The sequence below is a fragment of the Pseudoclavibacter sp. AY1H1 genome (genome assembly GCF_002931055.1).
Lineage (GTDB): Bacteria > Actinomycetota > Actinomycetes > Actinomycetales > Microbacteriaceae > Pseudoclavibacter.
Genome location: NZ_PSXX01000004.1, coordinates 1 through 57,671 on the forward strand (window position 1 = coordinate 1; position 57,671 = coordinate 57,671).

The following is a 57,671-nucleotide window of genomic DNA, read 5'->3' on the forward strand; positions in this document are numbered from 1 at the left end:
AATATGTTTCCAAAAGGAATCCTTACCCCCTCCAAAGGAAGAGGCACGGGATCAAATTGGCATTTGACATAGTGCACGCTGTTGAGTTCTCAAGAATCGGACGCTTCTCGTTTCCGGCCTATTCGACCATCTCCCGAGAGCAACCTCTCTAACCTACATCAGGTTTGGAACCTTGTCAACTTGGGCTGTGCGAGATTCGCAATTGCCACTGGACATTCCAGTTCCTGATGTTCAGTTTCGTTGTGCTCCTTCAAGCCGATTTCCCGGCCGCTCGGAAGCAACCTGTGTAACTTACCCTCGCGCCGATCCTGGGGTCAAACCAGGCCACACCCCGGGCGTGTCGCGCACCACACGAGTCACGGGCTCGGCCGTTGAGTGCCGAGCAGGAACGCCGAGCCAGCAGACGATGCCCGCATGACGGAGAGCGAGTCAGCCCCGAGAAGACGCATCCGCCCTCACGAGACCGTGGCGCGCAAATGCGTCGAAGATGCCGTTCTCCAGCACCGTTGACGTGACTTCATCCGCGAGCTCCTGCAGCTCAGGAGCAGCGTTGCCCATCGCGACACCGACGCCGCACACCTCGAACATCTCGACGTCGTTCCAGCTGTCGCCGATGCCGATGGCATCAGCACGGTCGAGTCCGAGGTGCTCGAGCACCTTCTCGATTGCGGCGCCCTTCGTCGTTCCGCGCAACCCGATCTCGCCATCCGAACCACCAGGCAGGGGCATGCTCCCACGCACGATGTGGAACCGCTCGCCGAACTCCTGCCGCGCGCGCTCCACAGCACCGGCTTCCTCGGTGAAGAAGACGGCCTTCGCGATCTCGTCGAGCGGGGCGTCCTCGATCGGCTCTGCAGAGAAGCCGGCCTGCGGCGACGTCTGCGGCTCCGGCTTGTCGGCAGGGGCAGCCGCGAGGTGCTCCTGGATTGCACCTCGAGTACGGGCCGAGGCGTACACCCGCCGGTTGGTCTGCAGGAGGTAGTGGAGCTCGTGCTCCTCGAAGTGGGCGAGCAGCGCGTCGAGCTCTTCCCTCGGCATGGTCTCTCCGTGTACGAGCACGTCACCCACCATGGCGAACGCACCCCCGTTCGTCACGGCACCGTCGAAGCCGATCTCGAGAACCGACTCAGGGATGTGGCCCGCTGCTCGCCCCGTGCACAGGTAGACGAGATGGCCGGCGGCACGAGCCTCCCGAATCGCTCGAACGGTGGAAGGCGCGATCCGGCGACCGTGGTCGAGGATCGTGCCGTCGACATCGAGGAAGGCGATCTTGGGAGTGGACGAGCGTTCTGGCATGTGACCTCACGATGATTCAGCGGAGAGGGGACTCGGCCACACAAGCCTATGCCGCCCGGAACGCAGAGGACCCGGCCGGAATGCCGAGGAGCGTACCGGAACGCGACGCACCATGTCGGAATGCGGAAGTGCGGTCTGAATGCAGGAAGGCGACGAGTGCAGAAAGGCACCGGGAATGCAGAAGACCCGGGAATGCAGAAGACCCGGTGGCCAGAAGGGCAACCGGGTCTTGATCTGTAGCTGGAGAGAGATTCGAACTCTCGACCTCACGATTATGAGTCGTGCGCTCTCACCAACTGAGCTACCCAGCCATGGGTGTCGAGGATGCTTTCGCACCCACGATCAGAGCCCCGAGTCGGGTTTGAACCGACGACCCCTTCCTTACCATGGAAGTGCTCTACCACTGAGCTATCGGGGCAAGATGCCAATCGAGCTTGTGGCTCGGAATGGCACCAGATGAGGATAGCACCTCACGGAACCCCGTGAGTACACCACCCTCGTGGTGTGCCGCGTGTTACGCGCCGGCGCTTTCGCCGGGCATCGTGACGACCGTGGAAACGTTGTTGAACTGCGTGAGGAAGGCAATCGGGTCGATCTTGTTGCCATCCGCCGTGTGCACCTCGAGGTGCAGGTGGGGGCCAGTGGATGCGCCCGTGTTCCCGACCTTGCCGAGCTCGTCGCCGACCTTGACGACGTCGCCGACCTTGACCCCGATGGAGCCGGTCAGCATGTGACCGTAGACGCTCTCGTAGCTCTGTCCGTTGATGACGTGCTGCACGATGACGTGCACGCCGAGGCCGCCGTTGTCGGTCGGGGTGACGCTCGTGACCGTGCCGCCGGCGATCGCGCCGATCGGCGTGCCCTGCGCAGGTGCGAAGTCGATGCCCATGTGGTTCGTGCTGCCGATGCCGCCGGGCGAGACGCGAGGACCGAAGTCGTCGGTGATGGCGACGCCGACCGGGAAGGGCCACTGGACCGTCGCGGACAGGTCGTTCTTGTAGGTGCCGCGGTCGACGAGGCTCATGAGGTTGGCCGCCGTGGCCGACCCCATGGTCGTGACGGCGTAGGCGTCTTCGCGCTCGACCGTGGTGGCTTCGCCGCCGGCGACCGTGAGGGTCTGGCCGGGGACCGAGGAGACGGCGTCGGCGAGCGCTGCAGAGCTGTCGCCTGCGACCTGGTCTTCCTGCGTGGAGGTGGCGTTCGCGGGCATCGTCGAGACGACGGCGATGGTTGCGGCGAAGCCGAGCGCCGTGACGCCAGCTGCACCGCGGAGGAGCGCGCCGCGCTTCTTGTGCGACTTCTCCGAGTTCTTGACACGGACGAGTCCGCGACGGCCTGTCTTGCTGTCGACCTCGGGGCGGAGCGCCTCTTCGTTGCGAGCGAAGCTCAGCGGAACCTCGAGCACCGCGACCGAAGCCCGCTCGATGCGTGCCGTCGACTCGGTGTCGTCCGAACGGATCTGGGCAACCTCGGCGATGCTCGGCGTGGAGATGGACGCCGGGGCCGGAGCGGGTGCGGAGACGACCGGAGCAGTCTCGGCCTGGCCGGCCGAGACGATCTTCGGCGCGAGCGCTGCCGTGATGACTGGGGCCGACGCGACGGGAGCCGTCGTGCGCTCCGCCTCACGCCGAGCGCGGCGCGAGCTGAAGGCCTCTGGAGTTGCCGCCGGTGCGATGGTCGCGAGCGATGCGAGACGCTCTGCTTCGCGGAGTTCTCGACGGGTCATGGGCGCCGGCAGAGCCTGCTCCTGGCCCGATGTGAGAAGGGAAGTCAACGATTCATATCCTTACCGCGGTTTATAACGAACTGGTAAATAGTAACGCGCAGGTCACGGAAACTTCAAGGTCTCCAGGGAATCCTACGCGGTCATGGCCGACCTAGGCGACTGCCCCCTGGGCCGCCTCGCCCGGAATCACGCGGGAGAGGGGCAGGACGGGACTCACCGGATCTCGTCCGAATTCACCCCGTACCCGGGCGAGCCGAGTTCAGTCTGGGCCGTTACCAACCACGCCGAGCCGTCAGGAGCCACGTGGGAGAGGGAGAGCTACTCGTCCGCCAGGACCGAGACGTAGCGCATGAGCTCCTGCTCCAGCCCCGGCCTCGCGGCGATGATCAGCCGACGCCCTTCGCGCCCGAGCCCCTCACCCACGACGACCGCTCCAGCCTCACGGGCGACCAGAGCAGCTCCGGCGTGATCCCAGGGGTTCAGCCCCGACTCGTAGTACGCATCCAGCCGGTTGATCGCGATGTTGCACAGATCGAGGGAGGCGGCCCCCACGCGGCGCAGGTCGCGCACGCGCCCAGCCAGCGTCATCCACTGCTCCGCCTGCTGCACCCGGCGCTTGGCGGAGTAGCTGAACCCCGTGCCGACAAGCGCGAGCTCGAGAGGAGGGGCAGCATCCACGTGCAGCCGCTCGCCGTTGCACCACGCACCCTGACCTCGCACTGCTGTGAAGGCTTCGCGCCCCTCAGGATTCACGACGGCCGCGGCGAGGGTCGTGAAGCTCGAGGGCTCCGACCCCGGGTCGCCGACGACCACGGCGACGCTCACCGCGTAGTTGGGGTACCCGTATAAGTAATTGACGGTGCCATCGATGGGGTCGACCACCCAGGTGAGCCCCGTCGTGCTCGCAGACGCGTCCGACTCCTCGCCGAAGAACCCGTCGCCGGGGCGCAGCCCCTCGAGACGACGACGGATGTGCGCCTCGGACTCCCTGTCGGAGGCGGTGACGATGTCGACCGACGACGACTTCGTGTCGGCGACGGCCACTCCCTCCCGACGGCGAGCAGCGACGAGCTCGGCGGCCTCCGTCGCCACCGTCACCGCGATGTCGAGGAGCCCTCGGAGCTCTTCGGGAGTGAACTGGTCGGCGTCGTGAACGGTCTGAGCATCGTCGAGTTCTGGCACGCCCTGGAGCGTAGCAATGCCTGCCTCCCGTCCCATTTCTGTGTTTATCTTTGCTTCTCTTGTTTTACGTCCGTTTGCCGCGTACGCTCTCCACCAGAACCAACACCCGGATCGCACAGGAGCATCCATGTACGCAACGGAGCGGCACGCGCTCATCCTCGAACGCATCACGCAGCACGGGAAAGTCGCCGTGCGAGAACTCGCGAGCGACCTCGACGTCACCCCCGAGACCATCCGCCGAGACCTCGACCAGCTCGAGCTCGAGAGCCTCGTCAGGCGAGTCCACGGCGGCGCCGTCGGCAACTCCCTCGGCAGCCTCGCCGAGACCGCAGTCGCCGAACGCCAGCCCCTCAACCACGACGCCAAGGTCCGCATCGGCGAAGCCGCAGAGCGGCTCATCCCCCGCGGATTCAACGGATCCATCCTCATCGATGCCGGAACGACGACCGCCGAGATCGCCGCCGCCCTCGTCCGACGCCCCGCCGACGAACTCGCCAAGCTGCAGGTCATCAGCAACTCGCTCCCCATCCTCGCGCTCCTCGCAGCACGCAGCGAACTCACCACGATCGCCATCGGCGGCCGCGTGCGAGGCCTCACCAGCGCTGCTGTCGGCCCCAGTGCCCTCACGCAACTCGCCGCGCTCCGCCCGGACCTCGCCTTCATCGGCACCAACGGCATCAGCGCCGAATTCGGGCTCAGCACCCCGGACCCCGACGAAGCAGCCGTGAAATCCGCCATGTGCCGGGGCGCCAGACGCGTCGTCGTCGCCGTCGACGCCTCCAAGTTCGACCAAGACGCCCTCACCCACATCGCAGCGCTCTCCAGCGTCGATGCACTGGTCACGGACCAGCCCCCGCGAACGGCACTCGCCGCCGCGCTCACCGAGAACGACGTGGAAGCAGTGCTCGCATGATCGTCACCGTCACCGCCAACCCGGCAATCGACAGAACCCTCGCCCTCCCCCACGAGCTCGCTCGTGGGGACGTCCAGCGCCTCACCGGAAGCGAATCGCAGGCAGGCGGCAAGGGCATCAACGTGTCCCGCGCGCTCCGCGCCTCCAAGCTCGACAACCTCGCCGTCTTCCCGGCCTCCGCCGACGACGACTTCACGAACCTCGTCGAAGCCGAAGGCCTGCGGATGCTGCCCGTGCCCATCGAAGGCAGAGTGCGCACCAACTTCGCCATCACCGAGAGCGACGGAACCACCACCAAGCTCAACGAGCCAGGGCCCCACCTCAGCGCAGACGAAGCAGACGCCCTCGTCGCAGCTGTCATCGCAGCATCCCGCGACGCCGAATGGCTTGTCCTCGCAGGCTCGCTGCCACGTGGCCTCGACTCCTCCTTCTACGCAGCCCTCATCGAGGCCGTCCGCGCAGAGCTCGGCGAGGCCGCACCACGCGTCGCCGTCGACAGCTCCGACGCACCGCTCAAGGCGCTCCTCGCATCCGGCACCCGCGTGCAGCTCATCAAGCCGAATGCCTTCGAGCTCGCCGAGCTGAGCGGCATCGCCGACGGAGACGCCCTCGAAGCTGACCCGCAGCTCGCCGCCGACGCGGCAGGCTGGGCCCTCGAGAACGGAGCCGACGCCGTCCTCGCCACCCTCGGCGGGGCAGGCGCCATCTACCGCGACGCCACGACCAGCCTCTTCGCCGCCCCGCCACCCACTCGCGTGCGCAGCACCGTCGGAGCGGGCGACTCGTCGCTCGCCGGCTACCTGCTCGCGAGCGTCACCGGGGCACCCCCCGAACGCGCCCTCGCCCAAGCCGTCGCCCACGGAAGCGCCGCCGCTTCCCTGCCGGGCAGCGGAGTCCCCTCCCCAGAACAGACACGACCGGACCTCGTCCGCATCACCCACCTCGCAAGCAGCACCAAGGAGAACGCATCATGACCACCTACATCACGCCAGGGCTCGTCGCCCTCGACGTCGACCTGGGTGCGGACAAGACCGATGTCATCCGCAACCTGGCCGAACGCGTCGTCTCGCAAGGCCGCGCGACCGACGCAGCAGCGCTCGCCGCCGACGCCCTCGCCCGCGAAGAGCAGGGCGCCACGGGCGTCCCCGGCGGTATCGCCATCCCCCACTGCCGCTCCGGCGCCGTCACCGAGGCCACCCTCGCCATGTCGCGCCTCACGCCAGGCGTCGACTTCGGCGCTCACGACGGCCCGAGCGACCTTGTCTTCTTCATCGCTGCCCCGGACGGCGCCCACGACGAGCACCTCCAGATGCTCTCGAAGCTCGCCCGCTCCCTCATGGTCCCCGAGTTCAACGACTCGCTCCGCGCCGCGACCACCCCGGAAGAGATCGTCGCGATCGTCGAGAAGGCCCTCGAGCCGGAGGAAGAGAAGCCAGCAGCGGCAGCCGCAGAGGCAGCCCCCGCCGCGGGCGGCGCATCCACCGGCCCCGTCATCGTCGCCGTCACCTCCTGCGCCACCGGCATCGCCCACACCTTCATGTCCGCGGATGCGCTCACGGCGAAGGCCAAGGAGATGGGCATCGAGTTCTACGTCGAGCCGCAGGGTTCCTCGAAGGTCACGCCGCTCGACCCCGCCATCATCAAGCGCGCCGACGCCGTCATCTTCGCCAACGACGTCGACGTGCGCGACCGCGGCCGATTCGCCGGCAAGCCCGTCGTGCAGTCGCCCGTGAAGCGCGGCATCGACCACCCGGACGAGCTGCTCAACGAGGCCGTCGCCGCCGCCAAGGACCCGAACGCGAAGCGCGTCCCCGCAGCGGACTCCAGCGAAGCCTCCCAGAACACCGCAAACGAGAGCGTCGGCGCCCGCATCAAGCGCTGGCTGCTGACCGGCGTCAGCTACATGATCCCGTTCGTCGCAGGTGGCGGCCTCCTCATCGCCCTCGGATTCCTCCTCGGCGGCTACGACATCGTCAGCGATGGCCGCAACACGGACATCATCCTGCAGAACTCCCTCTTCAACCTGCCCCCGGACGAGGCAACCCGCTCGGGCCTCCTCGTCTACCTCGGCGCCGTCGCATCCGCCATCGGGCAGGCCTCGATGGGCTTCCTCGTGCCAGCCCTCGCCGGCTACATCGCCTACGCCATCGCGGACCGACCAGGTATCGCACCCGGATTCGTCGCCGGTGCCGTCGCAGGCATCATGGGCGCCGGCTTCATCGGCGGCATCGTCGGTGGCCTCATCGCAGGTGGCGCGGCCTACTGGATCGGCTCGTGGAACGTACCGCGGTGGATGCGCGGCCTCATGCCGGTCGTCATCATCCCGCTGATCGCCTCCATCATCGCCTCCGGACTCATGGTCATCCTCCTCGGCGGACCCATCGCAGCCCTCACCAACGGCCTCAACAGCTGGCTCACGGGCCTCACCGGCGCAAGCGCGGTCCTCCTCGGCATCATCCTCGGCACCATGATGTGCTTCGACCTCGGAGGCCCCGTCAACAAGGTCGCCTACGCGTTCGCCGTCGCCGGCCTCGGTGCGGGTTCGTTCGACAACCAGGCACCGTGGATGATCATGGCAACCGTCATGGCAGCCGGCATGGTCCCGCCGCTCGCCATGGCACTCGCGACGTCCATCGCGCCCCGCCTCTTCTCCCCCGTGGAGAAGGAGAACGGTCGCGCGGCCTGGCTGCTCGGTGCCGCCTTCATCTCCGAAGGCGCCATCCCGTTCGCCGCAGCCGACCCGCTGCGTGTGATCCCCGCGAGCATGCTCGGCGGCGCGGCAACCGGCGCCATCACCATGGCCATGGGCGTCACCTCGCAGGCACCCCACGGCGGAATCTTCGTGTTCTTCGCCATCGGCAACCTGCTCTGGTTCGTCCTCGCCATCATCATCGGCATGGTCATCTCGGCCCTCACCGTCGTTGCCCTCAAGAAGTGGGTGCGCAAGGCGCCCGTCGACGCCGACGTACCGGTCGCCGCATCGCTCCAGGGCGAGATGGCGCACTAGTCCACGACCGCCGGGCGCGGAGGCCAACGCCTCCGCGCCCGGCCCGCACGACTTCTCGGGATGGGTTTCGCGCTTCGGGATGGGTAGCTTCCCATCCCGAAGCGCGAAACCCATCCCGAGAGTCGTTGGTCACGAGGCCGGGCCCGCATCCACTGTCACGTGGATGCGGGCCCGGCCTGTCTCTGCTCGGAGCTCGGCGGTCAGCTCTCCCTGGTGTGCGGTTGCGCGTCACGCCCGTCGACCTGCGCGTCGATGGCAGCCTCGTCGGCTTCGCTTCCGATCGGCGTCCGGTCGATGTCGGGGACGCCGTCCTCGTTCATGTCGTCGTTGCGAGCGCGCTTCGCGTCGTGGCGGAGGGTGATCGCGGCCAGCACCGCCGCGAGGAGGCTGCCGCCGAGCACCGCGAGCTTCGCAGCCGCCGTGTGCTCCGAGTCGGGGAACGACAGCTCGGCGATGAGCAGGGAGACCGTGAAGCCGATTCCGGTGAGGAAGCCCACTGGGAGCAGGTCTCTGACGCCGATCGCGTCGGGGAGGCGGAGCGGTGTGAGCTTCACGACGAGTGCGGTCATGCCGAGCACGCCGATGAGCTTTCCGAGCACGAGCGCCGCTGCGATCGCCACGAACACGGGCTGGGAGAGCACCGCCCCGAGCCCATCTCCATCCACGATGTTCACTCCGGCGGCGAAGAACGCGAAGACGGGCAGTGCGAATCCCGAGGAGAACGGGCCGATCTTGTCGCCGAACCGGTGCGTGCGCGAATCGGCTTCACCGTGGATCTTCTTGGACGGCACGCAGAAGCCCAGGAGCACTCCCGCGATGGTCGCGTGCACGCCTGCTTCGTGCATGAGCACCCAGGCGACAAGGGCGATCGGCAGCAGCAGCCACCAGGAAGGCCGCTTGGAGCGGACGACCAGCAGGAAGACGGCGACGGCGACGAGCGATCCGAGCAGCGCGAGCAGGTTGATGCCCGCCGTGTAGAAGATGGCGATGATGACGATCGCGAGCAGGTCGTCGACGACCGCGAGTGTCAAGAGGAAGGTGCGCACTCCCCGTGGAAGTCCTCGCCCGAAGATGGCGAGGACTCCGAGTGCGAAGGCGATGTCCGTCGCCGTCGGGATCGCCCAACCGTGGAGCGCAGAGGTGTCGCCGAGGACGGACACCGCGATCACGTAGAAGATGGCCGGCATCGCCATTCCCGCGACAGCGCCGAGAACGGGGACAGCTGCTTCCTTCGGCTTGCGGAGACTGCCCGAGACGAACTCGTGCTTGAGCTCCACGCCCACGGTGAAGAAGAAGACCGCGAGCAGGCCGTCGGCCGCCCACGTGGCGAGCGACAGGTCGAGGTGAATGGCGGCGGGCCCGATCGTGATCGCGCTGAGCGCCTCGTAGCCACCGCGCCACGGCGAGTTGGCCCAGATGAGGGCGATTGCGGCGGCGAAGAGGAGAAGCGCTCCCCCAGTGGTCTCGCGCATGATCCACGCGTTCAGTCGCGCGAAGCCTGTCGGTCGTGTGGCGGGTGCAGTCATGGTTCTCCTGACGTCTGAGACCGGCCGGCGAATCCCGACTCGGCCGCCGACCAGACTTCCCGGCACACCGAGAGTAGATCCTACCGCCAAGCGCCGCCTGCCGAAGCGCCGCCTGCCGAAGCGCCGCTCCGGAACACCTCGCCGGAATCGCTGCCAGCCGAAGTGCCGCTCCGAAGGCGGCGTGGAGGGCACTTCGGCGGGCAGTGATCGCCCTGGCGGGGCAGTCGCCGCGGCTAGAGGCCGCGCGTGAGGACCTCGTCGAGCGTCGCCACGAACCTGTCCGCGCTCTCCTTCGTGAAGCAGAGCGGGGGCTTCACCTTGAGCACGTTCCCGCGGTCGCCCGTTGGCTGCACGATGACGCCGAGCGCGAGCATCCGGTCGCAGAGCGCCTGCGTCTCGGACGTGGCGGGCTCGAGGGTCTCGCGGTCGCGCACGAGCTCGATGCCCTGGTAGAGCCCTCGCCCATGCAGCGCGCCGATGAGCGGCTGCCGTTCGGCGAGCGCCACCAGCTGCTCCCGGAGGTAGCCGCCGACCTCGTGCGCGTTCTCCTGCAGGCGGTCGTCGCGCATGATGTCGAGCACGGTCACGCCGAGCCTCGCGCTCAGCGTCGAACCGCCGGCCGACGAGAAGAAGGTGCCCTGGTCGGCGAGGGCCTGCGCGATCTCGGAGCGCGTGATGACGGCACCGAGCGGATGCCCGTTGCCCATGGCCTTCGCGACGGTCACGACGTCGGGAATGATCGGATCGCCGCCCGGCCCCGCGTGCTGCTCGAAGCCCCAGAACACGTCGCCCTGGCGTCCATAGCCGACCTGGACCTCGTCGGCGATGACGGCGCCCCCGCCGGCGCGCACGGCGTCGTAGACCGCGGCGAGGTAGCCGGCGGGCACCTCGATGGCGCCAGCGTTGCCGTTGCGGGGCTCGGCGATGAACGTGCCGATGGGGGTGCCGGCCGCGGCGAGGCGCTCGATCTCCGCGATCGCGTCGGCCGCATAGCGCTCGCCGGCGTCCGCTCCGCGGTGGGTGCCGCGGTACGCGTTCGGGGCGTCGAAGGCGTGCACCCAGGGGGCGCGGAGCTCGGCCGCGAGGGGGTTGTCGGAGGTGGAGGTCGAGACCGCATCCGAGGCGTAGGACCAGCCGTGGTACGACTCCTCGACGCAGGCCACGTCGTCGCGGCCCGTGTAGGCCTTCGTCAGCCGCAGCGCGAGGTCGACGGCCTCGGTGCCGCTGTTGACGAGCAGCACGGTGTCGAAGCTGTCCGGGAGCGTCTCGAGGAGGCGCTCGCTGAACTCGGCGACCGACGCGTAGTTGAACCGCGAGTTGGTGTTGAGCATGCGCCACTGCTGGGCCACCCTGTCGGCGAGCACGGGGTGCCCGTGACCGAGCGCCGTCACGTTGTTGACCATGTCGAGGTAGTGGCGGCCGTCGGTATCGATGAGCATCTCGCGCCAGCCGCGCTCGATCTGCGGCGGATGCGCGTAGTAGTGGCCCTGCAGCGGCGCGTAGGCGTCGAGTCGCGCGCGGAGCGTCTCGTCGGCCCCGGCCCCGCCGACGCTGCTCGGAGCGAGCCCGATGAGTTCGCTCGGGTCGCCGAGGACGGCGAGCCAGGCCGGGAACTCCTCGGCCGTCACGAAGCGTGGCAGGGGCGCGGCAGCGGCATCCAGAGCGGAGATCTCGCCCGCCTGGAGCGTGACCTGCGCCCAGCCCGCGATCTCGGCGAGCGGCTCGCCGGACTCGAGTCGAGTGGGCGCGGAGGCGCTCTCGCCGTCCAGCGTTCGCGCTTCCGTGAGCCCGCGGGCTCCCGCGATGACGAGAGTGCGCGCGCCGTCGGAGATGGTGACGTGGCCCTCCGCCGCGGAGACGAGCCCGCTGAAGGGCGCCGTGAGCGCGAGGTCGCTCGCGCTGTACAGCTCCACCCCGGCCGCGACGTTGACGGGCGCATCGTGGGAGACGCCGAGCGAGCGCGTGAGGCGGGCTTCCCCGAAGCGGGTCGCTGCGACTCCGCCGCTGCGGGCGGCGAGCAGGAGCAGCTGCGCTTCCGCCTCGGCCCCTTCTTCACCGAGCCAGGAGCCGTCGCGCAGCGCCGTGCTCGTGTGGTCGAGGGTGATGACGCGCGCGCGGCGGGCGAGGTCCGCGTCGAGGAGCGCGGCGCCGCCGTCAGGCGAGGAGATGGGGCCGGCTGCGGCCTCGCGGCCGAGGGCGCGGCGGATGGCGGCCGTCGCGACCCGCGCATCCAGGGCCGCAGGGACGGCGAAGATCGTCCATTCCCGTTCGAGGGCCGCCTCGGCGTAGTCGTTGCCCTCGTCGATGGAGACCTGCTGCAGCCCGCTGACGACGAGCGTCGCTCCGCGGAGCACGATGAGCGGCCAGAGCGCGTCGATCTCGGCGTCGGTGAGGGGCACGACCGCGTCGAACGCGCGGATGAGCGGCAGCACAGCGAGTGGTCGCGCGGGGTCGTGGTGGAACACGGCCGTGCAGGCCACGGCCAGCTCGGCGACGCGCCATCCGGTGCCGACATCGCCGAAGTCGATGATGCCGGAGAGCTCGGGGCGGCCGAGCGCGCCGGAGGTCGCGACGAGGTTGTCGTCGGTGAGGTCTCCGTGGATGGCCTGCACTGGCAGGTGGCCCTTCAGCGGAGCCAGCGCCGCGGCGGTCGCCTCGAGCGCGGCGAGGACAAGCGCCTGCCGCTCAGGGTCGGTCACGTGGCCGATGAGCTCGTCGACCAGCCGCTCGCCGACGCGAAGGTCCCACTGGAGCTCGCGCTCGAGGCCGGGATGCTCGAAACCGTCGAGCGCCTGGACGACCTGGCCGACGAGCGTGCCCATGGCTCGGATGGTCGCCGCCGAGAAGTGCTCGAAATCGATGAGCGGCGTGCCGTCGACGAAGGTCAGCAGGCGGATGCTGTGGGGCGCGCCGTCGACGTCGGCCGTCTCGATGTCGAGGCCGGCGAGGCTGGCGACGGGGGCTGGCGACGGGTGGCCCGCGGCGTGCATGCGCCGCATGGCCTCGTTCTGCGCCTCGATCTCGTCGCGGCGCACCGCGCGGTTGCTGACTTTGAAGAGCACCCGACGGCCGGCGGGCTGGGCGGGCGAGGCTGGCTCGGTGAAGAGGAAGTTGCGGTCCTGCTGACTGCCGAGCTCGCGCACCTCACCGGAGACCCCGTAGAGCTCAGCTGCGAGGCGCCGAACCTCGTCGATGGCGATGTTCGGGCGCGGCAGGCCCTCAGAGAACGATGAAGGACCTACGTGGGATTCGAGCATGGCTACTCCTCTTCGAGTCGGCGACCGGCGAGCGGTCAGATCAGTGCAGTGCGAGTGGATGGATGCGGGCGCCGCCGCGCGTGACGGAGGTCTTCACCGCGCCAGGCCGCGCACGAGTGCGGCGAGCCCGAGCTCGAAGGCCGGGCCGGCGACGGGGTCGTCGAGCCCCTCCTTGGTCACGCGCGCGACGGCGGAGGCGAAGGCGGGCACCTCGGTCTCCTGACCGCTCGGGTCGAAGAGCACGCTCGGGCCAGACATGTCGAGCACCGAGCCGAGGATGAACGACTCGTAGGCCGTGAGCATCCGCACGATCTCCTCCTCGGGCCAGCCCGCGGCGAGCGCGCCCTTCGTGAAGCTCTCGTGCACGCGGAGTATCGCGGGAGAGCGCACCTGCGACGACATGAGAAGGGGAATGCTGCGCGGATGCGCGGCGAACGCGTCGCGGTAGGAGTGCGCCCAGACGAGGACGGCGTCCTCCCACGGCAGCCGGTCGAACGCCTCGCCGTCGATGCGGCCGCAGATGCGCGTGCGCACCTCCTCGATGAGCTCGAGGCGCGAGCCGATGTGGTTGTAGAGCGACGAGGGGGCGACGCCGAAGTGCGACGCGATGCGGCGCATGCTCACTGCCTCGGAGCCCTCCCGGTCGATGAGGCGCACGGCAGCGTCGACGATGCCGTCTCTCGTCAGGATGCTCGTTGTGGGTCGCCCCATGTCTCCGCCTTTCGCTGCGTCGAGGCTCAGCGGCCTGTTCCGGGACTCGCTGCTGCCGCTCACGCCGAGAGCTCGCAGAACGGATTCGTTCCGCAGCCCGGATCCTGCGTTTTCCTACTCTAGCGCCATAAAACGAACGGTGTACGTTTATCTCCTGCCGGTTCCACCGAGCGGATCACCCTCGCCGGCGGCGCGCGGAGCCCAGCATCCGTGAATCATGCAGCGCGGTCGTGACTCGCCGGGCCAACGCTCGTGTCGTCCGGGTTGTCCGAACCATCGCCCCGATAGAACAGGACGCTGGTCAGGACAGAGGCGACGAACATTCCTGCACTTATGGACGCGACCGCTGCCCAGTCAAGGCCGAGGAACGATTCCCCGAGGACCCCAGCGGCGAACAACGCTTGGATGATCGTCTTCAGCGCGCGTTCTCCGGCGTAGTCCAGGAAAGTGATGGACCAATATTTCAACATGATGCTCCCTTTAGATCTTTGAGATGTTGCGGCCCCGGCAGAGGTGGCCTCGGCTCACTTCGGCAGCTGAGACGGCCACACCGGAGGGGGCGGCTCCTTGCCGTCCCAAATGTGGGCGCGCAGCTCATGAGCGTGCGTGCGGTACCCGTCCACGTAGGTATCGAGCCTGTTGAGGCGCTCGACATCGGATGCACGGATGGCGGCCTGCTGCTCGCGGTAGCTGGCGAGCTCTTCCTGAAGTTGGTCGACGAGGTCCTGGGCGTCCGCCCTGCGCGCTGACCGCCCGGCCGTCGCATGCCCGAAGATGGCACCGACCGCAGTGAAGCCCGCCGCTATGGCGATCGCAGCCTCCGGCCCAACCCAGCCGATCATCGGATCCCTCGGATCTGCGCCGCGAGCTCGAGCAGTTCGCGCTCGCCGCTCAGCGCACTGTCGTCGGCATTGCCTGCGTTGATCTCCTGCCACATCGCGAAGAACTCAGCGAATCCCAACCTCACGATCGGACGGCCGGTCAGCTTGACGATGCCGGATACGGCCTCGGGGCTCCCCGTCCACCTCACGAAGTTCGCGGTGACGATGTACTGGCGCCCGAGTTCGGGCACTTCTGCTATCCACATTTCCTTGTCCTGTTCTGCGTTGCCTCCGCCCCCTTCGCTCTCATTTGATCCCCCCGCGGCATGCATCTTCGCGAGCTCCACAACTCGATCGAGGTCGATACCTCCGGGGCAGACAGTCGCGTAGGAGCCGCCGTGCCTCTGGAAGACTTCTCGATGGCCGAGCACAGCGACACGATCGATGGGGAAGCCGAAGCGCTGCGCGCAGTCCGCGACCAGCGATGCCAACGACGTGTAGCTCGCCTCAGAGATCGGCCAGCCACTCGCGTCCCCCGTGCGTTCGTTGCACACCTCCACGGTGATTGCCCTGGCATCCCACTCAGGGCTCGCCAGCGACCACGCGCGGAATTCTTCGGGCACGACGCCGACGATCTGCTGATCTTTGATCACGTAGTTCGAGCTCACTTCGCGCGATCTGGTGCCCATCATGCTGAGCACAGCGGAAAGTGACTCGGTTGCAGCGTGGTGCACGACGAACCGGTCGACCTGCACGCGTCTGGGGCCGAGCTGATCGGCGTGCGGTGAGCTATTCGTGGTGAGTTCTGAGAAGGTCATTGAACGCTCTCGATCGTTGGGCTCTGCCCAGTGACGCGGGCGAAGGCCCGTGGGGGCCGGGGCGATTGCGGCGCCCCGGCCCCCACGAGTTCCGTCGAACTACTCAGCGGTGCCGAGCTCGCGGTAGACGGAGAACATCCACGCGAGGTTGTCCTTGTGGACGGTCTCGATCGCGTCCTGCCCTGGGATGATCCCGAGGATGTTGAGCGAGTTGAGAGCTGCCGGGCTCGGAACGTGCCAGTAGCCTCCCGCGATCGGGTTGACCGCGTAGATAGCACCGGTCTGCTCGTTCTTCAGGAGCCGGAACCCCGTGATCTTCTTGATCGCGGCCACATCGGCCTTGAGCTTGTTCTGTTCTGCATCGGTCAGTGCCATGAGGAATCCTCCGTTGTTGTTCTGCTGGATGCCGATCGCCAGGTTGACGAGTCGGTCGAGGTTGATGCCACCGGGGCACGCGGTGGCGTACGAGGCGCCGTGGCGCGTGTACACCTCCTTGTGCCCGATGACGGTGTTGCGGTTGATGGGGAACCCGTACCTGGTCGCGCAGTCGGCGATCAGTCGTGCGAGTGATTGATACGAGGCCTCCGAGATCGGCCAGCCGGATGCGTCCCCGGTTGCCGAGTTGCAGGTCTCGACGGTGATCGAGCGCCCATCCCACTCATCGCTGCCCAGCGACCAGGCCCGGTGCTCCTCGGGAACGACACCGACGATCTGGGCGTCTTTCACGACGTAGTTCGCGCTGACCTGTCGCGAGCCGGACGACATCATCGCGAGCACGTTGGCGAGCGATGAGTCGGCCGCATGGTGCACGACGAAGTGGTCGACGGCCCGCGAGCGGGCGTTGAACTGGTTGCCGTTGCCGGAAGTCGAGGTCGTGAGCTTCGAGAAGGTCATACGCGACGCTCCTCTCTCTTCCGCGAGCGGTGCGCCCGCTGGTAGCTGCGGGTCACTCGGGGGTGCCGAGTTCGCGGTAGACGGAGAACATCCAGGCGAGGTTGTCCTTGTGGACCGTCTCGATCGCCTCCGCTCCGGGGATGATCCCGAGCATGTTCAGCGAGCTGAGGGCGGCGGGACTCGGGATGTGCCAGTAGCCTCCCGCGATCGGATTGACCGCGTAGGTCTCCCCGGTCTGCTCGTTGCGCAGGAGTCGGAACCCGGTGATCTTCTTGATCGCGACCACGTCGGACTTGAGCTTGTTCTGTTCGGCATCGGTAAGTGCCATGAGGAATCCCCCTTCTTCGGGAATGTTGACGAGAGGCGGGCCGACGATTGCGGCATGCCATGATTCGGATGCGATGGTCTGGCCGAGTCCGGCGAGGCGCATGTACTCGGAGCGGACGGCCATGTTGTTGGTGTCCCAGTCGACGGCTTCGCCGCGACCGTGTGGTGAAGTGCCGGGGTACGCCGCTTCCGGCGTCTCCCCGCGGTTCATGCGACCCCACTGGAACCACTGGTTGGAGCCGCCCGTCGAGGTCTTGGACTCGACGAGGACGTATTGGTCAGCTGGGACACCGACGGGGCGGTAGCCCTCGGTGATCTTGAGGGTGAACCCCCTCGAGCGGACCTGTGCTGCGACCCAGCGGACTCGGCGTGCGAGATCTCTGGTGAACAGGTGCCCCTCGACACTGACGAGGGTGGAAATATCCATTGATGCCTCCTTTGGGCATGGGAATAGACGGGTAGGCCGATCAGCCCGTTCGGTCGATCGACGGGACGGGCACGAGTGCCCGGAATCAGTTCGCAGAATGCGAACGGATGCACGCGAGAGGTGACGCTTCACCCTGCTCTGCGTGGACGTGATCCATGAGGATCAGTGCGACGGCGGTGACTCGCACACCGCTGGGGCTCTCCGCGTCGCTGGTGCTCGAGCTACCCGGTGGAGCTTCGGCCGGCGCCGCTGTGGTGCGGAGTCAGCATCGGACTGACCGGGTCGTCATCGGTCATGAACTGACTGGGCGAGATGCCGAGTGCTTCCGCGAGGAGCAGGAGCTCCCGAAGACCGAAGTGGGCGCCGAACGCGAGTTTCCTGTTGATGGTCGAGTACGGGATCCCAACCTGCTCGGCCACGAATCTCCTGGATCGACCGGTCTGGTCGATCGTCTTCTTGACTCTCACTGCACACCCCCTCGGTCCGTCGTTGCTCATATGAACAATCTACATACCCAAACGAACATGCACAAGCCACGGGTGTTATCGGATCGAGCATTGCTGTTGCTGATTCGGGGACATAGACTGCCCTTATGAACATGCAGCAGCGAGCGGAGACGTTCACGACCTATGTGGGACTCGCACTCAAGGGCGCCATCGTCGAGCGAGGAATGAGCGCAACGCACGTTGCGACCACCATGAAGCGCTCCCCTGCGGCCTTCAGCCGGTGGCTCAACGGCCACGTGGCCATTCCCCTCGCGGTGCTCTACGAAGCCAGCGAGATCGTCGGCGTCGACCCAGCGCAACTCGTCGAGAACGCCCACCGACGACTCACCGCAGCCATGGGCGCCCCTACAGCCACAGTCACCCCCCTGGCCGAGGCGTCTGCGCGGCGCACGAAACGCGCGGGCAGCGAACCCGTCTCAGCACAGCCATTCGCGGCGCACAGCACCGACATCGGCGGAGACCTCGACGACGACCTGGTCTGAATGTCGGTGGCCCGTCGCACGATGGACACATGACCAACTGGGAGCCATTCGAGTGCGCACGTGATCTGGGAATCAGCGTTCAGTTCTGCCGTGAGCTCGGTGGGGACCTCGGGCGCTGGTACCCGAAGCAGACCACGATCCTGATCCTCGACTCACTGCCGTTCTTCATCGAGCGCTCTGTTCTCGCGCACGAGATCGCTCACGCCGTGCTCGGCCACGACTCCTCGACCCCGAAGGCAGAACGGCAGGCGGACCGGTGGGCGGCTCGGAGGCTCATCAGCATCGAGGACTTCCGGGCCGTCGCCGCTCAGTCGCCTGATCCGGGGCAGTGGTGCGTCGATCTGCAGGTCACACCGCGACTCCTCGTCACCGCAGCAGATCTCTACGCTTCGCGACGCCACGCTCGCCACGACGCCGCCACCGGCGAGGCCGAGCTCGCTGGCTAGGCCGCGAGCCGGCCCTGCCTCCAGAGGAGCATCCGCTCCCAACGAAAATGGGCTTCTCGGTTCGGGATGAGGAAGAACCCATCCGGAACCGAGAAGCCCATTCCGAGCCTCCCGTGGAGTTTCGCGCTACGCCAGTTCTTCCGCGAGCTTCCTGGCTCCGCGGACCGCGATGGCGACGCTCATGAGGGTGGGGTTCATGGTCGTCGCGGTGGGGATGAGGGCGTTGCCGCCGACGTAGAGGTTGTCGATGCCCCAGACGCGCGAGTACGGGTCGGCGACGGTGGTGCCGTCGTCGTTCGCGCCGGCGCGCATCGTGCCCTGGTAGTGGAGGCTCGAGCCGTTGGGGAGGAGGCGCGGCTCGGCGATGAACGTGCCGAGCGCCTCCCCGGCCCGTCTCAGGTGCGCCTCGCCGTCGGCGATCTCCGCCTTCTCGACGTCGGTGAGCGCGTACTCGACGGTCATGTTGGGGAAGCCGCGGTAGTCGAGCTCGTCGTCGTGGAACGTGATGCCGTCTTCGACGCGCGGGTGCTTGCGCATGCCGTACCCCATGTTGACGTAGCCCCAGCGGTTGCCGGCGTGGGGGTGCGCGGGGTCGAGCGGGAATGGCGGGTTCTCGGCGTACATGACCTGCAGGGAGAAGGGGTGGTCTGGCTCGGAGAAGGGGATGCGGTTGACGGCACCCACCGGGTCGGCCGGGTTGAGGGCTCGGCGGGCGAGCTCCTCCTCGAGGTCGGCGTCGGTGGCGAAGCGGCTCATGCCGGCGGGGTCGAGGGCGACCGTCGAGATGACGACGGGGTGCTCGGTGAGGTAGCGGCCGAGAGCTGCCGGGCGAATGCCGGATGCCCAGAGGAGCTGCGGGGATCGGAACGCGTCGGCCGCGACGACCACGGCGTCCGCGGGGAAGAAGCTCGTCGCTCCGGTGCGGAGGTCTTCGACGGTGACGCCCGTGACGCGGGCGTCGGCTCCGTCGCCGTCGCGCTCGACGCGGCGCACGAGGTGGAGGTCGCGCAGCTCGAAGCGCTCGGCGAGAGGGTTGCCCGCTTCGACGAGCGGCCCGAAGACGACGTCGGCGCCGGCCCAGCGGACAGTGCCGTCGGGCTGCGCGTCTCCCGCCACGGGGAGCGTGCCCGGGCCGAAGCCCTCCGGCAGCTCGGCGGCGAACTCCTCGGAGAGGATCGAGCGGATGGCGCCGCCGACGCCGGAGTCGGCGAACGCGGCGGACTGCACGTGCAGCAGCAGCTCTGCGTTCGCGAGCAGGTCATCCCACTCGCCGCTCTCGATGAAGTCGACGCGTTCGCTGAACTCGGGGGCCGGGGTCGCGCAGGTCCAGTGCGCGCCCATGCCGCCGACGTTGGTCGACGCGGCCGCCGCGGGGAACGTGTCCGTGTGGGCCGACCCCTCGCCGCCGAAGTCGAGGAGGTGCGTGCCCTGGCGGGCCGTGAACATCCCCTCCACAACGGCCGATCTCGGAATGCCCAGTGAGTCGCGGAAGTCGCCGGCCTGCGGCCCCTGCGACCGCTCGCGGGCGCGCTCCTTCTCGTCGGGGTCGGCGATGTTGCGCACGCTCTCGCCCGGGATGTCGGTGAGCTGTGGGCCCGCCTCGAACATGGTGACGCGCACGTCCGGGTTCTGCTCGAGGAGGGTCCGCGCGTAGGCGGCCCCGATGGGTCCGCTGCCGACGATCGCGACGACTGGATTGGTGGTCATGTGCTTCCTCCTTGGAAGAGCGGCTGGTGAGTGGATGCGGCGGACGCGGTCAGGCGCGCGACGCCGGGAGGCTCTGCGGTTCGACGACGGGGATGCTCCCCGTCTCGTTGGACAGGCGGCCGGGCGGCAGCAGCAGCGCCGCGACGAAGCCGATGGCGTAGGCGATCGAGAGGCCGATGAAGATGGGCGCGAACACGTCGCGGTAGATCTCCGCGACGGTCGCCTGGAAGGCGGGGTCGCTCGCGTGCACGAGCTGCGGGGTGAGGTTGGCGGCGTCGAAGCCGATGGGGAGCAGCGCCGCGACACCCGCGCCGATGACGCCGCCGATAATGGCGGTCGTCACGGTGGAGCCGACCTGGCGGACGATGTTGACGCTCGCGGTGACGGCGCCCGTCGCGTTCTTGGGGGCAGCGCTCTGCACGACGGCGACGATGAGGCTCATGAAGGAGCCCGTGCCGAGTCCGACGCCGAACATGACGACCATGGGCACCCAGAGCGGGAGCCCGACGGGGAGCGTGGCCATGATGAGCAGGCCCACCGCCCCGAGGGCGGTGCCGACGATCGGGTAGACGCGGTAACGACCCGATCGGCTGGCGAGGAAGCCCGTGAGGAGGTTGCTCACGAGCATCCCCATGACGGTCGCGATGGGCACGAGCCCGGAGACGGTCGCCGTGGTGCTGTAGGCCATCTGCACGTAGGTGGGCAGGTAGGCGGTGATGGAGAAGAGGCCGACGCCGATGATGGCGGAGAGTGCCGTGCCGGCCGCGACGGTGCGGTTCTTGAAGATGTGCAGGGGCACGACCGGGTTCTCGGCGCGCACCTCCGCCCAGGAGAAGAGCGCGAACGATGCCAGGGCGATGCCGAAGGCCGCGAGCGCTGATGTGAGGAGCTCGGCGTCGGAGACCCAGCTCACGCCGAGCACGAGCGTGACGAGCGCGATCGTGAAGGCGAGCGAGCCGAGCACGTCGAAGCGCGGGGCGGACGTGCGGGGGATGCTCGGGATCGCGACGAGCGCGAAGATCAGCGCGGCGACGCCGACGGGGAGGTTCACCCAGAACACCCACTGCCAGCCCCAGTTGTCGGCGATGAGGCCGCCGAGCAACGGGCCGATGAGGATGGCGACGGGGAACGCCGCTCCGATGACGGCCATGTACTTGGGCCGAGCCCTCGGGCTCGTGACCTGGGCGATGATCGTCTGCGACATGAGCTGCAGGCCGGCCGAGCTCATCCCCTGGAAGACGCGGGCGACGATGAGCAGGCCCATGTTCGGCGCGAAGCCGCAGGCGAGCGAGGCGAGCAGGAAGAGCACGAGGGAGGTCAGGAACACCGCTCGGGGGCCGACGATGTCGCCGAGCTTGCCGAGCACGGGCAGGAGCACGGTGCTGGCGAGGGTGTAGCTGACGACGACCCAGCCCATCTGCTCGAGCGCGCCGAGGTCGCCGGCGATGGTCGCGAGCGATGTCGACACGACCGTGTGGTCGAGCGCGCCCAGGAAGGAGACGGTGAGGAGGGAAGCAACAAGAAGGCGGAGTCTCGCCGGTGAGAGTGGCATAAAAGGGCCCGAACGATCGGACGATCTACGCGACATGGTGTGCCTCCGGTCGCTGCGTCGCGGCCGGTGACGGGTTCGTGGAACCCCTGCGTCGAGGTCAGCCTACCCAGGCTTATGTCTGAAATCAACTAAAGAGTGCGCAGGAGCGGCAATTGCGGGCGTCACGCCGACGAGCACCCGCGTTCGATCTGCCAACTCAGCTCGAGATCCTCGAGCAGGGGCGACAGCTCGTCGGGCCACTCGGATGCACGCGGCGCCTTGATGGCACACCGCAGCTCCAGACGGGCACGGCCCTCGAACCCCTGCCGAATAACTCGCTCCCCCTCCGCGGAGCGACTCGTGATGCGTGCGACCCCGGCCCCGGGATCGATGGCGACCTCGACCTCGACCGCGCCGAACGCCGAGACCCGCAGCCACGGCACCCCCGCGACCGGGACCCAGGAGAAGAGGACGGGGATGCCGTCGTGCGATTCGAGCAGATGGGACACGGTCGGGGCACTCTCGTTCTCCGGATGCGCGACTCCCAGCCTGAGCTCGCCCCCACCGGTCAGCACACGCGCCCAGCCCAGCGCGTCCCGCAGCACCCCGCTCGAGGATGGACCGCCGGCCTCGACCGTGACGAGGACACCCTCCGCCCCGGGCGGGGCCACGAACGCCCGAGCCGCTTCCACGAGATCCCTCGGGAGGAAGCGCCGCGCGGCCAGAACGGGCGCGGCACCTGCTGGCAGTCGATCGCGGCGACCGACATCAGGCACGACGGCCTCGTCGACGACCACACCTCGGGCGCCGTCGGCCAGCGCCGCCTCGACCGCGGACAGCCAGCCCCCGGAACTGCGAGCGTCGATCACGACGACCGCGCCGGTCGCGCCGGTCGCGCTCGAGGCGAGCTGCGCACTCAGCGGCAGCTCGGCAACCGCGACGCGATAGGACGCCAGCCGGTCACTATCCACCCCTCGCGGGCCCGGCACACTCGACACCAGGACGGGAATTCGAAGACTCACGACGAAGCCCCCTCGATGTGGGCGGCGACTGCCTCGGCGAGCACGATGGCGTAGCGCGTGTCCTCGAGCTGCTCCTCGTACTCGAGCGGCGCCTCCCCCGAGAGCAGCTCGGCAAGCGCCAGCCACTCCGCCTCGTAGCCGTCGAGCTGTGACCTCGGGGGCACCGCCACCCCGCCTTCCGGCCCGCGAACACTGACACTCGCCGCACCGTCGTGCACAAACGCCGGCGGGAAGTCGACGTCGACGCGCGACTCCCCCGCCGAGACCGTGAGACGCCAGCGAGCATCCGCCCCCTCTGCGCGCATGACGGCACCGAGTTGCACTCGGGCGCGGCCCGCTCGGTACCCGACGGCATAGCCGAGCGGTGCGACGAAGCGAGCGAAGTCGACGCCATCGAACCCCGGCACGAGATCGCGGATGGCGGGCAGGTCATGCACCGCGAGGCCGGCGACGAGCTGCCGCACGATGCCGGCCTGCACGTGTGCGGGCAGTCCAGACGGGGGATGTCGAACTGGAGACCCGCCACCCTCGGCGAACTCGGTGACGAGCCGGTGGTACCGCCTGTTCGGCGGGAGCGACAGCGTGACCCGCACGCTGTCGACGGGAGCCCGCAGCTCGCCGATGAGTCGTCGCGCCTGTACCCAGCCGGTGTCGTAGAGGTGGTTGGTGCCGATGAGCAGCGCCACTCCCCGATCCCGGCAGGCGACGACCAGTGCTTCGGCCTCGGCGACGGTCGTCGCGAGCGGCTTCTCGCACAGGATGCCAGCGACCCCCGCATCGAGCGCGGCACGCACGTGACTCGCGTGCTCGGCCGGCGGCGAGCAGATCAGGGCCAGCTGCACCCGTTCGTCCTGGAACACCTCGCCGACGCCGGAGCTGCTGCGCGCGCCGATGCGCCGAGCGAGCTCGTCCGCACGGCCGCTCCCCGAGTCCGCGATGTGGACAACCCGGAACAGCTCGGGGAGACGCGCGAGCGTGGGGAGGTGGAGCGCGGAGACGCCCGGCCCGGCCCCGATGACGCCGACTGACCACATGCGACCACTTCCTTGTGCGCTTTTGTATGTTTGATGCAAAAGTTTGCTGTGCACGAACGTATCTGGGCGTTCCCTGCGGCGCAAGGTCGACATATTGGGTACAGTTCGGCCATGAGAGAGTCAACGTTGCGCTTCGGTGCCCAGACCGATGAGGTCACGAGCCTTCTCCGAGTCGTCAACCTCGTGCGCATGGGCGAGGCACTGACCCGCCCGCAGATCGGCACCGTCACCGGCCTCGGCCGTGGCGTCGTCACCCAGCGCGTCGAGCAGGCCATCAGCATGGGCTACCTGGAAGAGGGCGACGTCGGCCCCTCCTCAGGAGGGCGAGCCCCACGCACACTGCGCTTCCGAGGAGAGAACGGACTCATCGTCGTCTGCGCCCTCGGCGCGCTCCACATCCACGTCGGCCTCGCACAGCTCGAAGGCGATGTCATCGCACAAGCGCACCTCGACTGGGAGATCTCGCGCGGGCCAGCCGCAACCCTCGACGCGGCTCTCGAGCTCGTCGAAGAGCTCCTCGCCGCAGACACCCAGAGCCGAGGCAGCGAGCTCCCCGTCTGGGGCATCGCAGTCGGTGTCCCTGGCCCCGTCGACTTCGAGTCCGGCAGGCCCGTTGCACCACCCATCATGCCCGGGTGGAACGGCTTCGACATCCGCCGCCGCTTCGAGCAGCGCTTCGACGCGCCCGTCTGGGTGGACAACGACGCCAACCTGCTTGCGCTCAACGAACGCACCAACCGCCAGGTCCCGTCGGTCGATCTCATCTACGTCAAGGTCGGCTCGGGAATCGGCGCCGGCCTCGTCTCGCGGGGGCGCATCCACCGTGGCGCGAACGGCGCGGCGGGAGACATCGGGCACGTGAAGGTGTTCGGGTCGACCTCGCAGTGCCGTTGCGGGAAGATCGGCTGCCTCGAGGCGGAGGCTGGCGGATGGGCCCTCGTTCGGGATGCCCAACTCGCGATCGAAGCCGGTGACGACGGGCTCCTCGCGCGACGCTCAAAGGAGGGCGAGGAGCTCAACCCGGAGCTCATCGCACTGTGCGCCGAAGACGGCGACGCGCTGGCGATCCAGCTCGCGCAGCGCTCGGCGAAGATCATCGGCGAGTCGATCTCCGCGCTCGTCAACATGTTCAACCCGAAGGTCATCGTCGTCGGCGGCGCCCTCGCCTCGGCCGGCGAGATCTTCCTCGCCGAGGTCCGGCAGCGCGTCTACGAGCACTCGCTCCCACTCGCGACCCGCGACCTCAACATCGTGGTCTCAGCGAACGACGTCCGCGAGCCACTGCGCGGGGGTGCCGCGATGGTGCGCGAGCAGCTCTTCGAGGAGACGTTCACGCGCTGGTTCGCGGATGGGCGCCCCACGATCGCGGGGCTCGCCCTCGGCCGCTGACACCGGTACACAGCCGGGCACATTCGGCACTTCTTCCGATTTTCGACATAAGCCTGTAGGTTCACTCCTAAAGCCGGTATCGGCCGTCACAAAGGAGTGTCATGCCCAGAATCGACCCGTGCAGCCCCGACCGCCGGGGAGCACGCCCGTGAGCCTCGCGATCCTGCTCGACGACGCCCTCCGCAGCGATGGCGACGGCTTCTCGCTGCGCGTCTCCCTGCCCTGGATCCGATCCCTCCCCCTCGCCAGCCTCCACGAGCTGCGCGTCACGATCGACGGACAGAGCGCCCCGCTCCCCGAGCTGGCGCCGAGCCCCACGTGGTGGTTCGTGCAGGACCGCATCGTCGTGCACTCGAACGTGCGGCTCGAGCCCGGCCAGCACGAGGTGCTCGTGGGCTTCAAGCTCCTCATCCCCAATATGGGCGCAGGCCCGAACCAGCCGCTCATCCTGCCCTTCGCCGCCGCCCGTCGCCTGGAGCTGGACGCGCCGCTGGCCGCGCCGCGCGCATCCCGCGACCTGCCGCTCGAAGCCGTCGGGAACCCCGCGTGAGCACGCAGCTGCCCGAGGGGTGGACGCTCGCCGCCTCGGCGTTCAACTGGTCGCCCGAGCTCATGGTCGCCGACCGCACCTCCCCCGAGATCGCGGCCTCCATCGGGGCATCCGGCGTCGCGAACGTCATCGAGCTCGAGGCCGCCCAGACGTGGCGCACGTTCCCTGATCCGACGGATGCGGAGACCTCCAGCATCCGCTCCGCCCTCGACGCCACGGACACCTCGGTGAGCATCGTCGGCGCGAGCCTCGACGACTGGCTCACGGCCACCACACGCCGCTCGGAGGATGAGCGCTACGAGTTCCTGCTCCCCCAGCTTCGGGCAGCGGAGCGGCTCGGCGCGGAGGGCATCCGGCTTCCGCTGGGACAGGCGGGCCCTGCCCTCCTCGAGCGCCTCCTCCCCCGCCTGCACGAGCACGGCCTCACGCTCTACGAGGAGCTGCAGGGCCAGCAGTCGCTCGACAAGCCGCAGAACGCGGCTGCCGTCGAGGCCGTCGCGGCGATGGACGACACGAGCATCCGCCTGCTCCTCGACATCAGCATGCTCATGCCGTCGCTGCCGCCCAGCTACCTCGCGAGGCTGCGCGCGGGCGGGGTGGATGCGTCACTCGTGGACGCGCTCGAGCACGACTGGCGGAGCCCGGCGACGCTCGACGCCGTCCAGGCCTCGCTCCGCGGCGGGACCGTGCCGCCGCAGGTGCACACCCTGTTCATGAACCTCGTCATCCGATTTGGGCGGTCGGACGCGCGCGAGCTGCGGGAGATCCTGCCCCTCGTCGGCGGCGTGCACCTGAAGTTCTGGGACCTCGACGACACCGGTGGCCGCATCTCGAACCCCATCCGCGAGACCTCCGCCGAGCTTGCCGCCGTCGGCTTCACGGGCACGCTCTGCAGCGAGTGGGGCGGCCACGAGTGGATCGACTCGCTCACGCCGGAGCAGGCAACCCGCGCCCACCTGGCCCTCGCCCGCGAGGCCATCTCGGAAGGCGCCTCCGCGCCGGCGCCTGCCTGAGCTGCCCAGCCCACGCAGAGAAGTGCGGCAGATGCAGGCTCCCGTTCCCGGGAGCATGCATCTGCCGCACTCTTGTGGCCGGGCAGGGGCTGCCTAGTCCTGCTTCGTGGAGAACGCCGAGTCGAACGCCGCCTCCGACGGACGATACGTCGACAGCTTGCGCACGAACCCCAACGCCTCCGGAGCACCCACGAGACGGTCCATACCCGCGTCCTCCCACTCCACCGACAGCGGACCCTCGTAGCCGATCGCGTTCAGCATGCGGAAGCAGTCCTCCCACGGCACGTCCCCGTGCCCGGTCGAGATGAAGTCCCACCCCCGGCGCGGATCCGCCCACGGCAGATGCGACGACAACCGCCCGTTGCGGCCGTTGCTGAGGCGCTTCTTCGTGTCCTTGCAATGCACGTGATAGATGCGGTCCTGGAAGTCCCACAAGAACCCCACCGGGTCGATGTCCTGCCACACCATGTGCGACGGATCCCAGTTCAGGCCGAACGACTCCCTGTGCCCGATCGCCTCCAACGCACGCTTCGTGGTCCAGTAGTCATACGCGATCTCCGACGGGTGCACCTCGTGCGCGAACCGGACCCCGACTTCCTCGAACACATCCAAGATCGGGTTCCACCGATCCGCGAAGTCCTGATACCCCGCATCCACCATCGCCTCCGTCGCGGGAGGGAACATCGCCACGTACTTCCAGATGCTCGAGCCCGTGAAACCCGTGACGGTCTTCACGCCCAGCGCCGCCGCGAGGCGGGCCGTGTTCTTCAGCTCCTCCGCAGCACGCTGCCGCACCCCTTCCGGCTCACCGTCGCCCCACACCCGGTCGGACACGATGTCCCGGTGCCGCTGATCGATCGGGTCGTCACACACCACCTGCCCCTTGAGATGGTTCGAGATCGTCCACACTTTGAGACCATTGCGCTCAAGGACGTCGAGCTTGCCCTGGACGTACTCGGCGTCATCCCACCGCCACGGATCGAGGTGATCACCCCAGCAGGCGATCTCCAAGCCGTCATACCCCCACTCCCCCGCAAGACGCGCAACCTCCTCGAACGGCAGATCGGCCCACTGACCGGTGAACAACGTGACAGGACGAGACATGCTTCTCCTCTTAACTAACGTTCTCGAATGCTGAACTAACGTTCTCGAATGCTGAACTAACGTTCTCGAATGCTTGGGCCGCGCTGCTCAGACGCCGACGGCGGAGCGGGTCTCGACCCACGCGCTCTCCGCTGCCGAGCTGCGCTCGACGGCGTCGAGCACACGCTGCACGCTGAGCCCCTCTTCGAAGCTCGAGTGCAGCGGGGTGCCGTCTGCGATGGCGGTGACGAGGTCGACGACCTGGTGAGTGAAGCCGTGCTCGTAGCCGAGCATGTGACCGGCCGGCCACCAGGCTGAGACGTACGGATGCTCGGGCTCGGTCACGAGGACCTGCGCGAACCCCTGCGCCCGGCTGTCCGCCGTGCGGTCGTAGTACTGCAGCGAGTTGAGGTCCTCGAAGTTCCAGGCGAGGGCGCCGAACTCGCCGGAGACCTCGATGGCGAGCGCGTTCTTGCGGCCCGTGGCGAAGCGGCTCGCGTCGAACGAGGCGAGCGCCCCGCCCGAGAGCCGTCCGGTGAAGATCGCGATGTCGTCGACGGTCACCGCCCCAGTGCCAGAGCCGTCGGCGAGCGGACGCTCGGCGATGATCGTGTCGATCGTGCCGGAGACCCGGTCGACGCTCTGGCCCGTGACGAACTGCGTGAGGTCGATGGCGTGCGCCCCGATGTCGCCGAGCGCGCCCGAACCCGCGAGCTCCTTCTGCAGGCGCCACGAGAGCGGTGCATCCGGGTCGACCAGCCAGTCCTGCTGGTAGGACGCACGCACCCGGTGGATGCGCCCGATCCTGCCCTCGGCGATGAGGTCGCGGAGCAGGGTCACGGCCGGCACGCGGCGGTAGGTGAAGCCGACCATCGACCTCACGCCGCGCTCTGCTGCGCGCGCAGCCGCATCCGCCATCGCCTCGCCCTCGGCGACCGTGTTGGAGAGCGGCTTCTCGACGATGACGTGCTTGCCCGCCTCGAGCGCCGCGATGGCGATCTCGGCATGCGAGTCACCGGGCGTGACGATGTCGACGATGTCGATGTCGTCTCGCCCGATGACCTCACGCCAGTCGGTGGCCGACTCCTGCCAGCCCCACTGCTTCGCGGCATCCGCGACCGCGTTGCCGTTGCGCCCGACCACAACCGCCATCTCGACCTCGGCTGGCAGGCCGAAGACGCGAGGCGCCTGCCGCCAGCCGACCGAGTGAGCGGCTCCCATGAAGCCGTAGCCGATCATGGCCACGCGCAACGGCCGGGTCATGCGAGAACCACTTCGCGCTCGACGGGGACGCGGTTGGTGACATAGCGGCCCGGCGCGATCTGCATGTAGAGGAGTCGCATCGTGAGCACGACCTCGACCGTGAGCTTGTCGCCGGCGGCCGGCACCTCATCTAGCTGGATGACGATGTCGGGCCGGTCGGAGAGGAACCAGAGGGTCTCCGACTGCTCGGGCAGCTCGTCGATCGTGTATGAGCGCCCGACGAGATCGAAGCGCAGCTTGTCCTTCGGGACGGACACCCCGTTGACGTTGACTTCGACGTTGTCGACGGCCGACAGCCAGAGGCTGCGGTACCAGGGGATCTGCACGGAGACGCTGATGCCGTCCTCGCGCCGGGTGACGTCCTTCTCGGCGAAGAGCGAATTGTGTGTTGCCATGTGTCTGTTCCCTAGCCTCAGGCGACCGTGAGGCTGTTCGCCTCGGCCGCGGTCTCTTCGATGGCACGGCGCATGAGCGCGTGCTGCTGGCGCACCTGCTCGACCGGGTCGCTCTCGCCGAGGTCGGCGAACGCGTGGCCCTCCCACTCGCTGGAGAGGTAGCCCTGGTAGCCGCCCTTGACGAACTGGCGCACGATGCGCGCCGTGTCCATGGCCGGCTCCTCGCCGTGCTCGTCGATGTCGTAGAACTTCGCGTGCACGTGGAACATCTGCGGCATGATGTCGAGCCATTCCTCCGGCTCGACGAGGCCGTGCATGTTGAAGGCCAGGCGCGTGAACGGGCCGAGGCGGGCGAAGTCGAACTTCTCCTCCGTGAGGAAGTCCTCGAAGGCCTGGTTGCGCACGTGCATCGGCTGCGGGCGGCGCCAGATCTCGTCCATGACGGGGAAGTACTCCTCCGGCATGCCCATGCTGCTCAGGGTGCGCAGCAGCCGCGGCGAGAGGCTGTGCATCGTCGAGCTGAAGTCGGCGGTGAAGCCGAGGCGGTCGCTGCCGAGGTCCTCGTACATCTCGCGGATCGCGTGGATCTGCGGGGCGTTCGGGCCGGAGGGGGCGTGGATCTCGTAACCGAGACGCTGGTCGTACTTCTCTGCGAGCGGCAGGAGCCGCGCGAGCAGCTCCTTGCCTGCTGAGCGGATGACGACGGTGCGGAACCCGAAGTCGTTGGCCGTCGCGAGCTGGCGCGCGAAGAACTCGTACTCCTCGTCCGGCGTCATGTCGCGGTCCTTGCGGCGCCCCATGTCGAGGTTGGTGCCGACGGCGCTGGGCTCGAGGCCGTCGCGCTCGAGGGTGTCGCGCCAGAACTTCACGAACTCCTTGTCGGTGTCCGGGTAGGTGCGCAGCAGCTGCGCGATGTTGAACTCGACGCCAGTGCCGAGGCCCTCCTTGTGCACCGCCTCGACAAGCGTCTCCGGCGTGTAGAGGCCGGCCGCGAACTCCGAGGTCAGCGAGTAGAGGGTGATGCCGAGCTTGATGCCCGTTCCTGCGATTCCATCTGTCATGGTGTTCTCCTTCTGGTCCCGGCGGTCAGCTGCGTACGGGCAGCGCATGGTGGGCGGCGAGGATGCGGCGCGCCTCGGCGGGGTCGGTGATCATGCGCGATCCCGCATCCGCTGCAGCGGAGCGCTGCACGGCGTGTTCGGCGCGGATGATGTCGAACGGGCTCTGCCAGTGGTTCCAGTGCCAGCCCTCGTACTCGCTCGAGACGGCGCCCGAGTAGCCCTGCTCGACAAGCAGCGCGATGAGCTCGCGCACGGGAACCGAGGGCTCCTCGCCGTGCTCGTCGATGCCGAAGAACTTGCCGTGCACGTGCTTGACCCACGGCATGATCTCGAGCCAGTCCTCGACGCGGGCCGGGCCGAAGAGGCCGGTGCCGTTGATGGCGAAGTCGATGCCGAAGTCTGGACGGCCGTGCTTGGCGGCGAGGCCGATGAACGAGCCGAAGCGCTTGCCGTGCACGCCCTGGTCGGCCGGCGGGCCCTCGGCGTAGTAGCCGTCCCACAGCTCGACGAGCTCGGTGAGCAGCTCCTCCGAGGCGCCGCGGCGGCGGTAGGCCTCGACGGCGGACGGGGCGAACGCCTTGGTGGTGGCGCCCCAATCGGCGGTGAAGCCGAGGTACGGGGAGCCGACCTGCTCGAAGCGGTCGCGGAGCGCGAGGATGCGGGGGTGCGAGGCGTACTGGTCGGCGTGCACCTCGAGGGCCAGCGTCACGCCGTGCTTCTCGGCGATCGGCGCGAGCTGCTCCATCGAGTCCGGCGTGATGGAGATCTGCACGCGGGCGACGGGGAAGCCGAGCTTGGCGGCCGCCTCGATCTGCCGCGTCATGTACTCGACGAGCTCGTCCTGCGAAAGCAGGCGGTCGCGGTGGATGCCGATGTCGGCGTTGACCGCGAGCGAGGTGCGGACCAGGTCGAGCTCCTCGACGAGGTCGGAGAACCAGCCGGCGAACTCGTCGGTGATGTTCGGGAAGCCTCGGATGCTCGAGAACCCGATGAGCTCGAGGCCGGGTCCGAAGCCCTCGGCCGCGACCTTGCGGATGAGCCCTTCGAGGTCGTACTCGCGCCCGTGGAACGCGCGGGTGAAGCTGTAGAGGGTGACCCCCTGGATGGGGGTGCCGAGCTCGCTGCTCATGCGGAGACCGCCTTCATCGTCTTGGAGTTGTGTTCTTCGATGCGGAGCACCCCGTGGTCGGTGATGATGTACGGGATGTAGAGCTTCAGGTCGACGTCGACGGTGTGGTCTCCGTCGCCCGCTGTGATGGGGATGTCGCCTTCGACCACGACGGAGTCGGTCGGGAACCACCACTCGCTCGTGTCGCTGGCGAGCTCATCCGGTGCGTAGGTCCTGCCGTTCATGGTCCAGCGCAGCGACTCGAGTGGGGCGGCGATGCCGTCGACCGAGAGGCCGAACTCGGAGATGCATGATGCGGGGAGCGAGCGGTACCAGGGCAGGCGCACCTCCACCGAGGTGCGTGTGCCGTTCGTCTTGAGCGTGTCCTGCTCGATGATCCGATCAGGAATCATGGTGGCCTCCTAGCCAGTTGTCAGTCATGGTCAGTGCTCGGTCGTCTGCGACGCGAGCGCTGGTGCGGTGGTGAGCCTCGCCGCGACGTCGCGGGCGCCCTTCACGGCGAGCGCGACGCTCGTGAGGGTGGGGTTGCAGGCGGTCGAGGTCGGGATGACGCCGTTGCCGGCGACGTAGAGCCCCGGCACGCCCCAGACCTCGCTCGTCGGCGAGCAGACGCTCTCGCCGTCGTCGGTCTCGCCCATGCGGGTTGTGCCCTGGTAGTGCAGGGATGCGCCGAAGGGGAGGCGGATGACGCGCTCGTCGAGGGGTTCGCCGACGGCGTCGCCGAGCACGCGCAGCTCGGCCTCCGCCGCATCCATCACCGCTCGGTCCTTGTCGGTGGCGGTGTAGTGGATGCGCACGGCGGGCATCCCGTAGCTGTCGAGGTGCCCTTCGGTGAAGAGCACGCGGTCGTCGCGCTGCAGCTCCTTCGCGCAGAACATGCCGAGCCCCACGATGGAGCCGGGGATGACGGCGTCGTCGACCGCGACCGGCACGGGGGACGCGTCGAGCTGCATGACCTGCCCGTGGAACGGCTTCGCGTCGGTGTACGGCACCCAGCTGACGCCACTCGTCTCGCTGATGGCGCCAGCGGCCTTGTCCTGCACCGTGTCCGCAGATACCTCCGGCGCTTCGATGCCCGTGATCCGGGCGGCGAAGACGACCTGCGACTGGTCGTTGAGGTAGCGGCCGAGCGCATCGGGTCGGATCCCGGAGGCCCACAGGACCTGCGGGGTGCGGAGCGCGTCGGCGGCCACGACGACCACTCCGGCCGCGACCACGCTGAGCTGCGCTGCGCCGGCCTCGCTGAGGTCGCGCACCTCGACTCCCGCGACCGCGCCGTCGTCGCCGAGCACGGTCCGGGTGACGAGGGACTCATCGAAGAGCTCGAAGTTGGGGTTCTCGCGTGTCACGCCGCCGAGGACGACGTCGGAGCCCGACCAGACGAGGCGCCCGTCGTCACGGCGCCGCACGGCGAGCGGCATCCGCTGCACGCGGGCGGCAGGCTCGCGGCCCCCGTCGACCACCGGCGAGAGCCGGTCGCGGATGAGCTGGCTGAAGGGGGCACCCTCGAACGCGTCGGTCGTGACGCCGAGCAGGCGCTCGGCCTCACCGAGGAGTTCGTCGAGCTCGCCCGTCGCGTCGAGGAAGCTGATGCGCTCGCTCTCGCCCGGGCGCGGGCAGGCGCCCGTCCAGTGGGCGGACATGCCGCCCACGTTGCTCGACATGGCCGCGACGGGCATCCCGTCACCGCCGTCGACCGAGAAGTCGTCGTCGGGAAGGATGTACGTGCCCGGGCGCGACTGCCGCTTCCCCTGCGCGAGGGCGACGGGACTGTTGAGCTTGGAGGCCGCTTCGCCCGGCCCCTCGGAGCGCCGCTGGGCGGAGCTCCGAGCTTCGAGGTCCTCGATGTTCTTGACGTGCGCGCCCGGCGGGTTCGAGACGGTCGGCCCGACCTCGAACATCGCGATGCGCAGCTCGGGTGCCGTCTCGCTCAGGATGCGCGCGTAGCTCGCGCCGGCTGGTCCGCTGCCGACGATGGCGACGTCGACGCGCTCCGGGTAGCGGCTCATGCCGACGCCGCGGCTTCCTTCACGAAGGCCACCGATGCAGCCGACTCCGTGGTCGGGTAGTACTCGAGGCCGATGGGGCCGTCGTAGCCGGATGCGCGCAGCACGGAGAACTTCTCGGCCCAGTCGAGCGAGCCGCTGCCGGGCTCGCCGCGGCCCGGCGCATCCGCCAACTGCACGTACTTGACGATGTCTCCGGCGTTGGCGAGCTCGGCCGCCATGTCCTCGCCCTCGACGGCAGAGTGGTAGATGTCGTAGAGCACGCCGAAGTTCGGGGAGTCGACGCCGCGGGCGACGTAGACGGCCTCCGAGGTGCGGTCGAGGAGCGAGCCGGGGTGGTCGACGCGGACGTTGACCGGCTCGAGCACCAGCGTGATGCCGGAGCCCTCGATCTGGGCGATCGCCTTCTCGTAGATGGCGATGAGCTCGTCGAGCTGCGTCTGACGCTTCGAGCCGCCGAAGCCCGTGCCGCTGCCGACGACGATGCGCGGGCAGCCGAGGTCCTGCGCGATGGCGACGCCCTCGTCCAGGCACTGGTAGAAGAAGGAGTGGTCCTTCGGCGGGATCATGAACTGCGTGCGCGGCTCGGCGAGCTGCGCCGTGAGCTGCGTGCCCGTCTCCTCCAGAGCCGCCTTGAGCGCGGGGAGGTCCTTGGGCTTGGCGGGTGCATCCTTGCCCGTCGGCCCCCACATCTCGACGGCGTCGAAGCCGGCTGCCGAGGCAGCGCGGACTCGGTCGTGGTAGTCGCCGGCTTCGGTGAAGAGGAGTTCGATGTTCGGTGCGAGCTGGTACATGGCTGGTCCTTTGCGGGGTTCGAAGAGTGAGGGGTCGACGCGTGGAGGTCGAAGCCCGAGGCGGGCGATGCGCTAGAGGCGGTCTGCGAGCTGACGGATGAGGGAGTGCTGGCGGCGGACCTGCTCGATGGAGCGCCACGGTTCGCGCTCGCCCTCGTATTCGCTCGAGAGGTAGCCCGTGTACCCGGCGTCCTTGAGGGCCTTGAGCACCGGCTCCCAGGGGATCTGCTGGTCCTCGAGGCGCTCGTCGATGTCGTGGAACTTGGCCTGGATGAACACGACGTGCTCGATGATTCCGGCGATGTCGGCCGGGTCGACGCCGATGCCGTCGAGGAAGTCGGGGCGCTTGCCCGGCAGCTCGCCCGGACGCAGCGGTATCGGCCTGTCCTGGAAGATGCCGGTGTCGAGGAGCAGCCCGAAGTGCTTCGTGCCGGTGCGCGTGATGAGCGCGATGTAGTCATCCACGACCTCGTGCTTGATGGGCGTCGGCGAGTGGATCTCCGGGCAGATGATGACGTCGAGTTCCTCGGCGAGGGGAAGGCTCAGCTCGACGGCTTCCGTCCAGCTGTGGTGCGGCACGAGGTCGCTCGTGACGACCCCGATCTTCGGGCGCACGAACCTGAAGCCGAGCCGCTTGGCGAGGCGCAGGTCGCGCTGCAGGATCTCGGCGCCCTCCGCCGCGGTGAGGTCGCGCGCCTGCGCTCCGCTCGAGAAGAGCCGCGTGTCGATCCAGGAGCCGTAGTTCGTCGGCTCGAGCGAGTACTTGTCGAGCAGCGCGAACCACTCGTCGACCCAGTCGTCGCTCGGGTTGGGGTAGTTGGGGATGTGCCCCTCGCCGAGGATCTCGACGCCGGTGGCGCCGAGGTCGGCGATCGAGCGCAGCGCGGTCTCGAGGTCCATGACGGTGCCGTAGTCGCCCATGTAGCTGTAAAGGGAGACGCCGTATGCGAACTGGGCGCCTTCTGCCTCGGGCGTGAGGGTGACGTGCTTCGTCACCTGGTAGCGGCTCGGCTGGTGCTCGAGCGGGATGTACGACATCCGCAGGCGCAGGTCGACCGAGAGCTCGTGCACGCCGTCCGGCAGGCCACCCTCGAGGGGGACGGTGACGGTGGCGGGTTCGTCGAGCTGCCAGCGCACATCCTTCGACACCCACAGCTCCTCGAGCGTGTACGTGTTCCCCTGGAGCGTCCAGAGCGGGACGGTCGGGTCCACGTCGACGACGCCGGGGATCTCAACGCCGACCCCGTCGATGAGCGAGGCCGCCATGCCGCGGTACGACGGCATGCGGAGCTGGAATTGGAACCCGGTGACCGTGTCGCCCTCGCGCACGTTGCGGAAGCCGACGGACTGGATGAGGTCTCTCTCGAGAAGCATCGTTGCTCACTCTCTGTGTCTGTGCGTCCACTCTACGCACTTATGTCGGTTTCAGTCATAAGAAAGACTGATGCGCGCCTTAGGTGCTGCGGATGCGGGCGGGCCGGCCGCAAGAGCGGCGCCCGAGCATCCGGAATCCGCCGCCGCACGGCCGCCGCCCGGCCGCCCTCGCCTCAGTCGGTCCGCACACCTGGGGCTTGTGCACCTGCGGCTTGTGCACCTGCGGGCGCCCTTTCGCCTGCGCAACCCCCAGGCCTGCGCAGCACCCCGCCCACGCGCTCACAGACCTGTGCCTTCCGCACCTGCGGGCACCCCTCCGCCTCCACAACCCCCAGGTCTACGCAGAACCCCGTCCACGCGCCCACAGACCTGGGCCATGCGCACCTTCGGGAGCCCCACAGCCTGCGCAACCCCCAGGTCTGCGCAGAACCCCATCCACGCGCCCACAGACCTGGGCCCTGCGCACCTTCGGGAGCCCCACAGCCTGCACAACGCCCAGGTCTACGCAGATCCCTGCCCGCGCGCCCACGCGCCCAGCAGACCTGGGCCACGCGCACCTCCGGGAGCGCCACAGCCTGCACAACACCCAGGTCTACGCAGATCCCTGCCCGCGCGCCCACGCGCCCAGCAGACCTGGGCCACGCGCACCTCCGGGAGCGCCCCACAGCCTGCACAACCCCCAGGTCTGCGCAGCACCCCGCCCACGCGCCCACAGACCTGGGCCACGCGCACCTCCGGGAGCGCCCCACAGCCTGCACAACCCTCAGGTCTCCGCAGAACCCCGCCCACGCGCGCGCCTCCCCGCGCCCACACGCCCACAGACCTTGGCCTTGCGCACTTACCGGAGCCCCACAGCCTGCGCAACCCCCAGGTCTCCGCAGATCCCTGCCCGCGCGCACACGCGCCCGGCAGACCTGGGCCTTGCGCACCTCCGGGAGCCCCACAGCCTGCACAACCCCCAGGTCTGCGCGACGCCCGAGACCACACATACCTGCACCTCCACCCACTCCCGGCATCTCCGCCCGCGCCTCCGCCCACTCCCTCCAAGCGCAGATGTGGGGGTTGCGCATGTGAATCACCGGATTCACGTACGCAACCCCCACATCTGCTCAGCTCAGAGTGCGGCTGGCGGCTCAGGCCAGCGCCTGCACCTCCCGCATGCTGCGGCGGATGAGCGCGTGCTGGCGCTGCACGAGCACAAGCGGGTCGACCTCGCCGAGGTCAGCGAAGGCGTGGCCCTCCCACTCGCTCGACATGTAGCCGGAGAAGCCGCCGCGCACGAACTCCTCGGTGATCGCGCGGTAGTCAATCGCCGGCTCGTCGCCGTGCTCGTCGATGTCGTAGAACTTGGCGTGCACGTGCAGGATCTGCGGCATGATGTCCGACCACTCGCGCACATCCACGCGGCCCTGCATGTTGAAGGACAGGTGCGCGAGCGAGCCGAGGATGCCCGGGTTGATGCCACGCCCCTCGAGGTACGCGATGAACGCCTGCTGGCGCTCGCGCATGGGCACATCGGTGCGCCAGATCTCCTGGAGCTTCTCCACCGCGGCGTCGTCGAGGCCGCGCTTCTTCACCGAGCGCAGCAGCGTCGGCGCCATGCTGTGCATCGTCGACGAGAAGTCGGCGACGAAGCCGAGCAGCGGGGAGTCGAACTCCTCGAAGACCTCGCGCACCTTCACGATGGGCTCGGCGTTCGGCCCGAGGGGCGCGTGGATCTCGTAGCCGAGCTTGAGGTTCAAGCGCTCCGCGATGGGCAGGATGCGCCGCAGCAGCTCCGGCTTCGCGCTCTGGATGCGCACGAGCGGGAAGTCGAGCTTCTTCGCCGACTGCAGCAGCGTCTCGGTGAACTCGAACTCCTCGTCGAGGCTCATGTCGCGCGACCGGTTGCGGCCCATGTCGAGGTTCGCGCCGAACGAGCTGGCGTCGAAGCCGTACTTGTCGAACGCGCTGCGCCACTTCGCGACGAACTCGTCGGAGACGTGCGGGTACGTGGGCACCATCTGGGAGGCGACGATCTCGATGCCGGGCCCGATGCCGAGCTCGGCGACGCGCGCCAGAAGGGAGTCGAAGTCGTACCAGCCCGCCGCGAACTCGGCCGTTGCCGAGTAGAGGGTGAGGCCGAGCTTGAAGGGGTCGCTGTCGCGGGGCTCGGCGAACTCGCCGAGTGCATCCGCCGCCGACGCCTCGAAGTACGGGGTGGTCGCAGCCTCGACGGCCTCGCTCGCGACGAGCGTGCGGGTCACGTCGACGTGGTTCGGGACGTAGAGGCCCGGCTCGGTCTCGCTGCCCGGCTTGATCTGCATGTACGGCAGTCGCAGGTCGGCGACGAGGCGGACCTCGTGCTCGCTGCCATCCGCGATCGGCTCGTCGAGTTCGACGACGAGGCGCGGGCGGTCCTGCAGGAACCACAGCACCTCCGACTGCTCGGCGATCTCGTCGAGGCGGTAGCTCTCGCCACGGTGCTCGAGGCGCAGCTTCGAGGCGTCGATCGCGGCGCCGTCGATCTCAAGGGCGAGGCCCGTGACCGAGGAGAGCCAAACGCTGCGGTACCAGGGCAGCTGCAGGCTGAGCGCTGCGCCATCCGGGTGGGGGAAGAGGCTCTGCTCGCTGAGCAGGGTGTCTTGCGTTGCCATGTGGGGTCTCGATTCCTAGTGCTTGAGTCCGCCTGCGAAGCCCTGCATGAACTGCTTCTGGGCGACGAGGTAGAAGATGAGGATCGGCACCATCGAGATGATGACGATGGAGAAGATCTGGTTCCACTGCGAGACGAGCGCGCCGACGTAGTAGTACATCGCCACGGGCAACGTCTGGAAGTCGGAGCCGCCGAGGAAGATGAGCGACGTGAAGAAGTCGTTCCACACGATGAGGCCGGCGAGGATCGCGACCGTTCCGGTGGCCGGCGCCATGAGGGGGAGGATGATCTGGAAGAACACCTGCGTGGGGCTCGCCCCGTCGAGGGCCGCAGCCTCCTCGTAGTCGGTGCCGAGTCCGCGGAAGAAGTTGGCGTACAGGAAGATCGCGAGCGGGAGGAGCATCCCCGTGTAGAGCACGATCATGCCCCACAGCGAACCGGTCAGGCCGAGCGCGCGGGCCCCCATGTACAGGGGAACGGTGCCGAGCTGCGTTGGCAGGATGATCGCGATGAGGAAGATGTAGTACGACACCTGGGTCCAGCGGCGGGTGCTGCGCGTGATGACGTAGCCCGCGAGCGCCCCGAGGATCACCATGCAGAGGATCGTGCCGCCCGTGATGATGATGCTGTTGAGCAGGCCGATGAGCACGTTCGACTGCCCCGTCGCCGTCATGACGTTGGCGAAGTTCTCGACCGTCCACGTTGCGGGGAGCTCGGTGGCAGAGGTTGAGAAGACCTCCTGGTCGCTCTTGAACGCAGTGATGACGAGGAAGTAGAACGGCAGCAGGAACACGATGGCGACGAGCCAGACCGCGACTTCCCTGATCAGCGTGAGCTTGGTGTACCTGAACATGTCAGCGTCCCTTCTCGGGGCGTTCGGCCGTGAGCTTCTGCTGGAGGACGGCGAAGATGAGGATGATGACGGTGAGGATGAGCGCGAGCGCCGCTCCGTAGCCGAAGTTGCCGAGCGAGAAGGTCTGCTTGTAGACCTCCGTCGCGAGCGTCTCCGTGGCGCCTGCCGGCCCTCCGCCCGTGAGGGCCATGACCTGGTCGAAGATGCGCAGCCCGTTGACGAGTCCGAGCGTCGTCGCGATGGCGACGGCCGAGCGGATCGAGGGGAGCGTGATGTACCAGAAGCGCTGGAGCATGCTGGCGCCGTCGATGGCGGCGGCCTCTTCGATCTCGACGGGCACGCTGGCGAGGCCGGCGATGTAGATGACCATCGTGAAGCCCGTGTTCTGCCAGACGATGACGATGAGGACCGCCCAGATCGACCACTGCGGGTCTGCCAGCCAGGCCTTCTGGTATTCGGCGAAGCCGAGCATCCCGAGGAACGCGTTGAGCGGGCCGTTGAACTCGAAGATGAACTTCCAGATGTAGGCGACCGCGAGCGGGCTGAGCACCACCGGCATGAAGAACAGGGTGCGGAGGATGTAGCGCGTCTTGAGCCCGCGGTTGAGTGCGAGGGCCAGGATGAGGCCGGCGATGTTGGTGAGGATGACCGAGCCGAACGCGAGGAACAGCGTGTTGCCGACGGCGCCGATCTTGCTCGGGTCGGCGAAGATGTCGGCGAAGTTGTCGAACCCGACGAACGTGAACGAGCCGATGCCAGACCAGTTCGTGAACGCGAAGAAGCCTCCGGCGGCGGTCGCGGCGTAGTGGATGAACGCCACGAGCACGAGGCCGGGCAGCACCCACCACCAGTGACCGAATTGGAGAAGGGGACGCCCCTTGCGGGGGAGGGCGGCTTTCTTGCCACCCTCCCCCGTGGGCGACTGGTCTTCAGCAGCTGACTCGGTCTTGCCGTCGCTGTGCAGTGTCGCAGTCATGAACTGGCTCCTTTGCTACGTGTGGATGCGGTGGGTGCCTGACCTTGGAGGTCAGCTGTCCCAGGCCGCATCCATTGCCGAGAGGACGCCGTCGACCGTGGTCTGACCGGTGAAGAGGCCCTGGACGCCCTTCTGCAGCTCGTCGTAGACGGCCTGGTTCGGCCAGAGGCTGTTCGGCAGCGGCGTGTAGGAGCCGTCGGTGAGGACCTGCTCGACGCTCGCGTACGCGGAGCCTTCGAATTGGTAGTTCTCGATGCCGGAGACGGGGAGCGCACCGGACACGTCGGAGAAGAGCTTCGCGCCCTCGTCACCCGCGACCCAGTCGAGGAACGCCTGGGCGGCCTCCTGCTTGTCGCTTGCCGCGTTGATGGAGAGCGAGTAGTTGGAGCTGGCGAGCACGTACGGCTTGCCGCCGTCAGCGGACGGGAAGGGCTCGATGGAGAAGTCGAGGTCCGGGTTGGCCTCGGCCAGCTCGTTGGCGGAGGAACCGGGGAGGAAACCACCGAGCGACGTGCCCTGCGTGATGTTGTTCGTGATGACGTCGAAGCCAGCACCCTCGGCACCAGGCTGGAAGCAGCCCGCATCCTTGAGGTCGATGATCGTCTCGAGCGTGTCCTTCCAGCCCTGCGAGTCGGCGAAGGTGACGTCGCCGGCTTCGCGCTGCTCGTTCCAGTCGGGAGTCTCCGCGTAGACGCGGGTGGCCGAGATCGACATGGCGGTCATCCCCGTGTTGGGGCCTGCGGCACCGGCGATGACGATCATCGACTTGCCCTGCGAGGTGAGGTCGCCGCACTTGCCGATGAGCTCGGCCGTGTCCGCGGGGTAGCTGGTCACGCCAGCGGCCTCCGCCGAGGAGTTGCTGTAGACGAAGCCTGCGACGGTGAAGTCGACGGGCTGCGCGAGCACCTGGTCCTCGTAGGTGTAGAGCGCCTCGCTGCCGTCGGGGATGACACCGGATGCGGTCTCGCCGAGGGGTGCGAGGAAGCCCGCCTCGCCGAGGCTGAGGACCGCCTGGCCCTGGCCCGATCCGGGGGCCGTCTGGATGACGTCCGGGGCGTTGCCCGCCTGGAGCTGCGTGCGGAGCGTCTCGCCGTAGCGGTCGTTCGGCTGCGGGTTGAGCGTGATCGTCACGTCCGGGTTGGCTTCCATGTACGCGTTGGCGAGCGCCTCGTACGGGTTCTCGAGGTTGTTCGAGGTTGCGTAGGTGAGGGAGAACTCGGTGGCGCCGCCGCCTGCGGTGTCGCCGCCGCCGCCGCTTGCGCAACCGGAGAGAGCGAGGACACCGGCAACCGGGAGGGCGAGTGCTGCGCTGAGGCGCATCCGCTGGTTACGGGAGTGAGACATTTTTTGCCTTTCTTGACAGCGTTGTCGAAGATCCTCCGGCCGTACCGGAGCTGGGTTCAGTCTGGCAGGCTTGTGCGCAAAACACACATAAGTAGTTGCGATGCTCCGCATAACTCACGGCCCGGAACCCGCCGAGCGCATCACCGAGACGGATATGCTGGCGCCACACCCCCGATCCGGAGGCACAACGACGTGACCACAGAAACACCGCTCTCCAGGCTCGACCTCAACCTGCTCGTCTCACTCGACGCCCTCCTCACGGAACGCAGCGTCACCAGAGCGGCAGAGCGACTGCACCTCAGCCAACCCGCGCTCAGCGCATCCCTCGGTCGTCTTCGCACGCACTTCAACGACAAGATCCTCGCCCGCACCGGCAACACGTACGAGCTGACACCCCTCGCCGTGCGCCTCAGCGAGCTCACCGCCACAGCCCTCGACTCGGCCAGGCGCGTCTTCGACAGCCAAGCCGAATGGAACCCGACGCAGTCGACCCGCGAGTTCACGGTGCTCGGCTCCGACTACGGCTTCGCGACCATCGGCGCCGCCGTCTCCAAGCTCGCCGCCGAGACCGCCCCGGGCGTGCGCTTCCGGTTCCGGATGCACAACCCGTCCATCGTTGAGGACGCCATCGCGCAGCTCCGCTCGGTCGACGCCATGATGATCCCCCACGGCTTCCTCAGCGACCTCCCATACAACGACCTCTTCACCGACGAGTGGCGCATCATCTGCACCGACGACAACCCGCACGTCGGCGAGCAGATCACGATGGAGAACATCGCCGAGCTGCCGTGGGTGTTCAACTACCTCTCCCGGTCGGCGTTCACCTCGGCGAGCAGGCAGATCCGCGAACTCGGCATCGAGCCGACCGTGGCCGCCGTCGTCGAGGGCTTCCACGTGCTCCCCCACTTCGTCGAAGGCACCAACCGGCTCGCCCTCATGCAGAAGCGGCTCACCGACGTGCTCATCCCGAGCGAGGGATTCCGCGTGCTCGAGCCGCCCTTCGACGCGACCCCCATCTCGGCCGCCCTCTGGTGGCATCCCACCCACAACAGCGACCCAGAGCACGCGTGGATGCGCCGCCTCTTCGCGCAAGCCGGCGAGGCCATGCAGGCGGAGGTCGGCGCGGCGTAGGCGGCAGGCCGGCGCGGCGCTTCCTCGAATCCACTGGTTTCGGGATGGGTTTCACGCTTGCAGATCGCTTGCAAGCCATCCCCAAGCGCGAAACCCATCCCGAGATTCGCTCGCCAACATCAACACCGCGCGGAAACTCCTCGGGATGGGATCCTCACCTCGGCGCAAAAGGCCACCCGCACGAAGCGCCAAACCCATCCCGAGAATCGCTCAGCCACTCCGCCAGCACCCGCCCCCTGTCTCGGGATGGCTTCCACGCACGCAGATGACTTGCAAGCCATCCCCAAGCGCGAAACCCATCCCGAGATTCGCTCGCCAACGTCAACACCGCGCGAAAACTCCTCGGGATGGGATCCTCACCTCGGCGCAAGAAGGCCACCCGCACGAAGCGCCAAACCCATCCCGAGACTTGCTCAGCCATTCCGCCAGCACCCGCCCGCAATTTCGGGATGGCTTCCACGCACGCAGATGACTTGCAAGCCATCCCCAAGCGCGAAAACCATCCCGAGATTCGCTCGCCAACGTCAACACCGCGCGGAAACTCCTCGGCATGGGATCCTCACCTCGACGCAAGAAGGCCACCCGCACGAAGCGCCAAACCCATCCCGAAACAGGAGTAGTCAGCGGATCGGCGGGTCGGCGGATCGGCGGATCGGCGGATCGGCGGGTCAGCGGGTCAGGATGAGGGCGTCGCCCTGGCCGCCTCCGCCGCAGAGGGCGACGGCCGCGGTTCCGCCGCCTCGGCGGGCGAGCTCGTGCACGGCGTGCACGACGAGTCGGGCACCGGATGCTCCGATCGGGTGGCCGAGAGCGATCGCGCCGCCGTGCGGGTTAACCACCTCGTCGGACACACCGAGTTCGGCCTGCGACTGGACGACAACCGCGGCGAAGGCCTCGTTGATCTCGATGTGATCGAGCGTGGAAGCCGCGATCCCCTGCTTCTCGCAGGCGTGGGCGATGGCGCGCGACGGCTGCGACTGCAGCGACGCGTCGGGGCCGGCGACCTGGCCGGCCGCGCCGACGACGGCGAGCACGTCGTAGCCGTGCGCGTCCGCGAAGGCGCGGGTAGTGAGGACAACCGCCGAAGCGCCGTCGGAGATAGGCGAGGCGTTGCCAGCTGTGATGGTGCCGTCCGCGGCGAAGGCGGCGCGCAGCCCGGCAAGCGACTCAGCCGTGGTCGAGGGGCGGATGCCCTCATCGCGCGTCACTCGCACGGGCTCGCCGCGGCGCACTGGCACGTCGACGGCGACGATCTCGGCGTCGAAGAGGCCAGCATCCACGGCCGCGGCGGCACGCTGATGGGAGCGCGCGGCGACGGCATCCTGTGCCTCGCGCGTGATGCCGAGGCTCGTGTTGTGCTGCTCGGTGAGCAAGCCCATGCTCTGGCCGGAGGCCGCATCCGTCAGCCCGTCATGGGCCATGTGGTCGAGCGCCTCGACAGAGCCGTAGGCCCAGCCCTTGCGGGAACCGGCGAGGAGGTGCGGCGCCTGGCTCATCGACTCCATGCCGGCTGCGACGACGAGCTGCGCGTCGCCCGTCTTCAGCAGGCGAGCGGCGTCGATGACTGCCGTCAGGCCCGAGAGGCACACCTTGTTGATGGAAGCGACGTGCGCCGAGGCCGGGATGCCCGCGGCGAGCGCCGCCTGACGTCCCGCGTTCTGCCCGACGCCGGCGGACAGCACGTGCCCGATGAGGACGGCGTCGACTAGCGAGGTGCCGATGCCGGCCTGCTCGAGCGCGCCGCTGATCGCGGCGGCACCGAGCTGCGGAGCGGTCAGCGTCGAGAGCTGCCCATTGAGCTTGCCCTGCGGGGTGCGCGCGGCGGCGACGATGACGATGTCACTCGGACTCGGGACGCTCGCCATTCCACCAGCGGAAGGACCGCCCGCGATGTCGACGGAGCCGCCGGCTTCGCCGCCGATCGCACCGCTCCGGAGGGAGCCGCCTGCGTCGAGTCCGTCGTCGCGGTTCGTGCTGCTCATGCGCTGACGCGTCCTCTCGTTCGTGCCCGCGACGCCGCCCGGGCGCGGGGAACCGGCACGGCTTCCACGGCCGCGCCGATGACATTGCTGACTTCGCCGATGCGCTCGACGCGCAGCTCGACGACGTCGCCCTCGGCGAGCGGGGGCGGTGTGAGGGAGCCCGCGCGGCCCCACAGCTCGGCGAGGCACCCGCCGTTGCCGGCGGTGCCGGAGCCGAGCACATCGCCCGGCACGACCCTTGAATTGCGGGACGCGTAGACCAGAAGCTGAGGGAAGGACCAGCCCATGTTCGAGAGCAGGTCGCTGCCGATCAGCTCGCCGTTGACCAGCACCTGCAGCTCGAGTTCGAGGAAGCCGTCGGCGTCGTGCGCGTCCGAGAGCTCGTCTGCGGTGACGATCCACGGGCCGAGCGTCGCGGCGAAGTCCTTGCCCTTGCAGGGACCGAGGCGCACCTTCATCTCGCGCGACTGGATGTCCCTGGCCGACCAGTCGTTGAAGACGCTGTAGCCGAAGACGTGCCCGGCGGCGCTGGCCTCGTCGAGGTTCGCCCCGTCGCTGACGTCGACCGCGCCCACGATGACGGCTACCTCGAGCTCGAAGTCGAGCCGCTGCGTCACCGGCGGGCGGATGCTCGCCCCGCTGCCCACGAGCGAGTGCGGGTTCGTGAAGTAGAAGGTTGGCGCGTCGTACCACTCGGCGACGACTCCCGAGTCGCCGTCGATGGACTTCACGACGCCCTCGACGTGCTCCTCGAACGCCACGAAGTCGCGCACGCTCGGCGCCTCGATGGGCGCGAGGAGTTCGACGTCGGACACCGACGGCGCGAGGCCGAGCGAGCCATCCGCCCAGGCCCGCTCGATGAGCGAGGTCGCGGCCGCGTTGGCGCGCTCGAGCCCGAGCCGGGTCGCCCCGAGCACGGTGAGCCCATCGGCGAAGGCGAGCAGCCGGTCGCCGCCCTCGTGCGCGACGACAACCCCGTCGTGTGCGCTGCCGTCGTGCATCCACCTGGCGTATCTCACCGGGCCGCCTCCACGGAGTTCCACAGGCGCGGCAGTCGCGCGGCGTTGCCGAACAGGACCTGCGCTTCGTCGTCGAGGCCGAGCTCCGCGTCGTGCACACGCTCGACGGGGTTCTCGACGCCCATGTCGAACGGGTAGTCGGAGCCGAGGAGCACCCGGTCGGCGCCCACGGCGGCGATGAGGTTCCGCAGCGCGGTCGGCGTGTGCACGAGCGAGTCGAAGCTCAGCTGCCTCAGGTACGTGGACGGCGCGCGCAGGCACGTGCGCGCTTCGGGCCGCACCTCCCAGGCGTGGTCGGAGCGGCCGATGAACGTCGGCAGGTAGCCGCCGCCGTGGGCCGCGATGAGCACGAGGTTCGGGAAGCGGTCGAGCACGCCACCGAAGATGAGGTGCGAGATCGCGGCCGCGTTCTCGGCGGGCTGGCCCACGGTGTTGGAGAGGTAGAAGCGGTCGAGGCGCTCGTCGAGGCTGCACCCGAACGGGTGGAGGAACACGATGGCCTCGAGCTCCTCGGCGCGGCGCCAGAAGTCGTCGAGGCGCGCGTCGCTCAGCTCGACATCGCCCGCGAACGACGACAGCTCGACGCCGGCCAGGCCGTTGGCGAGCACGGCATCCTCGAGTAGCTCGACGAGGCGGTGCGGATGCTGGAGCGGCACGAGGCCGAGCCCGCGGAGGCGGTCGGGAGCACCTGCGACGTGCGCGGCGATGGCCACGTTAGCCTCCTTCGCCGCCCAGACGGCGAGCTCTTCGCCCGCCCACGGGTAGTAGTGGCTCGGTGAGGGGGACACGAGCTGCATGTCCACGCCCTGCGCATCCATGACCGCGAGGCGCTCCTCGAGCGAGATGAGCTTCGGGAAGCTCGACTTGATCATGGCGCCGGAGGCGGCGAGGCTCTCTGGCCCGTTGCGCTTGGCTTCGAGCTCGCCGGCGGCGGCGAAGCCCTCCGGGTCGCGTCCCTGAACGGCGCCCTGGAGCGCGGGGAGGAGGAGGTGCGCGTGCACGTCGACGATCTGGCCGGCAGCGCCGGAAGCACGGCCGGGAACGGTCGCGGCGGTCATGCCGGCACTGCCACGAGCTGCGCGACGCCGCCCATGAGGGCGGGCACGTTGCCGTCGCGTTTGCCGTCGAGCTGCCACTGGCCGAGGGTCGTGGACGCCTCGACGACGTGGGCCGCGCGAGGGAGACGGCGGGCGTGGAAGTCGTCCCAGAACGGCTGGTCGAGCTGCTCGCGCTCGAGCAGCATCGTGGCGAGCACGAGCCCGTCCTCGGCGGCCTGGGCCGCGCCCTGCGCGATCGTGGGAGGGCAGCTGTGGGCGGCGTCGCCGATGACGACGACTCGGCCGCGGTTCCACGCATCCGGCACGACGTGCGAGGTGAAGAGCGTGTAGTGCACGCGGGCCGACTCGGTGAGCGAGTCCCGGATCTCCTGCCACGGTCCGCCGTAGCTGCCGGCGAGGTCGCGCATGATCTCGACGCTCTCGGCGGGCGTGAGGCCGCTGCGGTCCTGTGCCTTCTCGACGAGGTACGCGTAGATGCTGTTCTCGCCTGTCGGGCAGTAGCCGGCGATGAAGCAGCGGCCGCCGTAGTAGAGGTCGGTGTGGGTGACCTCGGCGGGGCGGGCCACGAAGGCGCGCCAGATGCCCATGCCGGTGCGCTCCGGCTTCGTCTCGATGCCGATGAGCGAGCGGGTCGGCGAGTTGAGGCCGTCGGCGCCGATGACGAGGTCGACGCGCGACGTGTCGCCTGCATCCGTCGTGAGGGTCACGCCGTCGGCGTCCTGCTCGAGGCCCGTGACCGTGGTGCCGTAGTGGATGCGCGCACCGACTTCGAGGGCGCGCTCGGCGAGGATCTTGGCCAGGTCCGGGCGGTACATGCCAGCCGTCGCGGGGTACTCGGGGCCGCCGGTGCGGGTCTCGGTGAGGCTCGCGATGACCGTGCCAGCCGGGTCGGGGGCGCGCATGCTGACGTCGTCGAACGAGTAGGACTGCTCCTGGATGCGTTCCCAGACGCCGACCTGGTCGAAGACGCGCAGGGCGTTGCCCTGCAGGGTGATGCCGGAGCCGAGGGCCGTGATCTCGGACTTCGCCTCGTAGACGTCGACCTCGACGCCGCCGTCGGCGAGGATGATCGCGGAGACCATGCCCGCGACTCCGCCTCCGACGATGGCGACCTTGGAAACTGCACTCATGATGGTCCTGCTTTCTGCGTCTGCGTTGACGATGAAGGTGTCTGGGTCAGCGGCGGCGGGGCTGCCTCTGGGGTGGACGAGTGGGTGCTCAGCGGATGGCGATCGGGTTGACGGGCGAGCCGACGGCACCCGTGATGGGCAGCGGCGGTGCGACGAGCAGGAACTCGTACACGCCGTCGGCCTGGCACGCGGATGCGAGGGCTTCGAGGTCCCACATCTCGCCGATGGTGAGTCCCATGTTGGGGATGACCACCTGGTGGAGGGGCTGGAAGGCCTCGTCGAACTCGTTGGGGCGCACCTCGAAGCCCCACGTGTCGGTTGCGATGGCCGCGATCTCGGAGCGGTGCAGCCAGCCGGCCGTCGTGAACGACAGCCCGGCGCTTGGCCCGCCGGCGTAGCCGTTCCAGCCGTCGCGTTGCGCGCGGGCGTAGCGGCCAGTGCGGACGAGCACGATGTCGCCGCGGCCGACCGCCGCCGTGGCGCCCTGCGCGTGGATGCACGCTTCGAGGTCAGCGGTCGTGATCGCGTAGCCGTCCTCGAGCTCCCCGCTGTCACGTAGGTGCCTGCCGAGGTCGAGGAGGACGCCGCGGCTCACGATCTCGGCCGCCGTGTGCTCGATGCCCGTCACGAGGTCGCCCTCGCTCGTCACGACCTCGCCCGAGCGGCGGCCGTTCCACGCGTAGCCGTGGTCGAAAATGTGGCCGAGGCCGTCCCACTGGGTCGAGCACTGCAGCGGCATGGCGATGACGTCGTCGGCCCCGCCGAGACCGTGCGGGAACCCCTGGTTCGCGAGCTGCGCATCCGTGCCCGTGTCGAGCATCGTGTGCACGGGGTTCGTGCGGCGCCGCCACCCCATCTGGGGGCCGTTCATGTCGAAGGGCTGCGAGAGCGAGAAGCTGCGGCCCGCGCGCACGAGCTTCGCCGCGGCGGCGCGCTTGGCGTCGTCGATGAAGTTGAGCGTGCCGATGCGGTCGTCGTCGCCCCAACGGCCCCAGTTGCGGAAGGCCTTCGCCGCGCGGGCGACCTCGGTGGTGGGGTCGGTGCGGTCGAGCTCGGCAGGGTTCGCGGTTGGAGCTCCCGTGACTTCAGGGGCTCCCCCAGCGTTGGCGGTGCCCCTGGTGTCGCCGGTGTCCGTGTTGTCGGCGGTGTCGGTGAGGGAGGTCACGAGGAGACCGCTTCTGCGCGCACCCGCGTCGTCTGCGTCCCGAGACCCTCGATGACGCTCACCATGACGTCGCCATCACGGAGGAGGCGGCCGTGCACGATGCCGTTGCCGGCCGGGCTGCCGGTGAGGAGCAGGTCTCCGGGGAGGAGCGGCATGGTCTCGGATGCGGCCGAGATGAGCGCGGGGATGTCGAAGAGGAGGTCGTCGCTGACGGCGTCCTGCATGGTGTCGCCGTTGAGCGTGAGCTTCAGCGTGAGCGAGTGCGGGTCGGTCACGAACTGCGCTGGCACGAGGAAGGGTCCCGTCGGGAGGAAGCCCGGCGCGTTCTTGCCTCGGTACCAATCCGTGCCGATCTCCTTCATGTCCTTCCGGAAGATGAGGTCGCGCGTCGAGATGTCGTTCACGATCGTGTACCCGGCGACGTGGTCGAGAGCATCCTCGCGGGAGACGCGGTGTGCGCGCTTGCCGATGACCACGGCGAGCTCCAGCTCCCAGTCGTGCTGGTCGCTGTAGCCGGGCAGCTCGAGCTCGGCGTCGACACCGGCGACGGCCGTGGGGAGGCCGATGAAGAAGTACGGCTCGCCGTCCCTGGCGCGTGCATCCATCATCTCGGCCGCCCACTCGCGCAGCTCCTCGATGGGGCGCGGGTCGTTCTTCGCCCGGCCGGCAGCGACGAGGTCGATGACGTGCGTGCGGTAGTTGGCGCCCGTCTGCAGCACCTGGCGTGGCTCGACGGGCGCTTCGAGGGTGACGTCGTCGAGGGCGAGCCAGTCGGCGACGTCACCCGCTGCTGCGAGCTGCGCGAGGCGGTCCCAGGAGGCGGGCGCTTCGGCGAGGAAGTCGTTGAGGGAGTCTGCGCCGAGCTCCTCGCTGCTCAGCGGGCGGATGCGGCCGGCCGCGACGAGTCCGAGCTGCGGCTTCCCCTCCCCCACGCTGAAGCGGGCAAGAGCGAAGTCGGCGGTCAGGCCTTCGGACGACGATGTCACGGTTGGTCTCCAATTCACGACGCTTCGGTGCGTTCGTGACATAAGTCAACCGTGTTCGGCGCCATCAGCCAAGCGGGGATCCGTTATCCAGGGCATCAGGGCTGGTGATGGGGCCGCTCACGCTCTCGATCCAGGGGCGAACGTCGACGATCCCCTCCGGCAACAGGGCTCTGGCGGATGCGAAACCGTCTGGCAGCTGGGTCACCAGAGCGTGTGCGTAGCGTTCGCCTCGGTCGGTCGTTCCCTCCCCGATCTTCAGCACCTGATCATCCGGCACCGAGTCGACGAGGGCTCGCGCGTCTTCGAGCTGCGCCTCATTCCACCGGCTGGGGAAGACGACGACGGGGCCCGCCGGCCCCTGCGCCACAAGCGCCTCGACTCGCTCCGGCTCGGGTGAGGAGAAAACGTAGACCCGCCCGTGCTCGGCCAGGGCTACGTGAGTCATGGCGAGCACAGACGGATGCCGACCCAACCTGGCGGCGAATGCCTCGAAGTCTGGATGCTCTGCGTGCGTGGGCGTGTAAGCCTCCCGGACCCGCTGCGCAAGGACTCGGAGGGAGGCCACGGCCGGATCGACGGCAGCGTTCTTATTCCAGCGGGAAACCAGCAGGGCTTCTCCGTCCCAAGAGCCCTCTACTTCCACACTCCCCTCAAAGAGGGACAGCCCGACCCTCGCCGCCTCGTCGAGCCGGAGCGGCAGGAGACGCTCATCCCAGACGAACACCTCCGATGGACGAAACGGAGTCAGATACGACGCTGCGCGCACCGGGTCGACCACGAGCCACCCACGCGCACGGAACCTGCCGCCAGTCACCAGCCCTGCGGACGCGCTCATGTCAGCCATACCGATCCACGCTAGCTCGGGAATCCGCCCCGAACGCCGTCTCGCGTTGAACTTCGAAACAGGATTCGACGACTCGTCAATCTGTGACCTTAGACATCAGCCTGCGCTCGTCGATCAAGCGCCGCCGCACGAACACGTGCCGGATGCCCGATTGAGATGAGGATCTTTCGAGCCGGAGACTCCCCGGCCAGCAGGGGGCTGTCCCTATATCCCCAAATATTCCGGATGGAACCGACGAGCACGCTCACGGTCACCAGAATCGGAATCACCAACGGCACATCAAGACCCAAATTGTCGTAGAGGAACCCGAACGAGATATTGGCAGCAATGAAACCGACTGTCGAGAGTCGTTCTTCTACATTCACCATCAGACCAAGCCCAACGGCGGCAAGGAGTACGCCGATGTAGGCGGCGGCATTACTCGAGAGAAAATCGATCACCCTTGAGATTCCTTTCTGAGAGCTTCGACTCGAACCTCGTGAATTGGACCCGAACTGACAACGATGCTTCAGCATGGATGTAGGCGCCGGAAACGCCACGAGCCCGGCCGTGACCACGCTCGCCGAGGCAGCCCACGACTGAAGCCACGTCCGCTACACGACTTGTGGGCACCTCGGGAACAAGAGCCGAGACGAGGGCACCTCCGACCCGTCGCGACAGGAATCCGCGAGGGGTGAAAGCCGTATTCCAATGCAACATTCTCCCTAATTTCGTCGCCGCCGCGGAACGCAGCGAAGAGCAACTTAGCAGACAAAATCACCTCAGAAATCTCCCGACTCAATTGAGGAACACTTCTGGCACAGCCGCAGCCGAACTCACGCAAGTCCTATATCCCCTATTTCGAGAGATTCTGACTTATTTCACGTGCGATTGGTGGGTAGAGGGTAGGGGGACGAGCCCGCACGGAATCGTGCACCACCTCGTCACCAGACGCCTCGCACTCGGACGCGCACGTCCGCTGACGCCTGGCAACCGAGCAGGTGCCCGAAGCTCGAGCCTCGAGCCCGCTAGGCAGGCAGGACCGGCGCGGCGAGCAGCGGCAGGGTCTCCGCCCGACTGCGCTCGACGTGTGCGAGCGCGAGCGCGGCCGCTCGTTCGACTTGGCCGCGCACGATCGCGTCGCAGAGGTCGCGATGCTCACGGTGGACGTCGTCGTCGTCGCGTTCGCTGGCGATGTGGAAGAGCCGCTTGACTCGCCCCTGCACGGGGAGGAGCAGGTCCCGAAGGAGACGACTGCCCGCGAGCGCGACGACGGCATCGTGGAAGTCAGAGGTGGCGTCGGCGATCCTCGACTCATCCGAGGAGTCGACGGCAGCGTCTGCGGCTGCAAGGGCCACCATGAGCCCCTCCCCCGACTCCCCGTCGGCGCATCGTGCGGCGGCGAGGCGCGCAGCGAGCACCTCGAGGGACGCGCGGACGTCGAACAGCTCGATCACGTCGGCGAGCTCCATTGGGGCCACCACGGCACCGCGACGCGGCAGCGTGCGAATGTACCCCTCGGCCTCGAGCCTGGGCAGCGCCTCTCGGATCGGGATGCGCGAGACGCCGAGGGCCTCGGCGACCTCGCGCTCACGCACCCGACTGCCCGTGGGGAATCGGCCGTCGATGATGCGATCGCGCACCCACTCGTACACCCGCTCGCCATGAGAGACCGAGGCCCCCGAGGGCTCCTCCGTCACGTTCGGACTCGTCATCGCCACGAACACCCCTCCTCGATCCACTGACTGGCTACGTTACGCACCCCACAGAGGCGGGGATGCTCGTGCATCCGCGGCCGATCCGACGAGTACCGCATCTCCACATTTTAGTATGCCAAAACTTGAACCAGGGTCGCCAGAGCCTCGAAAAGAATGGAAACAACTTCCCGTTCTCCAAGCTTTGGCATACCATCACACGTGTTCGGGTTCAGCCCGACATCGGTGCATCCCCCACGCAAAGGAGCCTGAGCATGACCGATACCGTCACACCAGTCGAGGAAGCGCGGCCGCGCACCCTCAAGCGCGCCCTCGGGCTGCCCGCCCTCATCGGGTACGGACTCGCCTCCATGGGCGTGCTCTCGGTCGTCTCCGTCTACGGCCCGGCCACCGAGCTCAGCGACGGGCACCTCCCCGCCGCGTACGTCGCGGCGATCATCATCATGCTGTTCACTGCCCACAGCTACGGACGCATGGCCGCGCACGTGCCGATCACGGGTGGCGCCTACGCCTACGTGACGCGCGGCTTCGGACCTGCGGTCGGCTTCGTCACCGGCTGGGTGATGCTGCTCGACTACCTGTTCCTGCCGATGGTGAACTTCCTGCTCTTCGGCCTCTACTTCAACAGCCTCTTCACCGCGGTGCCGGCCTGGGTCGGCACGCTCGTGTGCATCCTGGTCGTCGCCCTGTTCAGCATCATCGGCGTCAAGTGGTTCAAGCGCATGAACTTCGTCGTGATCATCGCATCGGTGCTCGTGATCGTCGTCTTCCTCGTCCTGGCGGTGCTCAACGCCCCAGATCTGACCTTGGCTTCGCTGACCGGTCCGCTCTCGATCGGCGAAGGCGGGCTCGCGCCGATCCTCGCGGCGGCGGCGATCGTGGCGTTCGCCTTCCTCGGGTTCGACGGGGTCTCGACGCTTGCCGAGGAGACGCACGATCCGCGTCGCAAGGTGCCGAAGGGCATCGTGCTCGCGACGCTGTTCGCGGGCCTCGGCTACCTGGCCTTCTCGATCGCCGGCAGTCTCATCGCCCCCGACTGGACCCAGCTCGACAACCTCGACGCGGCCGGCACGGAGCTCATGCAGCAGGCTGGCGGTGACGTGCTGATGGTCGTGTTCGTGATCGTGAACACCGTCGGCATCGTGCTCTGCGGCACGGCGGCGCAGATGAGCGTGAGCCGGGTGCTGTTCGCGATGGGCCGTGACGGCATCCTGCCCCCGGTGCTCGCGAAGCTGCACCGACGCTTCCGCACCCCATACGTTGCTGCCATCGTCGTCTCCGTCATCGCCCTGGTCGCGCTCTTCGTCACGCTTGACCAGGCCGTCTACATGATCAACTTCGGCGCACTCGTGGCGTTTGCCATGGTGAATCTCGCCACCGCCAAGGTGCTCTTCTTCGACCTCCGCCTGCGCAGCGGATGGGGGATGCTGCGGCACCTCATCATGCCGATCATCGGGTTCGTCTCCGTCGCCTGGCTGTGGACCTCGCTGGCCCCGTTCACCTTCGTGCTGGGCACGGCGTGGCTCCTCATCGGCGTCATGGTGTACCTCGTTCGCCGCAAGCGCCGGGGTGGACCCCTCGCGCTCCGGCTCGACGGCTCATCGACGGAGGCCATGCCCACGATCCCCTACCAGCAGTGACCCGGCCGCCAGCAGGCCAGGGCAGTCCGGGAGCTCACGACCATCCCGGGGAAAGCAGCACCATGACCGATTCCACGCCCACGCAGACGCTGCGCACGCCCGGGCTCGTCGACGCGCACATCCATCCAGACAAGACCTCGTGGGGTCGGCCCTGGCAGTCGCGTCGAGGAGCGGCCACGCTCGCCGAGCTGATCGAGAACGACCGCGCGACGCAGACGGCCTACGACACGAGCGTCGAGGAGCGCGCGTTCAGCCTGTTCTCGCAGGCGCTCGCGAACGGCACGTTCGGGATGCGCGCCCACGTCGACGTCTCCTCGGAGCTGGGCATCGGGAACGTGGAAGGGGTTCGTGCCGCGGCCGAGCGCCTCGCCGGCGACCTGACCGTGCAGATCGTCGCGTTCCCCCAGTTCGGGCTCCTCTCGAACCCGGGCACCCTGGAGGCGATGGCGGCATCGCTGCAGTCGGGCGCGGACCTCGTCGGGGGCATCGACCCCTCGGGGCTGGAAGGCGACCTGCACGGGCATCTCGACGCGATCTTCGGGCTCGCCGATCGCGCCGGACGCGAGCTGGACATCCACCTGCACGACGGCGGCGAGGAGGGCCTGGCGCAGATCCGGGAGATCGCGCGGCGCACGATCGCCGGCGGCCGGCAGGGCGGCGTGACCATCGGCCACGCCTTCGCGCTCTGCGATCCCACACTCGCGTCGCTCGGCGAGACACTCGATCTCGTCGCCGAGGCGGGCCTCTGGATCGCGGTGTGCGCGCTCGGCCCCGACCCGGTGCCCGACCTCGACCGCTTCGAAGCCCACGGCGTGCGGGCGGTTGCCGGCTCCGATGGGGTTCGGGATGCGTGGAGCCCGTTCGGCACGGGCAGCATGGTCGACCGCGCCCACCTCCTCGCCTACCGAACCGGTGCGATGACCGACGAAGAGCTGGAGCGGGCGTTCCGCATCGCCTCCATCTCGGGCGGCGAGATGATGGGCCTCGCGAGCGTCGCGGAGTGGGACGAGCGCAGTGGCACCCGACTCGAGTTCGCTGCCGAGAATCTCGCTCAGCTCGTCGTCGACCGACCGGCTCCCCTTCGCGTCCTCCGCGACGGCCGGGTGCTCCACGACGGCCGGGTGCTGCGGTGAACGCTCAGCGCCGACAGGGCGTCGCGGCCGGCATCCTCGTCATCGCCGTCGGGCTGAGCGTCAGGTTCCCGATCACGAACCCCTCCGCGCTGCTCGGTGAGATCGGGACCGGCTACTCGCTCTCGCCGTCGGCGCTCGCCGTCCTCAGCTCGATTCCGGTGCTCCTCTTCGCGCTCGCCGCGCCCCTCGCCCCGCTGATCGTCGGCCGGCTCGGACTGCCCAGATCGATCGCGCTGCTCCTCGCGGTGCTCGCGGGCGCGACCCTGCTGCGACCCCTCGGACCCGCGCCGCTGTTCGTGTCGACCGTCCTCATCGGCGCCTCCATCGCGATCCTCGGTATCCTCGCCCCGCAGATCATCCGGAGCGCGCTCGCCACGCGCGGCGGGTTCTGGACGGGCGTCTACACGGCATCGTTCGGCGTCAGCGCCGCGACCGGCGCAGCATTCTCGGTGCCGCTCTTCCACGCCCTGGGCGATGAGGTCGGGCCGGCGCTCGCAGCGTGGGGAGTCCCCCTCCTCATCGCTCTCGCGTTCGCCCTCGCCTTCGGTCGCCGCATCGAGACCCGCGGCGCTGGGCCACGGCCGACCTCGGCTGGCGAGCGCCAGCCGATCCTGCGCGCCCGCGGGCTCTGGCCGGTGACGGGTTTCTTCGCCTGCCAGGCGCTCCTCTACTTCGCCATGACCGCGTGGCTCCCCACGATCGCGATGGACCGCGGGGCCACCCCGGCGGCGGCCGGACTGCTGCTCGCGTGGATGAGCGTCGCCGGGCTCCCGGCGGCCCTGTTCGCGCCGATGCTTGCATCGCGAGCCGGCTGGCGCACGCCGATGCTCGTCGTCACCGCGCTGCTCGGCGCCGCGAGCCTGCTTGGTCTCGCGATCGCACCCCTCGCGGCGATGACCGTGGTCGTCGCGGTGCTCGGCGTCGCCTTGAGCTCGGCGTTCGGGATCTCCGTCGCGCTCATCGTGCTCACGGCACCGAGCGGCGCATCCACTGCCGCGTTCTCGGCAGTGGTCCAGGGCATCGGCTATGGGGCCGCGGCGGCCGGCCCCCTGCTGTCCGGCCTGCTTGCCGGAGCGGGCATCGGCTGGCCGGTCATCATCGGCGGCCTCGCTGTCGTCGCGCTGCTCGAGCTCGGGTTCGGCGTCGCGAGCTCCCGGGCGTCCCTGGCCGTTCAGCGCACGGGCGAGCTGTCCGCCTCAACTGATCGCGCGAGCGATCGGGAGGCCGACGCCGTGCGAGGTCAGGCCGCCGTCGATCGAGAGCTCGGCGCCCGTCACGAATGAGGTCTCGGGCGAGAGCAGGCTCGCGATGACGTCGGCGACCTCACCCGGCGATCCCGTCCGGCCGAGCGGTGTCAGCTCGACGTTGATGTCGCGGAACACCGCCGAGGCGCTCGCCGTCATTGGCGTCTCGATGTACCCGGGATGCACGATGTTCACGCGGATCCCCCGCGGCCCCAGCTCCATCGCCGCGGTCTTCGTGATGCCGCGCAGCGCCCATTTGCTCGCCGCATACGCCACCGCGTAGTGGGCCGTGACCGCCGCCGCGGAACCCACGTTGACGATGGATGCGCCGCTCGCCATGAGCGGGGCGAGCGCCTGGATTCCGAGCGCTGGGCCCGTCGCGTTGACCGCGAAGGCCACCTCGAAGTCCTCCGCGCTCGCTGCCTCGAGCCGGGCACGCCTCGTGATGCCGGCCGCGTTCACGAGACCCGCGAGCGCGCCGGTGGTCGCGGCGAGCTCGGCGAGCGACGCCCAGCCCTCCGGGTCGCGCACATCGAGGACAACGCGTCGCACGCCCGACGGCTGGGCGGCATCCGCGGGCCATGCCAGGTCGGCGGCAATGACCGGGACGTCGCCCTCGATGAGCCGCTCCACGACGGCCGCGCCGATACCGGAAGCGGCCCCCGTCACGACGACGGCTGCGGCGAACGCACTGGTGGTCTCAGGCACGGGGCTCCTCTCGGCGTGCGGCTCTGCGCATCCACCTCAACTCAAGCAGGGAGCGCGGCAGGCGGACAGCGGCAATCGCTGATCCGGCCCATCCGCTCCCTGGATGCGACGGCGACGACCACGGCCAGCCCCGATTCGAGATGGGTTACACGCCTGGGGATGGGTTGCAACCCATCCGCAAGCCAGGAACCCATCCCGAAACCGCAGGGGGCAGGCAGCGAGACGAAGGTGGGGCTGGGAAGACAGACGAGGAATCCATCCCGAAACGGACGCAGCCAGACAACGCGCCCCACCCCAGCTTCTCGAGATGGGTTACACGCCTCGGGGTGGGATGCAACCCATCCACAAGCGAGGAACCCATCCCGAAACCGCAGGGGGCAGGCAGCGAGACGAAGGTGGGGCTGGGAAAGCAGACGAGGAATCCATCCCGAAACGGACG

The 57,671-nt window shown here is 68.6% G+C and carries 51 protein-coding genes and 2 tRNA genes; 12 read left to right on the plus strand and 41 right to left on the minus strand.

The window, feature by feature from the left end:
- Positions 1-429: 429 nt before the first annotated feature.
- The 5 genes from C5E05_RS08115 to C5E05_RS08140 all read right to left on the minus strand — a co-directional run bounded on the left by C5E05_RS08115 (position 430) and on the right by C5E05_RS08140 (position 4,204).
- Positions 430-1,296, minus strand: a complete 867-nt coding sequence (locus C5E05_RS08115) for a Cof-type HAD-IIB family hydrolase (protein WP_104341622.1) — start codon at positions 1,294-1,296, stop codon at positions 430-432.
- 237 nt (positions 1,297-1,533) lie between these two features.
- A tRNA-Met gene (locus tag C5E05_RS08120) sits at positions 1,534-1,607 on the minus strand.
- Between the two features lie 35 nt (positions 1,608-1,642).
- A tRNA-Thr gene (locus tag C5E05_RS08125) sits at positions 1,643-1,714 on the minus strand.
- A 96-nt stretch (positions 1,715-1,810) separates the two neighbouring features.
- A complete protein-coding gene (locus tag C5E05_RS08130) occupies positions 1,811-3,070 on the minus strand; it encodes a M23 family metallopeptidase (RefSeq protein ID WP_146080600.1) in 1,260 nt (419 codons plus the stop codon).
- Between the two features lie 270 nt (positions 3,071-3,340).
- Complete coding sequence (locus C5E05_RS08140; RefSeq protein WP_258062978.1) at positions 3,341-4,204, minus strand: inositol monophosphatase family protein; 864 nt, start codon at positions 4,202-4,204, stop codon at positions 3,341-3,343.
- Between the two features lie 127 nt (positions 4,205-4,331).
- Between C5E05_RS08140 and C5E05_RS08145 the strand changes: the two genes are divergently transcribed.
- From C5E05_RS08145 to C5E05_RS08155, 3 genes are read left to right on the plus strand one after another with little or no spacing between them, the layout of a single operon-like run.
- Positions 4,332-5,117 carry a DeoR/GlpR family DNA-binding transcription regulator gene (locus C5E05_RS08145; RefSeq protein WP_104239761.1) on the plus strand — a complete coding sequence of 262 codons (786 nt, stop codon included), beginning with the start codon at positions 4,332-4,334 and terminating at the stop codon, positions 5,115-5,117.
- Complete coding sequence (locus C5E05_RS08150) at positions 5,114-6,091, plus strand: 1-phosphofructokinase family hexose kinase (protein ID WP_104307440.1); 978 nt, start codon at positions 5,114-5,116, stop codon at positions 6,089-6,091. Before C5E05_RS08145 ends, C5E05_RS08150 begins: the two co-directional genes overlap by 4 nt.
- Positions 6,088-8,124 (plus strand): fructose-specific PTS transporter subunit EIIC, encoded by a 2,037-nt coding sequence (locus C5E05_RS08155; protein ID WP_104341624.1) that lies wholly within the window; start codon positions 6,088-6,090, stop codon positions 8,122-8,124. The genes C5E05_RS08150 and C5E05_RS08155 overlap by 4 nt, the downstream gene beginning before the upstream one ends.
- Positions 8,125-8,324: 200 nt before the next feature.
- Here the strand turns inward: C5E05_RS08155 and nhaA are convergent, their stop codons facing one another.
- The 9 genes from nhaA to C5E05_RS08200 all read right to left on the minus strand — a co-directional run bounded on the left by nhaA (position 8,325) and on the right by C5E05_RS08200 (position 17,372).
- On the minus strand, positions 8,325-9,650 hold the full coding sequence (gene nhaA, locus C5E05_RS08160; protein ID WP_104307439.1) for a Na+/H+ antiporter NhaA: 1,326 nt from the start codon (positions 9,648-9,650) through the stop codon (positions 8,325-8,327).
- Positions 9,651-9,883: 233 nt separating this feature from the next.
- Positions 9,884-12,907, minus strand: coding sequence for an aminotransferase (locus C5E05_RS08165; protein ID WP_104341625.1), 3,024 nt, complete (start codon positions 12,905-12,907; stop codon positions 9,884-9,886).
- 93 nt (positions 12,908-13,000) lie between these two features.
- A complete protein-coding gene (locus C5E05_RS08170; RefSeq protein ID WP_104299900.1) occupies positions 13,001-13,618 on the minus strand; it encodes a TetR/AcrR family transcriptional regulator in 618 nt (205 codons plus the stop codon).
- Between the two features lie 215 nt (positions 13,619-13,833).
- Positions 13,834-14,088 carry a holin gene (locus tag C5E05_RS08175; protein WP_104341627.1) on the minus strand — a complete coding sequence of 85 codons (255 nt, stop codon included), beginning with the start codon at positions 14,086-14,088 and terminating at the stop codon, positions 13,834-13,836.
- 54 nt (positions 14,089-14,142) lie between these two features.
- Entirely contained in the window at positions 14,143-14,460 is a 318-nt protein-coding gene (locus C5E05_RS08180) for a hypothetical protein (RefSeq protein ID WP_104341628.1), read from the minus strand.
- Positions 14,457-15,194, minus strand: a complete 738-nt coding sequence (locus C5E05_RS08185) for an N-acetylmuramoyl-L-alanine amidase (RefSeq protein ID WP_181059456.1) — start codon at positions 15,192-15,194, stop codon at positions 14,457-14,459. Before C5E05_RS08185 ends, C5E05_RS08180 begins: the two co-directional genes overlap by 4 nt.
- Positions 15,195-15,356: 162 nt before the next feature.
- Positions 15,357-16,151, minus strand: a complete 795-nt coding sequence (locus C5E05_RS08190) for an N-acetylmuramoyl-L-alanine amidase (protein ID WP_104239770.1) — start codon at positions 16,149-16,151, stop codon at positions 15,357-15,359.
- A gap of 52 nt (positions 16,152-16,203) precedes the next feature.
- Entirely contained in the window at positions 16,204-16,905 is a 702-nt protein-coding gene (locus C5E05_RS08195) for a hypothetical protein (RefSeq protein ID WP_104341630.1), read from the minus strand.
- Between the two features lie 221 nt (positions 16,906-17,126).
- Entirely contained in the window at positions 17,127-17,372 is a 246-nt protein-coding gene (locus C5E05_RS08200) for a helix-turn-helix domain-containing protein (protein WP_104307434.1), read from the minus strand.
- Positions 17,373-17,497: 125 nt separating this feature from the next.
- Between C5E05_RS08200 and C5E05_RS08205 the strand changes: the two genes are divergently transcribed.
- Both C5E05_RS08205 and C5E05_RS08210 read left to right on the plus strand, forming a co-directional pair.
- Positions 17,498-17,893, plus strand: coding sequence for a helix-turn-helix domain-containing protein (locus C5E05_RS08205; protein ID WP_104239773.1), 396 nt, complete (start codon positions 17,498-17,500; stop codon positions 17,891-17,893).
- Positions 17,894-17,922: 29 nt separating this feature from the next.
- The gene (locus tag C5E05_RS08210) at positions 17,923-18,339 is read left to right on the plus strand and encodes an ImmA/IrrE family metallo-endopeptidase (protein ID WP_104307432.1); all 417 of its coding nucleotides are present in this window, start codon (positions 17,923-17,925) and stop codon (positions 18,337-18,339) included.
- Positions 18,340-18,465: 126 nt separating this feature from the next.
- On the opposite strand, the gene C5E05_RS08215 is transcribed toward C5E05_RS08210, so the two are convergent.
- The 4 genes from C5E05_RS08215 to C5E05_RS08230 all read right to left on the minus strand — a co-directional run bounded on the left by C5E05_RS08215 (position 18,466) and on the right by C5E05_RS08230 (position 23,633).
- The gene (locus C5E05_RS08215) at positions 18,466-20,046 is read right to left on the minus strand and encodes a GMC oxidoreductase (RefSeq protein ID WP_104341631.1); all 1,581 of its coding nucleotides are present in this window, start codon (positions 20,044-20,046) and stop codon (positions 18,466-18,468) included.
- Between the two features lie 49 nt (positions 20,047-20,095).
- Positions 20,096-21,598, minus strand: coding sequence for an MFS transporter (locus C5E05_RS08220; RefSeq protein WP_104341632.1), 1,503 nt, complete (start codon positions 21,596-21,598; stop codon positions 20,096-20,098).
- A 161-nt stretch (positions 21,599-21,759) separates the two neighbouring features.
- On the minus strand, positions 21,760-22,599 hold the full coding sequence (locus C5E05_RS08225) for a hypothetical protein (RefSeq protein WP_146081071.1): 840 nt from the start codon (positions 22,597-22,599) through the stop codon (positions 21,760-21,762).
- On the minus strand, positions 22,596-23,633 hold the full coding sequence (locus tag C5E05_RS08230) for a Gfo/Idh/MocA family protein (RefSeq protein WP_104341634.1): 1,038 nt from the start codon (positions 23,631-23,633) through the stop codon (positions 22,596-22,598). The genes C5E05_RS08225 and C5E05_RS08230 overlap by 4 nt, the downstream gene beginning before the upstream one ends.
- A 111-nt stretch (positions 23,634-23,744) precedes the next feature.
- Here C5E05_RS08230 and C5E05_RS08235 point away from each other — a divergent pair, with 111 nt between their 5' ends.
- From C5E05_RS08235 to C5E05_RS08245, 3 genes are all read left to right on the plus strand, one after another.
- A complete protein-coding gene (locus tag C5E05_RS08235; RefSeq protein ID WP_104332563.1) occupies positions 23,745-25,022 on the plus strand; it encodes an ROK family protein in 1,278 nt (425 codons plus the stop codon).
- A 148-nt stretch (positions 25,023-25,170) separates the two neighbouring features.
- A complete protein-coding gene (locus C5E05_RS08240) occupies positions 25,171-25,572 on the plus strand; it encodes a hypothetical protein (protein WP_104299915.1) in 402 nt (133 codons plus the stop codon).
- A complete protein-coding gene (locus C5E05_RS08245) occupies positions 25,569-26,585 on the plus strand; it encodes a restriction endonuclease subunit R (protein ID WP_104341635.1) in 1,017 nt (338 codons plus the stop codon). Before C5E05_RS08240 ends, C5E05_RS08245 begins: the two co-directional genes overlap by 4 nt.
- 93 nt (positions 26,586-26,678) lie before the next feature.
- Here C5E05_RS08245 and C5E05_RS08250 read toward each other — a convergent pair whose 3' ends face one another.
- From C5E05_RS08250 to C5E05_RS08310, 13 genes are all read right to left on the minus strand, one after another.
- The gene (locus C5E05_RS08250; RefSeq protein WP_104341636.1) at positions 26,679-27,689 is read right to left on the minus strand and encodes a sugar phosphate isomerase/epimerase; all 1,011 of its coding nucleotides are present in this window, start codon (positions 27,687-27,689) and stop codon (positions 26,679-26,681) included.
- Between the two features lie 87 nt (positions 27,690-27,776).
- Positions 27,777-28,931 (minus strand): Gfo/Idh/MocA family protein, encoded by a 1,155-nt coding sequence (locus C5E05_RS08255; protein WP_104341637.1) that lies wholly within the window; start codon positions 28,929-28,931, stop codon positions 27,777-27,779.
- Positions 28,928-29,326 carry a DUF6379 domain-containing protein gene (locus C5E05_RS08260; protein WP_104341638.1) on the minus strand — a complete coding sequence of 133 codons (399 nt, stop codon included), beginning with the start codon at positions 29,324-29,326 and terminating at the stop codon, positions 28,928-28,930. The genes C5E05_RS08255 and C5E05_RS08260 overlap by 4 nt, the downstream gene beginning before the upstream one ends.
- A gap of 17 nt (positions 29,327-29,343) precedes the next feature.
- On the minus strand, positions 29,344-30,387 hold the full coding sequence (locus tag C5E05_RS08265) for a sugar phosphate isomerase/epimerase (protein WP_104341639.1): 1,044 nt from the start codon (positions 30,385-30,387) through the stop codon (positions 29,344-29,346).
- A gap of 25 nt (positions 30,388-30,412) precedes the next feature.
- Positions 30,413-31,516: a sugar phosphate isomerase/epimerase gene (locus C5E05_RS08270; protein WP_104332928.1), complete on the minus strand. Its 1,104-nt coding sequence runs from the start codon at positions 31,514-31,516 to the stop codon at positions 30,413-30,415.
- Complete coding sequence (locus C5E05_RS08275) at positions 31,513-31,908, minus strand: DUF6379 domain-containing protein (protein WP_104341640.1); 396 nt, start codon at positions 31,906-31,908, stop codon at positions 31,513-31,515. The genes C5E05_RS08270 and C5E05_RS08275 overlap by 4 nt, the downstream gene beginning before the upstream one ends.
- Positions 31,909-31,938: 30 nt before the next feature.
- Positions 31,939-33,525 (minus strand): GMC oxidoreductase, encoded by a 1,587-nt coding sequence (locus C5E05_RS08280; RefSeq protein WP_104341641.1) that lies wholly within the window; start codon positions 33,523-33,525, stop codon positions 31,939-31,941.
- Positions 33,522-34,316, minus strand: a complete 795-nt coding sequence (locus tag C5E05_RS08285; RefSeq protein WP_104341642.1) for a TIM barrel protein — start codon at positions 34,314-34,316, stop codon at positions 33,522-33,524. Before C5E05_RS08285 ends, C5E05_RS08280 begins: the two co-directional genes overlap by 4 nt.
- A 72-nt stretch (positions 34,317-34,388) precedes the next feature.
- Positions 34,389-35,690, minus strand: coding sequence for a DUF6379 domain-containing protein (locus C5E05_RS08290; RefSeq protein WP_104341643.1), 1,302 nt, complete (start codon positions 35,688-35,690; stop codon positions 34,389-34,391).
- Positions 35,691-36,823: 1,133 nt separating this feature from the next.
- Entirely contained in the window at positions 36,824-38,326 is a 1,503-nt protein-coding gene (locus C5E05_RS08295; RefSeq protein ID WP_104341644.1) for a DUF6379 domain-containing protein, read from the minus strand.
- Positions 38,327-38,341: 15 nt separating this feature from the next.
- Positions 38,342-39,178 (minus strand): carbohydrate ABC transporter permease, encoded by an 837-nt coding sequence (locus tag C5E05_RS08300; RefSeq protein WP_104341645.1) that lies wholly within the window; start codon positions 39,176-39,178, stop codon positions 38,342-38,344.
- 1 nt (position 39,179) lies between these two features.
- Positions 39,180-40,154, minus strand: coding sequence for a carbohydrate ABC transporter permease (locus C5E05_RS08305; RefSeq protein ID WP_104239793.1), 975 nt, complete (start codon positions 40,152-40,154; stop codon positions 39,180-39,182).
- Positions 40,155-40,205: 51 nt separating this feature from the next.
- Positions 40,206-41,498 (minus strand): ABC transporter substrate-binding protein, encoded by a 1,293-nt coding sequence (locus C5E05_RS08310; protein ID WP_104341646.1) that lies wholly within the window; start codon positions 41,496-41,498, stop codon positions 40,206-40,208.
- Between the two features lie 192 nt (positions 41,499-41,690).
- On the opposite strand from C5E05_RS08310, the gene C5E05_RS08315 reads away from it, so the two are divergent.
- A complete protein-coding gene (locus tag C5E05_RS08315; protein WP_104239795.1) occupies positions 41,691-42,629 on the plus strand; it encodes a LysR family transcriptional regulator in 939 nt (312 codons plus the stop codon).
- Positions 42,630-43,297: 668 nt separating this feature from the next.
- On the opposite strand, the gene C5E05_RS08320 is transcribed toward C5E05_RS08315, so the two are convergent.
- From C5E05_RS08320 to C5E05_RS08360, 9 genes are all read right to left on the minus strand, one after another.
- On the minus strand, positions 43,298-44,494 hold the full coding sequence (locus C5E05_RS08320) for an acetyl-CoA C-acetyltransferase (protein ID WP_104341788.1): 1,197 nt from the start codon (positions 44,492-44,494) through the stop codon (positions 43,298-43,300).
- Positions 44,495-44,607: 113 nt separating this feature from the next.
- Positions 44,608-45,630, minus strand: a complete 1,023-nt coding sequence (locus C5E05_RS08325; protein ID WP_258064802.1) for a fumarylacetoacetate hydrolase family protein — start codon at positions 45,628-45,630, stop codon at positions 44,608-44,610.
- Positions 45,627-46,688 (minus strand): amidohydrolase family protein, encoded by a 1,062-nt coding sequence (locus C5E05_RS08330; protein WP_104341648.1) that lies wholly within the window; start codon positions 46,686-46,688, stop codon positions 45,627-45,629. Before C5E05_RS08330 ends, C5E05_RS08325 begins: the two co-directional genes overlap by 4 nt.
- Positions 46,685-47,818, minus strand: coding sequence for an FAD-dependent monooxygenase (locus C5E05_RS08335; RefSeq protein WP_104332802.1), 1,134 nt, complete (start codon positions 47,816-47,818; stop codon positions 46,685-46,687). The genes C5E05_RS08330 and C5E05_RS08335 overlap by 4 nt, the downstream gene beginning before the upstream one ends.
- Before the next feature lie 88 nt (positions 47,819-47,906).
- Positions 47,907-48,983 (minus strand): cyclase family protein, encoded by a 1,077-nt coding sequence (locus tag C5E05_RS08340; protein ID WP_104341649.1) that lies wholly within the window; start codon positions 48,981-48,983, stop codon positions 47,907-47,909.
- The gene (locus tag C5E05_RS08345; RefSeq protein ID WP_258064804.1) at positions 48,980-49,969 is read right to left on the minus strand and encodes a fumarylacetoacetate hydrolase family protein; all 990 of its coding nucleotides are present in this window, start codon (positions 49,967-49,969) and stop codon (positions 48,980-48,982) included. The genes C5E05_RS08340 and C5E05_RS08345 overlap by 4 nt, the downstream gene beginning before the upstream one ends.
- 64 nt (positions 49,970-50,033) lie before the next feature.
- A complete protein-coding gene (locus C5E05_RS08350; RefSeq protein ID WP_146081072.1) occupies positions 50,034-50,747 on the minus strand; it encodes a hypothetical protein in 714 nt (237 codons plus the stop codon).
- A 155-nt stretch (positions 50,748-50,902) separates the two neighbouring features.
- Entirely contained in the window at positions 50,903-51,253 is a 351-nt protein-coding gene (locus tag C5E05_RS08355; RefSeq protein ID WP_104239802.1) for a hypothetical protein, read from the minus strand.
- 567 nt (positions 51,254-51,820) lie between these two features.
- On the minus strand, positions 51,821-52,507 hold the full coding sequence (locus C5E05_RS08360) for a GntR family transcriptional regulator (RefSeq protein WP_104239952.1): 687 nt from the start codon (positions 52,505-52,507) through the stop codon (positions 51,821-51,823).
- Between the two features lie 254 nt (positions 52,508-52,761).
- Between C5E05_RS08360 and C5E05_RS08365 the strand changes: the two genes are divergently transcribed.
- From C5E05_RS08365 to C5E05_RS08375, 3 genes are all read left to right on the plus strand, one after another.
- Positions 52,762-54,147: an APC family permease gene (locus C5E05_RS08365; protein WP_104307411.1), complete on the plus strand. Its 1,386-nt coding sequence runs from the start codon at positions 52,762-52,764 to the stop codon at positions 54,145-54,147.
- A gap of 62 nt (positions 54,148-54,209) precedes the next feature.
- A complete protein-coding gene (locus C5E05_RS08370) occupies positions 54,210-55,280 on the plus strand; it encodes an amidohydrolase family protein (RefSeq protein ID WP_104307410.1) in 1,071 nt (356 codons plus the stop codon).
- Complete coding sequence (locus C5E05_RS08375) at positions 55,277-56,563, plus strand: hypothetical protein (protein ID WP_104341652.1); 1,287 nt, start codon at positions 55,277-55,279, stop codon at positions 56,561-56,563. The genes C5E05_RS08370 and C5E05_RS08375 overlap by 4 nt, the downstream gene beginning before the upstream one ends.
- Here the strand turns inward: C5E05_RS08375 and C5E05_RS08380 are convergent.
- Complete coding sequence (locus C5E05_RS08380) at positions 56,477-57,232, minus strand: SDR family oxidoreductase (RefSeq protein ID WP_219819510.1); 756 nt, start codon at positions 57,230-57,232, stop codon at positions 56,477-56,479. The two genes, C5E05_RS08375 and C5E05_RS08380, sit on opposite strands and share 87 nt — an antisense overlap.
- Between the last annotated feature and the right edge of the window lie 439 nt (positions 57,233-57,671).

Coding starts and splice junctions, on each gene's coding strand:
- C5E05_RS08180 (WP_104341628.1), bottom strand. CDS start 14,460: ATGATCGGCTGGGTTGGGCCGGAGGCTGCGATCGCCATAGCGGCGGGC.
- C5E05_RS08295 (WP_104341644.1), bottom strand. CDS start 38,326: ATGGCAACGCAAGACACCCTGCTCAGCGAGCAGAGCCTCTTCCCCCAC.
- C5E05_RS08270 (WP_104332928.1), bottom strand. CDS start 31,516: ATGAGCAGCGAGCTCGGCACCCCCATCCAGGGGGTCACCCTCTACAGC.
- C5E05_RS08175 (WP_104341627.1), bottom strand. CDS start 14,088: ATGTTGAAATATTGGTCCATCACTTTCCTGGACTACGCCGGAGAACGC.
- C5E05_RS08310 (WP_104341646.1), bottom strand. CDS start 41,498: ATGTCTCACTCCCGTAACCAGCGGATGCGCCTCAGCGCAGCACTCGCC.
- C5E05_RS08230 (WP_104341634.1), bottom strand. CDS start 23,633: ATGTGGTCAGTCGGCGTCATCGGGGCCGGGCCGGGCGTCTCCGCGCTC.
- C5E05_RS08280 (WP_104341641.1), bottom strand. CDS start 33,525: ATGAGCCGCTACCCGGAGCGCGTCGACGTCGCCATCGTCGGCAGCGGA.
- C5E05_RS08210 (WP_104307432.1), top strand. CDS start 17,923: ATGACCAACTGGGAGCCATTCGAGTGCGCACGTGATCTGGGAATCAGC.
- C5E05_RS08145 (WP_104239761.1), top strand. CDS start 4,332: ATGTACGCAACGGAGCGGCACGCGCTCATCCTCGAACGCATCACGCAG.
- C5E05_RS08115 (WP_104341622.1), bottom strand. CDS start 1,296: ATGCCAGAACGCTCGTCCACTCCCAAGATCGCCTTCCTCGATGTCGAC.
- C5E05_RS08195 (WP_104341630.1), bottom strand. CDS start 16,905: ATGGATATTTCCACCCTCGTCAGTGTCGAGGGGCACCTGTTCACCAGA.
- C5E05_RS08215 (WP_104341631.1), bottom strand. CDS start 20,046: ATGACCACCAATCCAGTCGTCGCGATCGTCGGCAGCGGACCCATCGGG.
- C5E05_RS08165 (WP_104341625.1), bottom strand. CDS start 12,907: ATGCTCGAATCCCACGTAGGTCCTTCATCGTTCTCTGAGGGCCTGCCG.
- C5E05_RS08370 (WP_104307410.1), top strand. CDS start 54,210: ATGACCGATTCCACGCCCACGCAGACGCTGCGCACGCCCGGGCTCGTC.
- C5E05_RS08220 (WP_104341632.1), bottom strand. CDS start 21,598: ATGCCACTCTCACCGGCGAGACTCCGCCTTCTTGTTGCTTCCCTCCTC.
- C5E05_RS08155 (WP_104341624.1), top strand. CDS start 6,088: ATGACCACCTACATCACGCCAGGGCTCGTCGCCCTCGACGTCGACCTG.
- C5E05_RS08275 (WP_104341640.1), bottom strand. CDS start 31,908: ATGATTCCTGATCGGATCATCGAGCAGGACACGCTCAAGACGAACGGC.
- C5E05_RS08265 (WP_104341639.1), bottom strand. CDS start 30,387: ATGACAGATGGAATCGCAGGAACGGGCATCAAGCTCGGCATCACCCTC.
- nhaA (WP_104307439.1), bottom strand. CDS start 9,650: ATGACTGCACCCGCCACACGACCGACAGGCTTCGCGCGACTGAACGCG.
- C5E05_RS08260 (WP_104341638.1), bottom strand. CDS start 29,326: ATGGCAACACACAATTCGCTCTTCGCCGAGAAGGACGTCACCCGGCGC.
- C5E05_RS08250 (WP_104341636.1), bottom strand. CDS start 27,689: ATGTCTCGTCCTGTCACGTTGTTCACCGGTCAGTGGGCCGATCTGCCG.
- C5E05_RS08150 (WP_104307440.1), top strand. CDS start 5,114: ATGATCGTCACCGTCACCGCCAACCCGGCAATCGACAGAACCCTCGCC.
- C5E05_RS08255 (WP_104341637.1), bottom strand. CDS start 28,931: ATGACCCGGCCGTTGCGCGTGGCCATGATCGGCTACGGCTTCATGGGA.
- C5E05_RS08360 (WP_104239952.1), bottom strand. CDS start 52,507: ATGACGAGTCCGAACGTGACGGAGGAGCCCTCGGGGGCCTCGGTCTCT.
- C5E05_RS08305 (WP_104239793.1), bottom strand. CDS start 40,154: ATGACTGCGACACTGCACAGCGACGGCAAGACCGAGTCAGCTGCTGAA.
- C5E05_RS08170 (WP_104299900.1), bottom strand. CDS start 13,618: ATGGGGCGACCCACAACGAGCATCCTGACGAGAGACGGCATCGTCGAC.
- C5E05_RS08205 (WP_104239773.1), top strand. CDS start 17,498: ATGAACATGCAGCAGCGAGCGGAGACGTTCACGACCTATGTGGGACTC.
- C5E05_RS08190 (WP_104239770.1), bottom strand. CDS start 16,151: ATGACCTTCTCGAAGCTCACGACCTCGACTTCCGGCAACGGCAACCAG.
- C5E05_RS08335 (WP_104332802.1), bottom strand. CDS start 47,818: ATGAGTGCAGTTTCCAAGGTCGCCATCGTCGGAGGCGGAGTCGCGGGC.
- C5E05_RS08330 (WP_104341648.1), bottom strand. CDS start 46,688: ATGACCGCCGCGACCGTTCCCGGCCGTGCTTCCGGCGCTGCCGGCCAG.
- C5E05_RS08290 (WP_104341643.1), bottom strand. CDS start 35,690: ATGCTTCTCGAGAGAGACCTCATCCAGTCCGTCGGCTTCCGCAACGTG.
- C5E05_RS08365 (WP_104307411.1), top strand. CDS start 52,762: ATGACCGATACCGTCACACCAGTCGAGGAAGCGCGGCCGCGCACCCTC.
- C5E05_RS08235 (WP_104332563.1), top strand. CDS start 23,745: ATGAGAGAGTCAACGTTGCGCTTCGGTGCCCAGACCGATGAGGTCACG.
- C5E05_RS08320 (WP_104341788.1), bottom strand. CDS start 44,494: ATGGCGAGCGTCCCGAGTCCGAGTGACATCGTCATCGTCGCCGCCGCG.
- C5E05_RS08300 (WP_104341645.1), bottom strand. CDS start 39,178: ATGTTCAGGTACACCAAGCTCACGCTGATCAGGGAAGTCGCGGTCTGG.
- C5E05_RS08285 (WP_104341642.1), bottom strand. CDS start 34,316: ATGTACCAGCTCGCACCGAACATCGAACTCCTCTTCACCGAAGCCGGC.